The following is a 57,671-nucleotide window of genomic DNA, read 5'->3' on the forward strand; positions in this document are numbered from 1 at the left end:
GCATGAGGTTCTCGTCGCTGCTTGAAAGCACCGGGCGGGTTCCAAGGAATGACTGCCCACAAAAAATGAGAAAAAAAGCGGCCGTTTCGGTCGCTTTTTTGTTTTGGGCTATCCGTTTCTGACAGCAGTTTTACCAAGCCCGACGAATTTCAACTTTATAGCGTTGACGCTGTTGGCTAAAAGTATGGGTAGATTTTGGTGAAAGCCAAAGGTCATGGTCGCTGCCAAGCTGCCGGAAACAGTATTTGATATCGTATCGTGAATGAGGCTGTTTTTATGAAAACCTCGCGGAATGTCATTCGCATCTCGCGCCATGGAGGCGTGATTGCCCAGGGCCGGCGATCCGTCCCCGAAGAGGTGCCGATTGCCTTTTCCTATGGTGGCTCCACCCATGCTGTCATGATGGGGACACCCGCTGATCTGGAAGACTTCGCGGTTGGTTTTAGTCTGACCGAAGGCATCATACGAGATATGTCCGAGGTGGTCGATATCGAAATCCTCGAGGCTGGAAGTGGTTTCGACGTTCAGGTGATGCTGGGCGACAATCAGGCAGATGCCTTGCGCGCGCGTCGCCGCCATATGGCCGGGCCGGTTGGCTGCGGCTTGTGCGGTATCGAGTCCATCGAGCAGGCCATTCGCCCGGTTCCCGACGTGTCGTCGGTCCGCCAGGACGTGTCTTTCGGCGATATTGTCGCCGTGATCAGATTGCTCTCGGATGGGCAGCAACTGAACCATGAAACCCGTGCCGTTCACGGGGCGGGCTTCTACATTCCTGGAGAAGGCCTCTTGGCGGTGCGTGAGGATGTCGGCCGCCACAACGGTCTCGACAAGCTGGTGGGTGCCGTGCTGCGGGCTGGTCGTCGTGGACATGAGGGCGTTGTTGCGGTGACAAGCCGGATTTCGGTGGAGATGGTGCAGAAGGCGGCCATTCTTGGCAGCCCTGTATTGCTGGCAATTTCAGCGCCGACAGCGCTTGCCATTGAAACGGCAGAGCAGGCCGGCGTGACATTGGTGGCGCTTGTGCGCGGTGAGGATTTCGAAGTTTTCACCCACCCGCACCGGATCATCGGTATCTCTGCCGACGCGGAAATTGTGTCCTGATTTTGATTTTCGCGTCGGCTCTGCTATTCGTCACCTTTAAGCTTACAGCGGATGTCGCAGGAGAGTGATGTGCAACACGAAGTGATTCCAAAGCCGCAGGCCGCGGCTCAAGAATCGGATTTCGGACCGTGGCTTGCCAAGGCATCTATCCTGGTGGTGGACGATGAGCCGGGCATGCGCAATTTCCTTGTGCGCACGTTGGAAAACCGCGTCAAATTCATTGATGAGGCGGCGGATACGGTCGAGGCGAGCCGCAAGCTGGATGAGCGCCATTTCGACATCGTCATTCTCGACAATATCATGCCGAAAAAGACCGGCCTCGAATGGCTGGCCGAGCAGCGGTCTATCGGGCTTTATGCCGAAACAATCCTGATGACTGCCTATGCTGATCTCGATACGGCCATTCAGGCGATCCGCGCTGGTGCCGCCGACTTTGTGTTGAAGCCGTTCCGCTCAAACCAGATCCTCAACGCAATTTCACGCGCACTGGACCGTATCCAGTTGCAGCGGGAAAACTTTGCGCTGAAATATGAATTGCGGGCAGCCTCTGACCATATCTATCTGCGGGACCGGATATTCGGCAGTTCTGCAACCATCCAGCAAACCCGCGAGATGATCAGCCGTGTTGCACCACTGCCGACGTCAGTGTTGCTGACGGGTGAGTCCGGAACGGGCAAGGAAGTGCTGGCACGATCCCTTCATGAGCTTTCAGACAGGGCCGGCAAGCCGTTTGTACCACTCAATTGCGCGGCTATCCCCGCTGACATGCTGGAAACCGAGCTGTTCGGTCATGTGAAAGGTGCATTTACCGGCGCGGAGTCACGCCGGGAAGGCCTGTTCCTGCACGCACAGGGCGGAACGCTGTTTCTGGATGAAATTGGCGAAATGCCGGTGTCATTGCAGAGCAAATTGCTGCGTGTCATCGAAGATCGAAAGGTGCGCCCGGTCGGTTCTGAACGCGAAGTGCCGATTGATATCCGTTTTGTGTTTGCTACCAATGCCGATCTTGCCAAGGATGTCGAAAAAGGTCGCTTCCGGGCAGATCTCTATTACCGCATCAATGTCATGCAGGTTCATCTTGCACCATTGCGTGAGCGGGAACGTGATGTCCTGGAACTGACTGATCTGTTCATGAACAAGCTGTCGCGACAGCTGGGCATGCCACCCGTACCAGTGGACGACGCGATCAAGGCCGCGCTGCTGGGTTATAACTGGCCTGGCAATGTGCGTGAGCTTCGCAATCTGATTGAGCGGACATTGATCCTGGGGCGCTTTCCTGCGGATCTGCGTGGCGGAATATCGGCACCCGCCAGCAACATCACATTGGAAGAGGTGGAGCGTCGGCATATATTGAGCGTGCTGGATGAGGTGGCAGGCAACCGCGATGAGGCGGCAAAACGGCTTGGCATTTCCCGCAAGACAATCGACCGCAAGCTGACATCCTGGCATGGTTGATCAGGAACCTGCAGCAAAAATCCTGCGCCCGGTTCGCTCCGTTCGCGTCAAATTGCTGGCCATCGCCCTTTTGCCGACTTTGGTGATCCTGCCCTTGTTGCTGGGCGTCACCATGGTGCGCTGGGGGACCAAGTTCGATTCTCTGTTGATCTCCAAGGTGCATGGTGACCTGACAATTGCGCATCAGTATCTTTCAACCATTCTTGAAAATACCGGCGAGCGGATTGAATCCATTGCCACCTCGGCCCGTCTGCAGGATGTGCTGCAAGATGATACGGTCAAGCGACTGGGTGGGTATCTGGAAGAAAGCCGCCAGAAACTCGGGCTCGATTTCCTGTTCATCATTGATGGCGAGGGACGGGTGACGGCAAGTGCTGGCACGGAGGTGTCACGTGTGCGGGTCAACTGGCCGGTCCGTGCCAAGGCATTGCAAGGCAAGTCTGCCTATGCGTTTGATATTTTCTCCAATGATGAGCTGGGTGATATTTCGGCTGCTCTGGCGCAACGCGCACGTTTGGAGCTGGTGAATCCGCAGAGTTCTGGTCATGCTGAACAGCTATGGGAAACGCGTGGTCTTGCCATTCATGCTGCCAGCCCGATTGATCTTGCCTCCGGTCGACGGCTTGCGCTGGTGGGCGGGCAGCTTCTCAACCAGAACCTCGAATTCATCGATACGATCAATGAGCTGGTCTACAAGGAGGCAAGCCTGCCGGAAGGCAGCCAAGGCACGGCAACGCTGTTTCTGGATGACGTTCGTATCAGTACCAATGTCCGACTGTTCGAAGGGAAAAGAGCGCTTGGTACGCAGGTCTCCAATGCTGTGAAAACTGCCGTGTTGGATGAGGGGCGTGTCTGGCTTGACAGCGCCTTCGTGGTCAATGACTGGTATGTCTCCGCCTATGAGCCGCTGGTCGACAGTTACGGTAACCGGGCTGGCATGTTGTATGTCGGTTTTCTGGAGGCGCCTTTCGCCCGGGCCAAATATGAAACCGTGGCTGCGGTCATTATCGCCTTTCTGGCGATAACCCTGATGAGCATTCCTGTGTTTCTGCGCTGGGCGCGCAGCATCTTCAAACCGCTGGAGCGGATGACACAGACCATTGCCAGAGTGGACGAAGGTGATCTTGGGGCGCGTACCGGGCTGCCGGCCACCCATGATGAGATCGGACAGGTGGCTGTTCATCTGGATGACCTTCTGCAGCGCTTGCAGGAACGTGAAGGTGAATTGCGTGCCTGGAACGAGGAGCTGAATGTGCGTGTTGAAGAGCGCACACGAGAGCTGCAACTGGCCAACCATCAGTTGGAAGCAACCACAAAACAGCTTGTCCTGTCGGAGAAGCTGGCAACGGTCGGTGAGATTACCGCTGGCGTGGCGCATGAAATCAACAATCCGATTGCTGTCATTCAGGGAAATCTGGAAGTTGCCCGCCATTTGATTGGCGAAAAGGCAGAGCTTGCGAAAACCGAGTTCAGGCTGATTGACGAGCAAGTCGAGCGCATCAGCCGTATCGTGACAAAGTTGCTGCAGTTCGCCCGGCCCGAAGAGTTTGCCGGATATGTCGAGCGGCACGATCCCGCCCATATCATGTCTGATACGATGCCGCTCGTGCAGCATGTTCTCAATCGCAGTGGCATCACTGTTATCCGGGAAGACGATGTCAGCAGGCTTGTGCTGATGAACCGCACCGAGTTGCAGCAGGTGCTGGTCAACCTGATTGTCAATGCCGCGCACGCCATGCCGCAGGGCGGAACGTTGCGGTTGGGATGCCATGATGCAAGCCGGGATGACAGAAACGGTGTCACCCTGACTGTTGCAGACACCGGCGTCGGTATGGATGAAGATGTGCTGCTGCGTATTTTCGAGCCGTTCTTCACCACAAAGCGGCAGGATGGCACGGGGCTTGGTCTTTCCGTTAGCCAGATGCTGGTGGTCCGTCAGGGCGGCATTATCACCGCTGAAAGCACACCCGGCACGGGAACCGTGTTTACGGTATGGCTGCCTGAAGCGCAGTAAATAACCGATTTGCCGCGCACCGCGCGGGTGCGCGCTTTGCCGCACCTTTTGGACAATTTGTCGCATTGCCTCGGACATTTTGTCCGAACTGTGGCGGAATTTTATTCTAATTACTTGTTATTTAATGGTTTTAATTTTGGCACGATGTTTGCATTTGTCAAAACGCAATTCGGAACAAGCGGACAGGGTGGGTTTTAGGAGAGGCCACTTATGCCGCATCAGGCTCAATGTTTGTGACGCCAGAGCCTGGTGACTGTCTCGTGTTGGCTCCGTCTTTTCAGAGCCGCTCAGGACTGCCGAGCAAATGACAACAACCGTATTCGCCTGGCTTCGAACCGGGTCGAATGGAGGAAACACATGACTGCTACGAACGACGCGTTCACAGGCGCAGTGGCCGATGCTGGCTTTCTGGACCGTGAACGCATTATCGCAAAGCCGGGCTTTAACCGCTGGATGGTTCCGCCTGCTGCTCTCGCCATCCACCTTTGCATCGGCATGGCATACGGCTTTTCCGTATTCTGGCTGCCGCTGACCAAGGCGATTGGCATCAACCAATCCGTTGTCTGCTCGGACATGGGTCTGGCGACTGCTCTTTTCACCACGAGCTGTGACTGGCGCGTTAGCGACCTCGGCTGGATCTACACACTGTTCTTTGTTCTGCTGGGTTGCTCGGCTGCGATCTGGGGCGGTTGGCTTGAGCGCGCTGGCCCGCGCAAGGCCGGTTTTGTGTCCGCACTTTGCTGGTGCGGTGGCATGACCATTGCTGCCATCGGCATCATGACTCACCAGCTCTGGCTGATGTGGTTCGGCGCCGGTGTCATCGGCGGTATCGGTCTTGGTCTTGGCTATATTTCGCCTGTTTCCACCCTGATCAAGTGGTTCCCTGACCGTCGCGGCATGGCGACCGGTATGGCAATCATGGGCTTTGGTGGCGGTGCGATGATCGGTGCGCCGTTGGCCGATGCGCTGATGCGCCATTTCCGCAGCGATGTTTCCATCGGTGTATGGGAAACCTTCCTCGTCATGGCTGCGATCTACTTCGTATTCATGATGGCTGGTGCCTTCGGATATCGCATTCCGCCAGCGGGCTGGAAGCCTGAGGGTTGGACAGCGCCTGCTGCAAAAAGCTCGATGATCACCACCCGTCACGTTCACCTGAAGAACGCACACAAGACAAAGCAGTTCTGGATGATCTGGCTGGTATTGTGCTTGAACGTTTCTGCCGGTATTGGCGTGCTTGGCATGGCGTCTCCGATGCTGCAGGAAATCTTTGCCGGTTCATTGATCGGTCTTCCTGACGTCAAGTTCTCTGACCTGAACGCGGAACAACTCGCGTCGATCGCAGCGATTGCTGCCGGTTTCACAGGCTTGCTGTCGGTGTTCAACATTGGAGGCCGTTTCGTATGGGCGTCCATGTCTGACCGCATTGGTCGCAAGGCAACCTACTTCACGTTCTTTGCTCTTGGCATTGTTCTCTATGCCTCTGCTCCATGGGCTGCGGGTCTCGGCAACAAGGCGCTGTTCGTGGCCATGTTCTGCATCATCGTGTCGATGTATGGCGGTGGTTTTGCAACGGTTCCAGCTTACCTCGCCGATATCTTTGGTACCCAGTTCGTGGGTGCGATCCACGGACGTCTTCTGACCGCCTGGGCAACTGCCGGGATCATCGGTCCTGTGGTTGTGAATTACATCCGTGAAGCACAGATCGCGGCTGGTATTCCACGCGCCCAGGTTTACGACTTCACCATGTATATCCTGGCAGGCATGCTGGCACTTGGCCTTATCGCCAACCTGCTGGTCAAACCATTGGATGCCAAGTGGTACATGTCAGATGAAGAAGTTGCAGCGCTGCAGGCCAAGACCAAGGCTGTCGACAGCGGTCCGTCCGGTTCGTTCGGCATTGGCAAGGGCGGCTTTGACGCCAAGGCATTGATTGCCTGGGCAGTTGTTGGCGTTCCGATCGTCTGGGGTATCTGGATCACCCTGCAGAAGACCTTCGTGCTCTTCATGTAAAAAAGAGGCGGCCTTCGGGCCGCCTTTTTGCTTTAATGGAATCGTGTTGATTTCAGAATTCGGTCCACTGATCGGCTGGTTCTGCCGGCATGGCTGATGTCGCATGGCGAATGCTGGCAACCATCTTGTGCACCGGTGATGCCACTGGTTGATGCCGGGCAACGACGGCATGTGGCGCTGGCATCTCGTAGGCCTGGGTCGTCCCCACCCGGAACTGGGTGAGCAATTCGCGCAGAATTTCCGATTCCCGTGCCAGGCCGTGGCTTGCTGCGGTGGTTTCTTCAACCATGGCAGCGTTTTTCTGGGTGGCCTGGTCCATCATGTTGACGGCCTGGTTGATTTCCGCAAGGCCATTTGCCTGCTCGCGTGCCGCCTCTACGATGGCCGACACATTGACATGGATCTGATCAACCTGTCCGGCGATTTCGCGCAGCACACCACCGGTTTGGCCGACAAGTTCCACCCCGTTGGCTACATGGTCCCCGGAGGTGTTGATCAGGTTCTTGATTTCCTTGGCAGCGCTGGCAGAGCGTTGCGCCAGTTCGCGCACTTCCTGTGCGACCACCGCAAAGCCTTTACCGGCTTCTCCGGCACGAGCGGCCTCCACACCGGCATTCAGCGCCAACAGGTTTGTCTGGAAGGCAATATCGTCAATAACACCGATAATGTTGGTGATTTCCTTAGAGGAGCGGGAAATCTCATCCATGGCACCAATCGCCTTGTCGACGATGGCACCAGAACGTTCGGCATTGTTTTTGGTCGAGGTGACCAGCTTGCCAGCGTCATCGGCGCGCAGACTCGAATCCTTGACAGTGGTGGTGATTTCCTCAAGCGCTGCCGCTGTTTGCTCGAGTGACGCCGCCTGCTGTTCGGTGCGTTGTGCTAATTGATCGGCAGCACTGCGGATTTCGGCTGAACCGGAGGCAATGGTCGTGGCATTGTGGGCAATGGTCTGCATGGTGACGCGCAGTTTGCCGATGACTTCGTTGAAGTCGTGACGTACTTTTTCCATGCTGGGCACAAAGGCTGTATCGAGGTTTTGCGACAGTTCACCGTCGGCCAGCGCTCTTAATCCTTCACCAAGTGCGGTAATCGCACTCATGCGCGGTGTAACATCGGTGGCGAACTTGACCACTTTGGCGACAGTTCCCTTGTCATCGAAAATCGGATTATAGGCCGCCTGTATCCAGACTTCCTTGCCACCCTTGCCGAAACGAACGAACTCATCGGCGATGAATTCCCCTTTGGCCAGGCGCTGCCAGAACTGGTCATAATCGGCCGTTGCGGCGTAGTTTGGTTCACAAAACACACGGTGGTGTTTTCCAATAATCTCCGAGAGATCGTAACCCAATGTCTTGCAGAAGTTTTCGTTGGCGGTGAGGATTTCTCCGGTCGGTGTAAATTCGATAACCGCCTGTGATTTGGAAATGGCGCTCAGCTTGCTGGCATCTTCAACCGCTTTCTGTTTGATCGCGGTGACATCTGTTGCCAGCTTGATGACCTTGTAGACCTTTCCGGAACGCATAACCGGGTTGTAAGAGGCCTGTATCCATATTTCGCGCCCGTCTTTGCGAATGCGCTTGTATTCCTTGCTGTCATGTTTTCCGGCTGCAAGGTTGGCCCAGAAGGCCGCATATTCGGCCGAAGCGCCATATTCCGGTTCGCAAAACAGACGGTGGTGCTTGCCAACGATCTCGTTCAGTTCATAGCCCAGCGCTTTGCAAAAGTTTTCGTTGGCATTGAGAATTACGCCGTTTGCAGTGAACTCAATCACGGCCTGCGATCTGGATATGGCATCAACGATATTTCTGGCATCACCGATTTTATGCAGGCCGAGCATTTTGTCCTCCCGGATACAGCGTAACGTGTGAGCTTTACTTACGCTTAGCAAAGTTATCGCGATTCATTCGCTTGAGAGGGAGAATAGTCATCAATCTCCTAATGAAGTAATTAGAACATTAGAATATTAAAATGTAATTGATACATTTCTGCTTTAAACTCTTTTTGCTAGGGAAAGAATGACGGTTATTTAGACTGCTGTGCACAAACAAAAACCGCCGCGAACGGGTCGCAGCGGTTTGTCGTCACCGATAGTGAAAAATTGTCTCGCTCACAGTGTAAGGTGGAGCGTGCAGCATTGCCTTATGCAGCCAGATCTTCGATCTCGTTACCCTTGAACATCTTGGCGAGGTTCAGGAAGCAGATCATGCCATTTTCGTTGGCGATGATGCCTTCGGAGAAGGACTTGTCGAAAGAGGCGGATACTTCCGGAACCGGCTGTACCTGATTGGCAGGGATTGTCAGAATGTCGGAGACCCGGTCAACCAGCATGCCGATGACCATGTTGTGCACTTCTGCAACCACGATGGCGCTGCGCTCATTGGCAACAGTGCTCTTCATGCCAAGTTTGTATGCGAGATCGATGATTGGAATAACCGAACCACGCAGGTTCATGACCCCAATCACATCAGCCGGTGCGTGAGGGATCGGTGTGCATGGTGCCCAGCCGCGAATTTCGCGGATCGTGGTGGTTTTTACACAGAATTCCTGATCATGCAGACGGAACGCAATGATTTCCAAAGTGTCGCTGCCGAAGTTCGTAGAATTAATGGTTGCCATCAGAATTCTTCCCAATCTTGCTGTACCTGCGCCAGAGCAAGAGAGCCATTTGTTCTGGCTGTCGGAGTGACAACCGTTCCACGCGCTCTTGATGCCAAGGGCTGCACATCCCCTTTCACATGAACCTTTGTAACGTGAGAGTCTTGCGTAAATCTAAATTGTCTTAGCAAATTACGTAAAGATTCTGCTTCTTTTGCCAGACCATGGCTGGCAGCGCTGGTTTCTTCCACCACTGCGGCATTCTGCTGGGTGTCGGCATCAATGGAATTGACGGCAGAATTGATCTCTTTCAGACCCGTTGCCTGCTCACGGGCGGTTTCGATCATCGCCGCGACATTTTCATTGATCTCGGCAACCTGGCTGACAATCAGCGCCAGCGATTTTCCGGTTTCGTCAACCAATGATACGCCATTGGCAACCTGCTCGGTCGACTTGGTAATCAGCGCCTTGATTTCCTTGGCTGCGTTGGCGGAACGCTGCGCCAGTTCGCGCACTTCCTGTGCGACAACCGCAAAGCCTTTGCCTGCCTCACCAGCACGGGCGGCCTCCACGCCGGCATTCAGCGCCAGGAGGTTTGTCTGGAAGGCGATCTCGTCGATCACGCCGATAATGCTGCTGATTTCCCTCGAGGACTGCTCAATGCCATCCATGGCCGAAATGGCGTTGTTGACCACGGCGCCGGACAGTTCAGCGCCGCTTTTGGCTTTGGCCACCAGATGGCCCGCCTCTTCGGCGCGGCGGCTGTTGTCGGCAACGGTTTGTGTCATCTCTTCAAGCGCAGCCGCAGTCTGTTCGACGGATGCTGCCTGCTTTTCGGTTCGCTCCGCCAGGGCGCTCGAGGCTTTGCTAACCTCACTCGAGGCGCTGGCAATACCAGTCGCGTTGTCTGAAACCACTTTCATGGCGTCGCGCAGTTTGGCGATCGAACCGTTGAAGTCTGTCCGCAGCTTGTCGAGGGCTGGTATGAACGGTGTGTTGAGCTGTGCTGTCAGGTCGCCATGGGCAAGGTTTGTCAATCCGTCGGCAATTTCATTCACGGCACGCACACGTTCTGTGACGTCAGTGGCGAATTTGACAATCTTGAAGACATTGCCCTCTTCATCAAGAATCGGGTTATAGGACGCCTGGATCCAGACAGGTCGACCGCCCTTGCCAATCCGCTTGAATTCCTGCGCTATGAATTCGCCTGCAGCCAGTTTTTTCCAGAACTGGGCGTAATCTGCGCTGTCACGGAACGAGGCTTCACAGAACATGCTGTGATGTTTGCCTTTGATCTCATCCAGCGTGTAGCCAAGGCAGTTCAGGAAATTGTGGTTGGCGGTAATGATCTGCCCGGTGGTGGTAAATTCGATAACCGCCTGTGCGCGGGAAATCGCATTGATCTTGCCGGCATCTTCGGCCGCTTTCAGCTTGGCTTCGGTGATGACAGTTGCGATCTTGATGACGCTCTGAACTTTGCCGCCCATGATGACAGGATTATAGGACGCCTGGATCCATACTTCTGCCCCGCCCTTGCCAATCCGCTTGTATTGTCTGGCGTCAGACTTACCATTCGCAAGATCTGACCAGAATTTCCGGTAGTCCTGAGACGCCGTGTACTTGGGATCGCAAAAGATGCTGTGATGTTTGCCAATGATCTCATTGGCCGAGTAACCAAGTGCGCGACAGAAGTTATCGTTTGCGGACAGTATCTTCCCGGATGGATCAAATTCGATCATCGCCTGAGTCCGGCCAAGGGCAGTCAAAACTGCTTTTGCATGCGATCCCGGAAATAATGACAAGCTCATGGGTTGCTCCCGTCTCCGTGAGGCGTTGTACAGTCAAAATCCCGAGCTGTTTCGATGCATTCGCAGAAACATCAGGATTTGTTGTTGTTGTTGAGTGTTATTCCTGCTCATGCGTCATCAACTGATGATTTACTGTACAAAATCATCATTAAAAAATTATAAATAATAATAATTTGGTGTTTTTGACGTTGTTTATATTTGTTATATTATGAAATCATAAAAACAAATATAAGTAATACATAAGCAATCAATATTCTTTTTCGTAGAATATACCGGCAGCACCGCCACCATCTGCGCCTGCTTCTCCGCGTAGTTTCACGCCTTTGCCAACATCCAGATTGATCACTGCCTTTGCACCGGAACTGCCACTTTGTTCCAGTTCAAGATAGGTTCTATCATTGATGTATTTGCCAGCTGATACTTTCGCATCGCCCTTTTCATCTGTCGAAATATCCAGATCGTCGACGCCGAGATTGCTGCGCAGGCTGTTGAACAGTGAGGTGGAGCGGCCACCGGCAAGTTGGCTCGCAGCATCCGCAAGGCGTGCGATCTGAAGAGCAGACAATTTGGACATTGACTGGCCGAAGATAAGCTGTGCCAGCACCTCGTCTTGCGGCAAGGCAGGAGACGAAGAGAAGGTAATAGCCGGGTCGTTGGCAAGGCCGGATACGGAGACGGTGATGGTGGTTGAGCCGGAGGCTGAATCGGCTGCCATATCGAGAACTGGCACCAGGCCACCACCAAAAGTGATGTTACCGGTGGTGAAATCCAGTCGCTTGGTCAGGACTTCCAATCGGCCGCGTTTCATAGTGAAACCGCCTGATACGACAGGATCAGCCGCTGTGCCGCGCACTGTCAGGTTACCTGTCAGTTCGGCATCAACGCCGCGACCACGCACGAAAATGCCGTTCGGTGCCTGGATGTTCAGATCAAGGCCAATGGTGGAACTGCTGCCATTGGATTCATCCGACTGCATGCTACTGACCTGTTTTCTCACGGCAGGTGGCGCATTGCGATGTTTGATGTCGATGGCGGTCAGTGAAGCCGGCAGGCGCTCAGGGATGGTAATGGCGCTCCTATCCAGCGTCAGTGTACCTGCCAGTACTGGATTGGCCAGCAGTGCGCCTTTCATGGTCAACGTGCCACTGACAATGGTCGTGACCAGCGTGCCGTCATTATATGCGGCACGGTCCAGCACAATCGACAAGTCAGCCGGGAAGTTGGAGGCAGGTGTGATACCGACCGAACCGGAGGCCGAGATCGTGCCACCGGCTGCGAGCCTGCCCGACAATCTTGAAATGACGGCACGGTCGCGGTCAAAGGTGATTGTCGCACCCAAATTGTTGACGGTGAGGTTTCTTCGTACATCGGTCAGCTGCGTACCATCGGTTGAAATCGTGCCGGTTATCGATGGGGCCGCAGCTGTGCCTGAAATGTTGAGGTCGATATTGGCGCTGCCGGTAATAGAAAGACCCTGTTGAGCGGTCTGTGCGGCAACAGCCGCGAACGGCAGATTGCCTTTGAATTGCAGTGACAGCGGCTGGTTGCCCGAAATACCAAGCGACCCGCCACCATTCAAGGAAAGGCCGCCTTGGCCAGATAGGCCGGTGGTGATTTTCAGCAAATTGTCGGCAAAAGATCCGTTCGCCTTGATGCTGAGCGGTGCGAGACCTGCGGCGCGTGTCTGGCTAACAACGGCGTTGTTCCAGCTCAGATCATAACTGACGGACGGGTTGGCCGCAGCACCTTTGGCTGTGACTGTGCCAGAAATATCGCCTGAAGCGTCGAGGCCGTCCGCAAATGCATTGGCAAGATTTGCCGGCAGCGAGCGGATGACGGCGTTGATATCAAGGTTAGATCCGGCGGAACCATTGACTTCAATACGGCCATTGCCGGTCTGTATTGTCAGTCCGTTGATCTGGGCCGTACCGTTCTCAACTGCGATGTTGGTAGGCTGCGCCAGCTTGACGGCGATGCCGCGCGGTGCTGCCGAGAAGTTTCTGATGGCAACCATGAGAGGCTGTTTGCCAGTATCGACGCTGCCGGATGCTGTAAGCGGTGCGTTATCGTAACGTGCATTGAGATCAAAACCCGTCGCCGTGCCGGCTTGGGTGATGTCGAGCTTGAGACCGCTGATGGTGTTGGTGCCGGCATTGATCGTCTGTGCAGTCAGTGTTCCCTGCGCGGCAAGCGCGTTCAGATCGGTGACGGCGATATCGGCTGCGAGGTCTGAAATGCCATTCGTACCCTGGCTCAGTGACTTGCTGTTGGCTTTCAGAGTGATTGCCGTCGTTGTCGCGTTGCTGTTGAAGACAGCTGAACCCTTCAGGTCACCTGCTGCCTGTTGTGCTGCAAGTGCGGCCAGTAGCGACACATCAGGAAAATCAAACGCCAAGGTGCCGTTGGGTTGGAAAGTTGGTGTAAAACGAAGGTCGCCCGTCAGGCTGTTGGGGCCAATATCGACACGCAGCGAGGGAAGGGCGGTTCCATTCTGGTCCTGTACCAGAGCCGCTTTTGCTTCGATCGGCTGGCCGTCAAGTGTGCCGCTGGCGGCAATCTCTGCTTGCGGCGCTGCGGGATCTGCCTTACCGCTTGCGGACAATGCAAATGCTTCAAGCGAACGGCCAGCCATTGTGGCGCGGGCCGAATTCAGGCTGGCCTTGAAATCCGGTGTAGCAAGCGGTCCTGTTGCTTCGACCGCAAAGCCGGCAGCACCCTGCGCATTGGCCAGCAGTTTTTCGAGTGCAAGAAAACGTCCGCCAAGCTTGGCCTGCAAAGTGCCATTGTCGAGCAGCAGATCGCCGTTGGCTTCCACGAGATCGGAGCGAAGGACAAGGTTTTCGAGGCTTGTCTTGCCGCCGATGACGGCGTTGACATATCCCTCTACCGCAATGGTCTTTTCGAATTTTTCAGCCAATGCCTCCGGCAGGATTTGCGGAACCGCAAACAGGCGCAGGTTTGCCGACACTGTCTTGCTGTCAAAGGTGTAGGTGCCACTTGTCGTGCCACCAATGCTGGCGCTTTCCAGTGTTGCAGCCTCGAAACCGAGGGCGGTTGGCGAAAGACGCAGCGGTGCCTTGAGCTTGGCGGGTGCCTTGACAAGCCTGTCGAGATCGGGACTGATCAGTGATGACCCGTCAATCGACACCGTGGTGTCAATCGCGCCGGTCAGCGCGGTAAGATTGAGATCCTGGCTGGTGGCCGAGAGTTTGACGCCATCGACGCGACCTTGCGGAATTTCTGCCGAGCGCAAGGCGGCTGCGACATTCAATGCTGCGGCCTGCGCATTGCCGCGTAACGAGATATCGGCGCCATCGATCAGCAGCCGTGCCTGGCCGCCATCCATAGGCAGGCGAAAATCAACCGGGCCATTGGTGCCAATCAGGTTGGCACTCAGATCATTCATGCCCTGCGGATCAACCGTGCCGGAGGCCGCCAGAAGCAAAGCGCCGGTGGTCAGGTTTCCGGTCTGGATGTCGATGCGGCCGTTCGGATCGAGAACGATGTTGAAATCAATCTGCGTCTCGCCGTTAAAAAGCTGGCGGTACAGTGGTGGTAACAGCATGTCGGGCTGGCCACCACCGGTCAGAACGATCCGACGTTCGCCGCTGTCTGCCAGCTTGTGCTGGCCATTGATGTTCAGAATGCGATTGCCGTCGACAGCGCCCAGGAGTTGGCCGCTCCAGTCAGACAATGGGCCCTTGCCATCAACATCAAGCGAGACGGCAGGAGTGCCGGGAAGCGCGAGCAGATTTGCCAGAATGCCGCCCTGCGGTTCGCTCAGATTGGCTTTGAGCTGCAGCACGTTCTGGTTCGGAACATAGGTGAAATCGGCGGTGATGCCAGCCTGTGGAACATCCTTGCGATTGATGGCAATGCTGGCCGCCATATCCGTAGAGGAAGCCTTGGCATTGCCACCGGCAGTCAGTTCAAATGCGCGACCGGCAAGCTGTTCACCAAGCTTGATGTCGTCAAAGGCCAGCTTTTTGATGTCGATAGAAATCGGTAGAGAAAAGCCGCTGCTTTCGCTTGTCGATGGCTGTTCGGACGGCAGGGGTGTGCGATCAAATTCAATCGTGCTGGCTGATACGAGGTCGGCACGGAATGTGCCGGTCAACAAGGCCATAGGCGACCAGTCGACAGCAATGCCATTGATACGGGCATAAGCGCCGTTCCGGTCGGACAACACCACGCTTTCAAGGCGCAGCTTCCCTGTCAGCAAACCCAGTGGCGGAGAAATTTCCACCTTCTGGTCAGCACTGGAGGCCAGCGATGAAATCTGGTGAGCGGCAAACTTGGCACCCGACGCGGTAAAGCCGATGAAACAAACAAACAGCGCAAGAAACAGCACAAGCCCGGCGGTGATGTAAACGATCCATTTCAGAGGCTGGAACAATGTCTTCATGGTGGTGTTTGTGCCTTGTTTCAGACTGACTGCAACACGATCAGAACGATTGACCGATACCGGCATAAATGCCGTAACTGTTGCCGCCGTCATATTTGTCGAGAGGCATTGCAACATCCAAACGCAAAGGTCCGAAAGGAGTTGCATAGCGCAGGCCAATGCCTGCACCTATTCTCATATCTGAAAAATCAGGCGTCATTCGGGTGGAAACCGCTGCCGCGTCAATAAAAGGAACGAGGCCGATCGTGTCGGTGATCTTGATACGGGCCTCGAGTGATCCAAGAACGTAAGAGCGGCCGCCGGTCGCATCGCCGTTGCTGTTGTAGGGCGAGATTTCCTGGTAGCTGTAACCGCGAACCGAACCACCGCCACCGGCATAAAAACGCCGGGTCGCTGGGACGTCCTGCAGATCGCTGGCTCCAACCAGTACGCCGGCTCCCAACTTGCCCGCCAGCACGACACGATCTTCCGAGCCCAAGCCTTTATAGCCGGTGGCAGAGCCTTCAAAGGTCGAGAAGAAGGTACCGTTCATCGCCTCGTAACTTGGCTTTGCAGCAATCGCGGCGCGGAAACCGGTAGTTGGGTCAAGCTTGTTGTCGCGGGTGTCGCGCACATATTCCAGCGGAATGGATGTCGTCAGATACTTGTTGTTGCCATAGGCGTCATCGGTATCGGTCCAACTGACCTCAAGTCCGGCCGCTGCGGTATCGGTATCGTTGACTTCGTAACTGAAACCGGCTGCACCGGTAATGGTCTTGGCCTCATAGGTGTCCGGATGCTCGGTTTTTGCCGTAAGGCTGGCTTTGAAGGTAGCCGAGGGATGGAAAACACCCGGTTTGGTAAAGGTAATGCCGGCCGAATAATCCATACCTTCGACGCTGGATGCTTCACCCAGACGCGATACTGCACCTTCGATGCGTAAGGTCTCTGCTTTGCCAAACAGGTTGCGGTGGCCCCAATAACCTTGCAGTCCTGCACCTTCGGTTGTCGAGAATTGCGCGCCGAGGCCGAAGTAGCGGTGTTTGCCTTCGGAACCCTCGATTGTCAGCGGCAGCGAGCCATTGGCGGCAAGCTGTTCGGATTCCCGCACGGTCACACTGGAAAAAACACCAAGCTGACGCAGACGCTCAGAGGCCTTTCGTAGACTTTCCGGCGAATAGGGCTGGCCGGCATTCAGCCTGGAATAATAACGGATGAAGTCCGGATCGACGCTTTGCTGGCCCTTGATGCCAATCATGCCGACCGGTGCGACCGGTCCAGCTTCAGCCGACATGGTCACATCGACAGTATTGGTAGCATGGTCCGCAACCGCCTGTCTTTTGGTCAGTTTAGCCAGCGGGCGGCCTTCAGATTTCAGCTGCTCGATGAGCTTTTCTCCGCCCCTGATGATGTTCAGGGAACCGGCATTTCCACCGCGCACGAGGCCGAATTCTTCCAGATTGCGTCCCGCAGCATCACCCTCCAGAGTTATATTGCCAAGTGAAAACTCAGGGCCGGGGGTGATTTCAATATGTACGGAAACAGGTTTGGAGTGATCAAACACCGGATTGGGCGGCAGATTTTCAATATCTGTTCCCGCAACCGTGATACGGACTACACCAGAATAACGAGCATTTTCATAAAGAGAGGCGACCAGACGGTCGCGGTCGTCACGCGCCTTGATGACGAGGCCGAGGTCACCGGATACCGGTTTGTCCTGATCTGAGATCAAAAACGATGCATTTTCCAGATTTTCGTAGAATTTTGGATCAACGAGTGGAACATCCATGGTTGCGGTGTAGCGAACCGGGTTGATGATCTCGAGTTCCGGTTCATCGGATCCCCAAAGGGTAATGCCAAACAGCTTGAAGGCATTCGCTTCACGCACGAATGCAGGATATAAAACCATTGCTGCCGCAACCGCCAATGCGGTGCCTGCCTTCCGGTACGCAATACTAAATCTCGGGTCAGTCCGTTGTGTCGGCATCTGCTACTTTATGGTTGAGCATTTATTATCGCTCGTCCCGGTTTCCCGTTCGTTAATGTAACAATCTAAGCATAAAAGACCGGATTTGATACGCAAAATCGATTTTTTAGGCGTTTAAAATGCAAAAGCCCCGGAAAACCGGGGCTCGCATTATGCTTAAATCTGCATTTGAGATTAGCAACGGTCTACGTAACGGTTACCATAACGGTCACGGTAATAGCATTTGCCAGGCTCATTGGCGTTACCAATGAGTGCGCCGCCGACACCGCCGATTGCTGCGCCAACAGCCGCGCCGCGCACGTTACCGGTGATTGCGCCACCGAGAACAGCTCCGGATACGGCACCGATTGATGCGCCTTTTTCAGTTTGTGTGCAGCTTGCGAGCGACAAGCCAACCAGTGCAAATACGATGGCCTTCTTCATGTACTCTCTCCAACGTTACAATGAGCCGAAGCTCCGATAGGCGTCCCAGTTTTTATGCGGTGACTGCTTGTCCTCCGACCGCTACGGATTCCTTTAACAATTCACCGTCATTTATGGAAGCCTCTTACTTGGCTACATGAACCGGAATTGCCGACAGTCCCACAACGTATCACGGAGATTTTCGTTCCAATCTTTTCTGAATTTGATGTGAATCAATTTCTACCCATCGCGAAACCGCTAAAAGAAGTATATTGGAATCGTTCAAAAGAGTAGGCGAATTGCCGCAGGCTATGTAAAGTAGTCTCGTCGGGGTTGACGGTTCGAAGGGGAGAACTCAAAACTCCCTCAAGAATTCTGGAGCAAGGCATGGATTTCGAGGCATATTTCAAGGGCGAACTGGACAGCTTACACACCGAGGGGCGTTACAGGGTATTTGCTGATCTGGAACGTCATCAAGGGCAGTTCCCGCGTGCGACCCGCTATAATGCAAATGGTGAGAAGCGCGACGTTACCGTTTGGTGTTCAAACGACTACCTCGGAATGGGGCAGAACCCGAAGGTTATCGAGGCCATGAAGGCGGCGATCGATCACTGTGGCGCGGGTGCGGGAGGCACCCGGAATATTTCTGGCACCAACCACTACCATGTTCTGCTTGAGCAGGAGCTCGCCGATCTTCACGGCAAGGAATCCGCGCTGATCTTCACCTCAGGTTATATTTCCAACTGGGCAACCCTTGGAACGCTCGGACAGAAAATTCCTGGCCTGATCATCTTCTCCGATGCGTTGAACCACGCTTCGATGATTGAAGGTATTCGTTACGGCAAATGCGAGAAGGTTATCTGGAAACATAACGACCTCGAAGACCTTGAAGCAAAACTGAAGGCTGCCGATCCGAAGGCGCCAAAGCTGATTGCCTTTGAATCTGTCTATTCAATGGATGGCGACATTGCGCCGATCAAGGAAATCTGCGATCTGGCCGACAAATACGGCGCCATGACCTATCTGGACGAAGTGCACGCTGTTGGCATGTACGGTCCACGCGGTGGTGGCATTGCCGAGCGCGAAGGTCTGATGGACCGTCTGACGATTATCGAAGGAACGCTTGGTAAGGCATTTGGTGTGATGGGCGGTTACATCGCCGGCTCTGCCGCACTGTGCGACTTCATTCGTTCGTTCGCTTCGGGCTTCATCTTCACCACCGCGCTTCCGCCATCACTGGCGGCCGGTGCCGTTGCTTCCATCCAGCACCTGAAGTCGAGCCCGTTTGAGCGCGCACGTCATCAGGACCGCGTTCGCAAATTGCGCACACTTCTGGATGCCAGCGGCATTCCGCACATGCCAAACCCAAGCCATATCGTGCCTGTCATGGTTGGCGATGCTGCCAAGTGCAAATGGATTTCGGATATTCTGCTGGATAACCACGACATCTATGTTCAGCCGATCAATTATCCGACCGTGCCGCGCAAGACGGAACGTCTGCGTATCACGCCGACCCCGCTGCACAGCGATGCCGACATCGAACATCTCGTGGGTTCGCTGCATCAGCTCTGGTCGCGTTGTGCATTGGCGCGCGCTGTCGCGTAAGATAAGGCCTCGCCTTAACCGACTAATGCAATTGGAATGGCCGCCTTTTCAGGCGGCCTTTTCTGTTTGTGCGATGTAGTCTTCAGCCAATCCGCGCGCCTGTTCGTCGGCCGCGATAATATCGTCCATGCTGTCTGCTGCGCGGCCATCCGCCATCTTGTCCATGGCAAATTCAACGGCTTCTGCCATTTGCAAAAAGCTGATGCGGCCGTCGACAAAGGCATGGAAGGCGGTTTCGTCGGCTGCACTGAGCACAGCGCCCTGAACGCCGCCGCGCTCAAGTGCAGTGCGGGCCAGGCGCAAAGCCGGAAAGCGCTGTTCGTCAGGTGCCTCGAAATCAAGCTTGGCGAGCTTTGCGAAATCCAGACGATCGACATTCAGCGGTGCGCGCTCAGGATAGGTCAGCGCATAGGCAATGGCGGTGCGCATATCCGGGCAGCCGAGCTGAGCGATCACCGAGCCATCGTGGTAGCTGACCATGGAATGCACGATGGATTGCGGGTGGATAAGCACTTCGATCTGGTCTGGTGAAACATCGAAGAGGAACTTCGCTTCGATCATTTCCAGAGCCTTGTTGAACATGGTGGCACTGCCAATCGACACTTTAAGACCCATGGACCAGTTCGGGTGCGCCTTGGCGGCCTCCACGGTCACGGCGGCCATCTTGTCGCGGCTCCAGGTGCGGAACGGACCTCCCGATGCAGTCAGGAGAATACGTTCCAGTGACGGACGCGGGTTGCCTTCAAGGCATTGGAAGATAGCGCTGTGTTCGCTATCGACTGGAATGAGTTTGCCGCCGCCCTGCTTGACAGTGCGAATGAACACGTCGCCCGCCGAGACAAGGCATTCCTTGTTGGCAAGCGCAATGTCAGCGCCACGTTTTGCTGCTGTAAGGGTTGGTGCAAGTCCGGGTGTTCCGGCAATGGCGGCCATCACCCAGCTGGCATCCATTTCTGCTGCTTCTGTCAGGCCGTTTTTGCCAGCGGCAACAGCAATGCCGGTGCCAGCAAGCGCCTCTTTCAGCTCGGTATATTTGGCGTCGTTGGCTGTGACGGCCAGCTTGGCGCCAAATTCCTTTGCCTGCGATGCCAGCAACGCAACATTGTCGGCGCCGGTCAAAGCCTTGATGTCGAAAGCCTCTCGTCCACCGAGTTGGCGCAGAACATCCAGTGTGCTGGTGCCAATGGAGCCAGTCGAGCCAAGTATCGTCAGGCGGCGAGGTGTGGTCATGCCGGGGTTCATTGTTGCAATCCGGTATCTTTTACGTTGAGATGGCTCTACCTGTGAATGCAGGAGGGAACAAGAAGAAACCGCCGCCATTGTTTTCCTCAAAGGCGAAAGCCATATGCTCTAGGAGCGATTGGGGTTCTGACCCTTTAGGAGTGGCATGAATAGATTTCTGATTTCCAGCGGCTGGGTGTTTCTGGCGTCCCTTGTTCTGGTTCTGGTGTTTATCCCCTTTGATGCATTTCTTTCTGAAAGAGCGCAGGGGTTGCCCGGCAGGATTGTCGGCTTCAACAATGCGATTACCGATCTGGGGACATTCCGTTGGATGCTTTATTCATCCGCCTTTGTGATTGTTGCCGCTTTCATTGCGGGGAAAGTTTATCGCAACAGCACATTTGCTGGCAAAATACGCACGGGATATCGGCTGTTTCTGTATTTCTTCCTGACGATAGCCTCTGCTGGTATTCTGGTTCACCTTTTCAAACTGCTGATCGGTCGGGCGCGACCAGAGCTTTTGAGTGAGCTGGGTGCCTATAGTCTCACACCCTTTGCCAATCAGTGGTCTTACGAGAGTTTTCCATCCGGCCACTCCACGGCAATTGGCGCACTTTGCGGTGCATTTGCCATGCTGACACCACGTTTGCGGCCGTTCTTCCTTCTTCTGGCACTGACCATTGGCGTGTCGCGCGTCATCGTTGGCGCTCATTATCCAAGTGATGTTGCCGCGGGCTTGCTATTGGGTGTGTGGACGGCCATGGCCTTTGCCTTTATCTTCGCGCGGCACAGGTGGCTGTTTCGTTTCGATGACAAGGGTTGGCCACAACCCAAGTCCGCTTTCAGCGCCAATGCTGATGGCAGGATAGAATGATGTGCTAATGCGGGGGATTGGGATGAACGTTCAACAGAGCATTTCCGATGATAGCCCTGCGGTGAGACGCATTGAAACCACTGTTGCGATTGCCGGTGGTGGTCCTGCCGGCATGATGCTGGGTCTGCTGCTGGCGCGTGCCGGCATTGATGTGACCGTCATTGAAAAACACGGAGATTTCCTGCGTGATTTTCGTGGCGATACCATTCATCCCTCAACACTTGAGGTGATCGAGCAGCTTGGTTTCATCAAGGAGTTTCTCGAACTGCCGCACACCAAGGCAAAAAAACTGCATGCCCAGATCGGCGATGACACGATCACCGTTGCCGACTTTTCGTGGTTGCCGGTGAAGAACCGTTTTATTGCCTTCATGCCGCAATGGGATTTCCTGAATTTTCTGGCTGGCAAGGCTGGCCAATATGAAAATTTCCGTCTGCTGATGAATGCTCCTGTCACTGATCTGACGATCAAGGACGGTCGTGTTTGTGGACTGCAGGTTTCGACGCCTGAGGGTGATGTCGTCATTAACAGCACATTGGTGATTGGTGCGGACGGTCGAAACTCCATCGTGCGTGAAAAAGCAGGGCTGCAGATCGAGCGTTTTGGCGTGCCAACCGAAGTGTTGTGGATGCGACTGTCGAAACAGGTCGGAGATCCGGCTGAGACCATGGGGCATGCCGGACCACGTCAGGGTTTGGTGCTGATTGATCGGGGCGATTATTGGCAATGCGGTTTTGTGGTGCGCAAAGGCACCTTCGCCGATCTGAGACAGAAAGGCATTGAAGCGCTTCGTGATGCGATTTCCACCGTCAGTCCGCTGCCGAAAGAACGCTTGCTGGAACTGGCGTCTTGGGATGACGTGCATCTGTTGACGGTGCGGATCGATCGCCTGAAACGCTGGTGGCGCTCGGGTTTGCTTTGCATTGGTGATGCGGCGCACGCGATGTCGCCAATTGGCGGCGTTGGCGTTAACCTGGCCATCCAGGATGCGGTTGCCACGGCCAATATTCTGACGCCCGCGTTAGGTGAAAAAGGTAGGGTTACGGATAATGATCTGGCGGCTGTGGAAGCGCGGCGCTCCTTCCCGACCAAGGCGACGCAGAAACTGCAATTGATGATGCGCAGCCGACGCAAGCCGAAAAAGACGGATGATCGACCTTCATCCGGTCCACCCGGTTTTGTCAGGGCGATCATGCGATTTCCGCTGCTTGCCCATTTGGCCGGCCGGTTGATCGGCCTTGGTTTTCGGCGTGAAAAACTGAAATAGCCCTGGTCTCTATCGTGATTGATAGAGCTGACGCAGAATTCTGGCCGTGCCTTCCGCGCCATTCAGATCGAGGCTGTGTGTTTCCGGTGAGGGCAGTGCAAGTGCCTGCCGGATCGCCTGGGCCATAGCAGGGCCAGAGATTTCGTTTTCCGGCAACACCTTGGCGAGCTGCAATTTTTCCAATCGCTCGGCGCGCGCGCTCTGTTCGGTTTCTCCACCGACAGCAAAGGGGATCAGAAGCGAGCGGCATTTGGCGCGAATGATATCGCACACCGTGTTGTATCCGGCCTGAGAGACGGACAGTCTGGCTGCTGAAAGCAGGCTTGGGAAATCCTTGCGGAATCGGAAAACCGAAACCTTGTCATTTGCCTCAGCGGAAATGGCGTCGAAATCAGCCTGCGGCATGTTCGGGCCTGTTATCAGGCACCAGCTGTTGACATCATCAACGATATTTGATGCCTCAAGCGCGCTTTTGATGAGTTCCGCACCAACGGCACCGCCGCCCGCTGACACGACAATATCATATTGCTCTGATGGTGCTGGAGGAGGTTCCGGTGCAACAAGACCGGTATAAACCACACGTGCGGCAATCTCGTTGGCGAGCGGGAAAGTGTCTTCAAGGCGGACGAAATTTGGGTCGCCATGCACCAGAATGGTGTCGAAGTGCTTCTTCACCAGTTCGATCGTTTCTTCGTCGCGGCCCGGTTTGTTGCGTTCCTGCAAGATGTCGCGCAGAGAGGTCATCAGCAGTGGACGTGGTCGTGACTGTTCGATGGCTTGTAGCAGTGGCAACAGTTCAAACCGTACCTGCCGCCGACCGAATGGGAAGGCCTCGATGACAACGATATCCGGCTTCACCTCTTCGAATGTGTTCAAGAGCAGCGTGGTGCGCAGTTGCTTGAAGCTGTCATCGACAACCTTGCCGTTGATATCGACCAGACCGGAAAAACCGCTGTCGCCAACGGCTATCGGCGGCAAGGCCACATGTTTCAGTCCCTCTGCCGGAAAACCGGGGACTGGCAAGCCACCTGTTACCAGCGTGACATCGAACCCCTCACGCTGCATGGCATTCGCGACCCGACTTGCACGGGCAATGTGGCCGATGCCGAGCAGATGCTGCACGTAGAATAAAACGCGAGGTCCAGTCTGTTCGGCTTCGGTGGTCATGCGTCTTTTTCCCATTCTTGTTCAAACAGGCTTTTGAGATGGGCAATGCTGGTATTGTTGTCGAATGCGGTGCGGACCTTCTGCTCGGCGGACGCACCAAGTCGTGCACGCAAGGCGGGGTCGGTAATCAAGGTTTGCAGTGCCGTGGTAAAAGCCGAGACATCTTCCTGATTGGTCAGTAACCCGTTTTCACCAGACACGAAGAACTCCGGGATGCCTGAAATGTTGGTGGAAAGACAGGCCAGTTTCTGGCTTGCAGCCTCCACCAGCACATTGGGCAGGCCATCGCGGTCACCATCTTGCGTGATGCGGCAGGCAAGCGCAAACAGATCGGCTTTTCGGTAATGGTCGAGAACTTCCTTCTGATCCATGGCGCCTTTCCAGGTCACCTTGTCTGTCAGACCCAGGGAGCTTGAAAGGGTTTTGAGGCTTTCCAGCTTCTCGCCACCACCAATATGCACCAGTTGCCAGTGCAGGGTAGGTGGCAAGGCAGCGAGCGCCTTGAGCAGAATGTCGATCCCTTTTTTCTCCACGGCACGGCCGACACTCAAGACGGTGATCGGGTGTTCAGGGTCGGAGCCGTCATTGATCGGACGCTCGGCATCAAAATGCGGAAAACGGGTAAGGTCCAACCCGTGATAACTCAAATGAACCGAGCCCTTGTCGGCAGCAAGATTGCGCAGATGTTCGTAACCGCTGGCGGTGCAGGTTACTGCCCAGCGAGCACTGTCCAGTTTTCGAGAGAGGTCACGGTCGCTCGATGTCCAGATATCCTTGGCATGGGCAGAAATGGTCCAGGGGGTGCCGGTCAAAAGGTGGGTATAAGCCCCTACAGAAGCCGGTGTATGGATGAAATGCACGTGCAGCCATCCACCGTTATCAGGCCATTCTGTCGCTAGCACCGCAGCTTGCCCGAACCGACGAACGCGGTTGCGGTTAAAGTCATGGCGCAAATCGCACAGAAAGCGTTTGAAAGCCTTGCCAAAGCCCGGACGTTTGCGACAGGCCCACAGCGCCTTTAGAACTCGTATTGGTTCCTCATGCAGATATTCCGGCAAGTAGGACACCGGAGCCTTGATTTCATCGTGAACAGGGTGCCGCTTCTTATCAGTTGGGCGGCGCATCGCAACCAGTTCAAGCGCCAGCCCGGACTTCTCCAACCCAAGCAATTCCTGGGCAATAAAGGTTTCGGAAAGCCGCGGATACCCCTTCAAAAGGACGACGATTTTTTTGCTGTCGCTCAAACTCTTACATTCTCTTCGGTTTAATTGGGGAGGCCATGGCAGCCGTGAGGCTTTTAGGCGATGCTTAGCCGGTTGCCTTGGCAGCGTTGATATCTTCCGGATGCAGCCATTCGGCAATTCTGCGGGAAATGTTCTGCAAACCGTCGAGTTGCAGGTTCTGGGAGTTTGCGGATGGTGGCTGGCGATGTGGCAAGGCCTTCAACGCCTCTGCCATATGTTGCGGGTTTTCCGCTTCTTCCGGCAACAGCATGTCCAGCAGGCCCAGTTCCTTGGCGCGGCTGGCGCGTATCAACTGTTCCTCGCGCGGTACAACGCGCGGCACGATGAGGGCCGGTTTGTCGAATGAAAAGATTTCGCAGACCGTGTTGTAGCCACCCATCGAGACGACAGCTTTTGCGCCAGCAACAAGATCTTCCATGCGGTTATCGAACTGGATGATTTCCAGGTGGGGTATGGGTGCTGCCTTGTTCAGCAGCCGTTCCCGTTGCTCGGCCGGCATGTAGGGGCCAAGCACCACAAATGCCTTATGGGTCAGCGTCTTGTCATAGGCATAGGCATTGATCACATCGTCGATGAGTTCGCTGCCGTCTCCACCACCGCCTGTGGTCACCAGAATATAATCTTCCTTGGGGCGAACATTGGAGGTTTCGCTCTGCGTCTGCTGGCGCTGCAGGAAGCCCACAAACTCCATGCGGTTGCGTACGACTTGCGGCACATCCAGCCCTTCGAGCGGATCATGGAAGTCCGGCGAGCCATAGACCCAGACATTGTCGTAGAACTTGGCGATCTTGTTCATCACATCATTGCGCTGCCATTCGGCATCAAGAAGCTGTGGTGCATCCATGACGTCGCGCAGGCCGATGACCAGACGTGTGCCTTGCGATTTCAGATACGCGAGCGTTTCTTCGATCTCACCGCGTAGGCCCATCGGCTCCTTGTCAACGATGAAGATATCCGGCTGAAAGCTCTCCGCCGTATGACGAATGATAGACCGGCGCATCTTCAACGTATCCTGAAGATCAATATGACGATCAAGCGAGGTATACTCACCATTGCGCAGTTTGATGATGCTGGGGATTTTGACGAAATCGACGCGAGCACGATAATCGAACGCGCCGGCAATGGTTGCGCCTGATATGATCAGCACGTTCAGGCCGCGATAGTCTTCAACCAACGCATGGGCAATGGTGCGGCAGCGGCGCAGATGGCCCAGACCGAACGTATCATGACTGTACATCAGGATACGTGCATCGTTCAAACGGGATGTCACTGATAATGCCTCGCGGTGTTTGAACAGATGATGGTGAGATGCCGGGAGACCGGCTTTTGCTTATTTGAATGGATCTGCAGCATCTCGTAGTCCGTCACCCAGAAAATTGAAAGCCAGTATCACAAGGACAACCGGCACTGTTGGTAGCAGTAGCCATGGATATAATGCAATAACGCTGACACTGCGCGCTTCAGTGAGCAGAATTCCCCAACTTGTGATCGGAGGGCGCAGGCCAAGGCCCAGGAAGCTCAGGGCAGTTTCGCCGAGAATCATGCCGGGTATCGTCAGGGTTGCCGAGGCAATGAGATGCGACATGAAGCCCGGAATGAGGTGCAGGCCAATGATGCGGCGCGTACTTGCCCCCATCAACTGGGCCGCCAGAACATAGTCTTCTTCACGCAGTGCAAGCAGTTTCGAGCGCACCGCGCGTGCAAGCCCCGTCCAGTCCAGCATGCCCAGAATGACTGTAATACCGAGATAAACGAGGATCGGGCTCCAGGTGACCGGCATGATGGCGGCGAGTGCCAGCCACAGTGGAATGCTTGGAATGGATTGCAAAACCTCGATGATGCGCTGAACGATGAGATCGAACATGCCACCGCGATAACCGGCAAGTCCACCGATGACGATGCCCAGAATGAAGCTCATGGTCACGCCGAAAAGGCCGATGGTGAGCGAAATCCGCGCGCCGTAAATTATGCGTGATAACACGTCACGACCCAGACGATCCGTGCCAAGAAAGAAGAATTGTCCATTTTCTGCCGGGCAGACGAGATGGGTGTTTGATTCAAACAGTCCCCAAAAACGGTAACTGTCACCGCGACAAAAGAACCGAAGCGGCTGAATATCATTGGGGTTGTCGGTATAAACGCGTCTCAGATCTTCCATTTCCAGCGACATGGTGCGGCCGTAAACAAACGGGCCAATGAACTCGCCATTATGGAAAAGGTGTACGCTTTGTGGTGGTGCGTAAATCTGCTCAACGTTGCGGGTGTGCAGATTATAGGGCGCCAAAAACTCGGCAATGACGATGGCAAAATAGGCCACCAGCAGGAAGATTCCAGAAAACAGTGCCAGCTTGTGCTGCTTGAACTGCCACCACATCAATTTGAATTGCGATGCCCTGGCTATGCCCGCCATACCACTGGTGTTGGGTTCGACCAGATAGGGATCGAATGGCGCTGTCGAGACATAATGCGGCAAGGGTTCGCCGGGACCGGGAATAGGCGCGCTCATTTATGGCTCCCTCCGCCCAGACGAATTCGCGGATCGAGAATTGCCAATGCAATATCCGACACCAGCACGCCGATCACGGTCAGGAATGCCAGGAACATCAGGAATGAGCCTGCCAGATACATGTCCTGGCTTTGCAGGGCCTTGATCAGCATGGGGCCGGTTGTTTCGAGCGACAGCACGACGGCGGTGATTTCCGCGCCTGATATGATCGACGGCAAGATCGAGCCGATATCGGAAATGAAGAAGTTGAGGGCCATGCGCAGCGGATATTTGGTGAGAACACGGAATGGATGCAGCCCCTTGGCACGTGCCGTCACCACATATTGCTTCTGCAATTCGTCCAGAAGGTTGGCACGTAGTCGGCGGATCATGCCAGCCGTACCAGCCGTGCCGATGATGAGAACGGGGATCCACAGATGTTCGAGGATCGACTTGAACTTTGCCCAACTCATTGCCTGGCCGAGATATTCACGGTCCATCAGGTGGCCGATGGATGTGCCGAACCAGATATTGGCGAAATACATCAGGATCAGCGCCAGCATGAAGTTGGGGATGGCGATGCCGAGAAGGCCAAGGAATGTCAGTCCGTAATCACCCCAGCTGTATTTGTGGGTGGCAGAGTAGATACCGATTGGAAATGCAATCAGCCAGGTGACAATGATGGTGACGAAAGAAACCAGAACGGTCAGCCACAGGCGGTCGCCAACCACATCGCTGACCGGCAGCTGATATTCGAAGGAATAACCGAAATCGCCAACCAGCATGCCCGAGACCCAACGCAGATAGCGGATAGGAGCCGGTTGGTCGAAACCATAGCGAATACGTAGTTCTTCGATTTCGGCCATGTCGGCGGATTCGCCCATGGCGCGAACTTCCGCGACATAACTTTCGAAATAGTCGCCGGGTGGCAGTTCAATGATGGTGAACACCAGCATGGAAATCAGGATCAGAGTCGGGATCATGACCAGGATGCGGCCAAGAATATAGCGCAGCATGTTTATGCCCCTTCCCCGTACCAGAATGTATCGGGCATATAGACACCAAGGTAGGACGTCGGATCGTACCCAAACAGGCCCTTTGGCGGAACGTTGTTCAGGCGCGATGAATGTACAAGCGGCTGTAATGCGCCGTTGACCGTGCCGATTGAAAACACCTGCTGCGAATAAATCGACAACATCTGGTGCCAGATGGCAGTACGATCTTCAAGCGTTGTGCTGTTGCGCCACTGCTTGAGCAGTTGCAGCAACTCGGCCACTTCTGGCAGGTCGGGCGCCTTGCCTTCACGTCCGCCCGAGAGATAGTGCACGCCCCACAAAGGCCACTGCAACTGGTCGGTATCTGTTGGTGCAAGGCCTGATGGCAGCATGTTTGCTGTCGGGATGCCATTGTCCATGCCCATCCACACGGCCATGGTGACTTCACCGCCCATGGCGCGGCTGCGGAACACGTCGCGCTGGGTGACACGGACAGACAGCGAAATGCCGACATTGCGCCAGTGATCGGTCACCAGTTCCATGACATCGGTTTCAAGCGTGCTTTCGCCTGACGATTCCACGACAATGTGCGCCGGGCGACCATCGGGAAGCAGGCGAATGCCGGATGAGTTTTTCTGGGTGAGGCCAGCCTCATCAAGCAGCGCTTCCGCCGCCTGCGGATCAAACTGTGCCCAGGCATGGGCAAATTCCGGTTTGTACAGAGGACTTTCCGGCAGCACCGTATCGGCGCTTTCCGTCCCAAGACCGTAAAAACAGGCCATATTGATTTCATGGCGGTTGATTGCAATCGACAACGCCCGCCGCACTCGTACATCCTGAAGCAGCGCGCGCCACTCAGTGTCGCCACAGGTCAGGTTTGGCAGCAGGGCGATGCGGGAGCCTTGGGTGCGTTTCCACAGATTGACCTTGAGCGGATAACGTTTCTCTGCATCCTTCAGGAAGGTGTAATCGGAGAAATCAAGGCCAAGCAATTGCAGATCGCTGTCGCCTGACGCGGTTTTCGCCGCGATGATTTCCGACGATGTCACGTTGAGGACAAAACGGTCGAGATAGGGCAGTTGCAGGCCGTTTTCATCGATCCTGTGGTAATAGGGGTTGCGTTCGAAAACAAATTGTTCGGCTGGCGGTGCCGTCAGGGGACGCCACGCATCAAGCGTCGGCAGATCAGGGTTCTCCGGGCGGTTCTGGCGCGACATCTTGATGTGCAGGCCACTCCAGTCATCAACCTTGTTTTTTTTGATCAGTGCCGCCAGTTTTTCTGGTGTCTGATACTTGATGTGGAACTGCTTCATGTAGGCAGCCGGCAAAAACAGCCTTGCCGGAGAGGGGGCCGCCAACTTGGTCAGAAAGTCCGGGTTTGGACCCTGCCAGGTATAACGAACGGTTAGCTTGTCGATGATTTCGACGATTGGCGGCTGATCATAGACCTTGAGGTCGATGGGCGGGCCACCCTTGTGGATTTCCTTGTTGAGGGCCACATCTTCCCAGAAATAGCGAAAATCTTCGGTGGTGAACTCACTGCCATCTGACCATTTATGGCCTTCGCGTAGACGCAGCGTAAAGATGCGCTCCTCGGCAATGTCGTAACTTTCGAGAATGTCCGGCTGGAAATTGAATTTTTCGTCGTAACCGACGAGCCTGGCATAGGCATTGATCGGCATGAGGCGGGTGTCGCGCTGTCCGCCAATCAGCATCCGGACGGAACCGCCATGTTTGCCTGGTGTGCGGCCAAGGGCCTTCAGGTCAACGACACGCGGATTTTTCGGCAACCGGGTGGCAATGTCAGGCAGTTCTCCGGCCTGAACTTTGGCCTTGAGGCTTTCCGGCTCAACCAGCGCGGCACGGACCGTGGCTGGAACAAGAGCCGAGGCAAGAAGCATCAAGGTGGTGCGTCTGGTAATCATCACCGCAACTCCTTCACGTCGACATTGCGGTTGGCAAGAACAATATGGCCATTGCCGAGATCGGCAGGTGCGAGGCTGTTGCTCTCTTCGGCCTGGAACTGACGGCCCCAGTTTGCATGGTTTGTTATCCCCGACTTGCCAAGTTTGGCATAATCCAGTGGGCGATCAAGATCCGGGAATGGAACTGCCGTCAACAATGCTTTTGTGTAGGGATGAACCGGGTTCTGCATCAATATTTCACGAGGAGCAATTTCCACGATGCGGCCGTCGCACATCACTGCCACACGGTCGGCCATGTAATCGACGACGGCGAGGTTGTGGGAGATGAACAGATAGGTCAGCCCCAGATCCTGTTGCAGATCCTTGAGCAGGTTGAGGATTTGTGCCTGTACTGACACATCAAGGGCCGAAACTGGTTCGTCGCAGATTAACAGTTCCGGTCCAAGCGCCAAAGCACGGGCAATGCCAATGCGCTGGCGCTGTCCGCCGGAAAAACTGTGCGGGTAACGGTTGAGGGCGCTGTCTCCAAGGCCGATTGCCTTTAACAGCGCACGCACCGCCTCCTTGCGGGTGGACGCGTTGCCCCGGTGCCGACAGTCATGCGTGGCGAAAGTGAAGACACAGGGTCCTGAAACACCATCTGGATCTTGGTGCGCAATGTCTTGAGATCGTCACCGGTGGCGCTGAGGACATCAATATCCCCGCCGTCATTGTGGAAGGTGACGCTGCCGGCATCGGGCTTGACTGCCCTCATCAGAATTTTACTGACAGTGGTTTTGCCGCTGCCGCTTTCGCCGACTAGGCCAAGGCATTCGCCACGGCGAATTTCAAAACTGACATTGTCCACTGCGAGGGTCTTGGTGGCAGCCCCCTTGTCGAACCATCCTGCTTTGCGAATGGTGAAAGACTTTCCAATGCTATCGACCGACAGCAGGGCACCGTCCTTTTTCTGTTCTTTCGTGGTGCTGCGTCCAATCAGGCTGTGTTTGTCGACCGTGACATCACGCAGCGCCTTGAGGCGTTCGCCGGGTTTCATGTCAAAATGCGGCACAGCTGCCATCAACCCCTTGAGATAGGGGTGCGAGGGCGAGCGGAAAATTTCGTTGACCGGCCCGGCCTCCATGATTTCGCCCTGATAGATCACTGCAACTTCATCGGCGATATTCGCTACAACTCCGAGATCATGGGTGATCAGCAGCATGCTCATGTTGAGGCGAGCCTGAAGGTCGCGCAGCAGTTTGAGAATTTGCGCCTGGATCGTCACGTCGAGTGCAGTTGTCGGTTCATCGGCAATCAGCAATGCAGGGCGGCAGATCAATGCCATGGCAATCATCGCACGTTGCCGCATGCCACCCGATAATTCGAACGGATACATGTTGCAAACCTTGGCCGGATTGGAAAAACCAACCAGATCAAGGGTGTCGAGCAGTGTTTCATAACGCTCCTTCGGGGAGAGCGTGGTGTGAATTCTCAGAGCCTCATCGATCTGGTTGCTGATCGTATGCAGGGGTGAAAAAGAGGTCATCGGCTCCTGAAAAACCAGGCCGATACGATTGCCGCGAATGGATCGCATTTCCGGCCCATCCTTGGGCAGGGATAACAGATCGACCGGGCTCGCCGATTTTTCAATGTCATTGAACAGGATACGGCCGCTGGTGCTGGCCGTCCTTGGATGCAGGCCCATGATGGTCTGGCCGAGAACAGATTTTCCTGAGCCGGATTCACCAACCAGCGCCGTTACTTTTCCCGGCAGTATGCGCAGGCTGACATCGCGAACCGCATTTATGGTTCCACCCATCAACGAAAACGAGACGCGCACATTTTCAACGCGCAGCAAATCGACGCCTGTTTTCATGCCAATGGGTTCCCTGTCTCGATCCTTTTGTTTACCTGTAATACGAATGGGTAATCAGGATGTTACAGTCACGTTATCGCAGGGGCATGGGTCTGTCTATGCTTGCGTATGGGCAAAAGAGTGCTGACGCTGCATCCGCGTTTGAATGGGACCACAGGAAAGATGGCGGACAAGACATATTACGACGCTTTGCTCGCCGACATCAGACAGCTTCAAAAGGAAAACCGACTTGATGAGTCACGGTCCTTGCTCACCCGGTTGCAGGAAGAACCACATCATGGCTTGATGGGGCCACAGACCGTGCTCGGTCTGCCACGTAGGCTGCATGCTGCCTTGCTGCGACAGGCGAAGGTGGAAAAGGACACGCTGCGGCGGGTGGGGTATCAATATACACTTGTTCCTGCGCCCGCCGTTCTTACACCCTTTGGCGTCTTTAGCGGAACCGAAAGACGCGCCCTGAGCAACGCCAACCGGCAACCGGTGCCACGTATCATTCATCAGATCTGGATCGGACCGAAGGATCCGCCTGTCAGTATCGATGCATGGCGTGCCCATGCTGCCAAGCATGGTTATGACTACAGGCTGTGGCGGGAAGCTGATCTTGAACGGGAAGGCATTACCGGCAATGCGGTGTTTGCCAACATGTTGCACCGCGGGGATTATCCCGGCGCGGTCGACGTGGCCCGTTACATCATTCTCGAGCACCTTGGCGGCATTTATCTCGATTGTGACTGGTATCCGGCGCGTGATGACGAGAGCTTCCACGACGTATTGCCGCTTTCGGGTTTGACTGCCTTTGCCGAAGAGGTGCCACGTCAGACAGGCAGCGGCAGCGTGTTGCTCGCCAATTCGTTTATTGCCGCGCCAGCAAATCATCCGGTGTTTGGCCGCATGTTGTCTGCCATTCCTGTGGTGTTGAAGGATATGCCGCGCGCACCGGCATGGTGGGCAACGGGGCCGTTGCTGTTTACCGTCGTTGCTCGTGCTGGATCTATTTGTCTGGCCGATGCTGGCTTTGTTGCCGGTAATTTGGCCGATAAGGCGCCGCTGGATGAGGTGCTGGCCATGCGCGCGACACTTGGCTCTGACGGTGCCGGTCTGCTTATCGCCTGGAAATCATGGTGACAGAGCAGTCATTTGGCTTCTTGCGCTACGCCACCGGCAGGCAGGATGGTCGGCAGTCAATTCAAACAGTCTTTCCAGAAATGTCCAGGCATTGTCGTCATGTACGAGATGATGGGTCAAGATGCCGGTTGTGGCGTCACCACGGGTTTCTGACCTGAAGCGCGTTGCCATGTCATCAAACAGACTATCGTGCAGGCGCCCGCCGCCGGTGCCATGCCAATCCATCAGGTCAACATGGGTGTTGAGGCATGGCAGGCTTGCCGGTTTTTCACGGCCATACACGGACAAAGTCTGGTAACCGATATCGGGCAATCCGGCAATGATGGCATCATCGATGCGGTTCCATGGTGGTACCAGCATGGATATGAACTGGTTCGGATAGAGCTTTTCCAGCTTCTCAAAGCCATGTCTGAGTTCTGCAAGCACGACCTCTTTGGGCCGATGCAACCCAAGCTCCCGTTTCTTTTCATGTCGGGGTGCATGATTGCGATGCGACCAGCCATGAACCGCAACATCAATGTGGTCAAAGGGGCTGAGATAGTTTGCCAGCGGTTGGCCGGTATGTTCGGGTATGACCGCCAATGTCAGGGGGATGGCGTGATCTTTGGTCAGGCGAACCAGTTGCTCAAGCGCTGACGTTGGCTCAACCGCATCATCATCACGCAGCCAAAGATCGACGGTTCTGCCATTATCCGCGATTTCATCCAGTGTTTCACGAAGTGAAATGGCGGTCATGGCTCGTTCCAATATTGCTCGAAAGAATGGTGTTGAGGCACTGGCTGGCTTTTGTCAGTGAGCGCTCATGCTGCACGAATTGCCGGGCATTCAGTGCCATGGCCTGTCTTTCATTGTCGTTGCGCAGCAGCTGTTCGATTGCCAGAGCATAGGCATCACTATCTCCCGCCGGGGTTAACAGGCCGGTTTTGCCGTGTTGAACCACTTCCGGAACACCGGCGGTGTGTTCGGCGATCACAGGAAGCCCGGCGGCCTGTGCCTCGAGATAGGCCAGACCATAGGCTTCGCCATGGCCGGGCCAGAGGTAAAGAGCGGCTTTGGACAGAATCTGCGCGATTTCCTGCTGAACTTTTTGACCATGCCATAGGACGCGTTGGGGTGTGATGTCGGTGAACAATGCTTCGACGGTTTGACGTTCAGGTCCATCACCAACGATATCCAGCGTCCATGGTAAATCTGCCGGCAGCTTCGCCAAGGCCTTGGCAAGGGCGACGTAACTATCCAGCTTGTCACCGGATCGCATCATGGCGACCGTTGCCAGCCGGTAAGGGGTCGGGTCTGGGGGGGGAGCGAGAAAGATTGCAGGGTCTATGAAGGGTGGAAACATCTCCAGCTTCGCACCTGCTGCCGCCGCCAGCAGTCCGTCATGGTCGCGTCTGGTGAAGCAGAGATTGACTGTGGCGGCGTTGATGCTTTCGAGCAGATGGTGTTGATTTTCTGCCCAATGACCGATGTTGCGCCGGTTGGAATAGGACGCCTCTGACGACACATAGGCCACACTGAATTCCCTGCATAAAGCAGGGCCAATCAGATCTGGTGCCTTGTAATAAGGGTGGTAGCAGAACCAGATATCCGGTTTGCCGTTTTCTTGCCAGTCGTGCTGTAGGCGGTCAATTTCCTGCTGTGCATCGCGCTTTATGGTCTGGTAAGCCGGATCGTCAGGGTTTTTGAGGAAACTGCGCAACGGCGAGGCAACCTCGACCTCGTGACCTGCCATCGTCATTGCCTGCATTAAGAGGCGCGCCATCAGCCTGTCACCTGAGGGCACAGGGTGATCGGGAGATTTAAGCGGGGCATAAAAGGCAATTTTCATGGCTTGATACGAACGTTATGCCGGGACGGCCAGGAAGCGGGTGCTTTCAGTTTCCGAGATAACATAAACTCGCATTGGCGACGACCTGCCGCGTACCTTGATGTCGCGTTTTTGCAGATCCTTGATGTTGACGCCGGACTGGATGATTGCCGGTTCCGACACGACAATAGTGGTGTTCAATTCCTTGGCCACACTTTCCAGTCGGCTGGCAACATTGACCGTGTCACCGATGGCAGTCAGCGATTTTGCCTGGCCATATCCCATGACGCCGACAATCGACGGGCCGGTATGAACACCGATGGCAACGCGAAGATGCACTGAAAATTCTTTTTCCAGTTCCTCGTTCAGACGGTCGATTTCCTGTACGATGGTTGCTGCTGCTCGCATGGCATCCCGGCAGGCGGTGGCTGAACTGCCATCAAGCCCGAACAGCGCCATGGCACCATCGCCGATAAATTTGTCCAGCCTGCCACCGGATTGTTCGATTGCCTGCCCGACAATGGCAAAATAACGGTTGAGCAGAAACACGATGTCATAAGGCAGACGTGCTTCCGTCAGCGTCGTGAAATTGCGCAGATCACAGAACAGAACTGCAATTTCCTCTTCCCGGCCAGGCCGGATCGGTTCGTTTTCTGCCGGTGTCGTCTGCTGGTGGTTCTGCGATAAAAGTAATGCCACACGAAGGTTGGACTGCGGGCGTAACTGACAGCCCAGCCTGATGTCTTCATCGGCATGGATACGGTGGAGGGTAGCCCGCTCTATGTCGCTTGGCGGCGGTAATGGGCCGTCACTGTCGAGAATACGTACGCGACAGGTGGAACAGCGCCCGCGTCCACCGCAGACAGAATAATGCGCGACGCCGTTCAGGCGGCTTGCCTCCAGCAGCGTCATCTCTTTGGGAACGCGGACCGTTGCACCATGCTCGTAATGAACGTCGATCAAGGTTGATTTCTGGCGCAGGGTCCGGGCGCCACGCAGCAAAAACACCGTACCAACCATGCCGATAAATGTCAGTTGGATGGTTTTTACGATGGTATTGATATTGTTATCGATGGTCGCCTGACGCTGGTCCGGACGATGCAATTCATTCGGTGCCGCGATAATCGGATTGGGCAGCATCTTATAGCTGTTGGCGCTTTCCAGCTCGCGGCCGGCACTGCTGAAACCGAGCAGCGCCATAACCGGAACCAGGACCGCAATGGCTAGAAAGTATCCGCCAAAACGTGGATACCATGAACGGTAACGCAGCCAGAAAAACAGACCGATACATCCATGTATCCAGATCACGATAACAGCAACGCTCTGGCGCATGCCGGCGACCGGGGCGTTGATCCATAACCGCCGGATGACGTTTTCATAGGTGACCGGAATGTCATAAAGCATGCTGGAAAATCTCAGACTTGCCGCATGTTCAATGATCAGCAGAGGAATGAGCAGCCCGAATACCAGCTGCACAGCCTCACGCATCGGCATGTTCAGGGTTCTACGTTTATAAAGCGCATTCAGGACAAGCAGCACATGGATCAGGACCGCGCCATAAAAGAGGCTGAGGCTGAAGGGGTTCATCCAGACAACCGAGAACCAGCGTTTTCCATGCTCTGCCGTTTCTATGGAAATCAGGCCCAGTGCATGGTTGAGCAAATGCATGCTCAAAAAAGAGAACATGATCAGCCCGCTGAGCAGGCGCAGTTTTTGCAGTTGTAGCGACGCAGGAAGATTATCGGAGTTCATCTGCTATTGCCCGATGATAAACGGTCTTTTGGGTCATGGCGGGAGCAGAATATTCCTGATGTTTCGGTTGCCGTTCGTTGCCCAAAGATGCCGACTTCCTAAAGAGAGTATGACTGATGGTGTTGAATAGCAAACAGCATTGCGTGCGCCTCGAACATGAGCCGCGGGAAACAGCATAGTGAAATCATGGTGGCAAAAAAACAGCAGGCACGTTTCAAACCTGCCAAATCTGCATCACGTCCCATCACATGATTGGCATTAAAAATGCTTAGAGTTCAATGGTCTGGCCATCGAGTGCAGCAAATGCACCGTTGAATTCAAGCCGCGCTTGTGCGTCGATCTTGTCTAGATCCTCGTCACTGCGCCATGGCGAATGATGGATGAAGCCGACGCGCGAAGCGTTTGCGAGTTTGGCAAGCCGGATTGCCTGCTGCCAGGACGAGTGGCCATACCCCTTGAACTGCTGCATTTCATCATCGGTGAAAGAGCAATCGTAAAGAAACAGATCTGTGTTCTTGATAAGCTCAAGCACATCAGGGTCGTTGATACCCGGCGTGTGTTCGGTATCGGTGATAATTGCCATTGACCGTCCAGCCCAATCGATCCGGTAACCGATGGCATTGCCGGGATGGTTGAGCATGCCGGTTTTGATGCTGAGGCCGGGGCGAACCGAAAGTGTGTCGCCAGCTTTGAAATCCTGCGGGTCGATCTTGGCGCAGCATATGTCAAGCGGTGCCGGGAACCACGGTGGGCTCATGAACTCGTTGAGCATCTGTCGCGTGGTCTTGATGCCGGCCATGTGGCCGGACCAGATGGCGACCTTGTTGGCCTGATTGAAGAACGGCTTGAAGTAGGGAAAACCGACAATGTGGTCGTAGTGACAGTGGGTGAAAAACAGGTTGATGTCGGAGACGCCCTCGGCCTTGAGCGACATGCCTGCAGGCATGATGCCGGAACCCGCATCAAAAATGAGAACATGTTCTCCGCAACGAACCTCGATGCAGATGGTATTGCCGCCATATTTGGAAAAGTTCTCGCCGGATACGGGCAAGGTGCCTCGAGCACCCCATATTTTCACACGGAATAAGTCTGCACTCTTTTCCCGACTTGCATCGCCGGAACTCGCTACCATGATCCACCTCTACTCACCACGGCTCCGATGATGCTCTCGCACTCCAATGGCACCGTGCCGCACATGCATCTTCAAGTCATTCTGTCAGATGCCTGCGGTTGATATGCTGCTTCTTAATTCAGTCAGCATTTCAGTTTTATTACAACAGAAAATATTCTTCCTTTTTAGTTGTTCCGACCATTTTCTGCCTGATTTCAAGTGCGATCTAAAATTACCGGCCAAGATTCGGTCAATCGCGCCTGGAATGCTTAGTGTTCAAGCCGTGCCCTTGCCTTGCTCAGTTCTGTCGTTGTGCTGGTAAGGCGTTCTGCAAGAACACGCATGACCTTGATGGTTATATCAGGGAAGTCAGACATCAGCTTAAAGAACTGTTCCTTGCCAATGCGCAGGGCTTCAACCGAGGTTGATGCACGCACCGTTGCCGTTCTGACGCCATCGCACAGGATGGCGATTTCACCCACGATGGCATTGCCGCTCATTTCAGCCAGCTTGATCTGACCCGATGGTGAATCCACCAACACGTCAACCTTACCGGTCAACAGCACGTAAGCGGCGTCACCCATATCGCCCTGGCGAAACAAATCCTCGCCAGCCATGTAGGTGACACGGTCTGATGAAAAGGCGAGAAGCTTCAGCTTGGATGGTTCCATTTCCGAAAAAAACGGAACACGCCGCAGCATCTGTATTTCATCTTTGAACAGCATTGCCTTGTCCTATCCGGTTCTGACGGCCAGTCCTTAAGGACCGGCACGCGGGCTATGTCGCCACCATCTTCTGGAATATAACGTTTTCTTCGTTCAGAGTCTCGTATGTTCCATCCGCAGCCAACGAGCCTTGATTGAAGACAATCACCCGATCAAACATGCGTGTCAGCGAGACATTTGACAACACCCAGACGATGCCAGGCTTGTCGTCCTCACGATGCAGGAAGGTCATGACACTTTCAACGATTGCTTCCTGCAGGCGATGATCGAGGCCGGGAAGCGGGCGATTGAAAATGTAGTAGTCGGAACGTCGTATCAGCGCGCGGGCCAGATTGAGTTTCTGTCTTTGCAGCGGAGACAAACGTTTACCACCTGCACCAACGTTAAAGCTCAAGCCAACTGCCAGAACGCGCTCGTAAAGTCCCTGATCATGCAGGACGTTGGCGACGATGCCGCGAATACGTCTGGAAGCATCTGTGTGACGATGACTGATCTTTCCAAACAGGATGTTTTCCAGCAGGCTTGTAGAGCTTAGATAGCGATCAGGGTCGTAAAGTTCAATGAGGTTGCGCAAGTCGTCCGGCAAACCATCATGAAACTGGTGACGCACCTCAACGATCTGTTTCATCAGATCAGGCGTCAGCAAGCCAAAACGATGGCGCGGTTCGATGTAGAAGAAGCTGAGACGCAGCATCGCACGTTTTTCGGCGTCCGTTGCCGCAGCATAGCGATCCTCGCCTAGGTTTTGCAACCGCTGCAAGATCTGCTGATAGCCCGGAATCTCCTCAGGCGTCAGGAAGGTGACCTGCTGGAAGAAAGGATGGTCTCCTGGCAAATCACCAAAGATTTCAATGAGGTTTTCGGCGATTTCATAGCCCATTTTAAACAGGGTCTGCGAAAGCCCTGTCTCGATCATCAACTTGCGGAAATAATCGCTCTCAATAATGGTGCGGCCCGTCAGCGACGTGTCGCGCATGGTGCCAAACAGAAGGTTCTCACCCACCGTTGCTTCGGTGTTGTAGCTTTCCAGCTCAAAAGGCACGATGATGTTGCTGAGGTTCTCTTTCTCGAGTTCACCACGCAATGCCAGCCGCATCTCGACAATCCGGGCCGCTAGATGCAGATCTGACAATGGGTCGATCGATGAGCGGAGAGCAAATTCGAAAATGTCGGACGACAGCTGTACAGTTTCGAGAACAGTGAAAATATCGTGGGCGAGGCTGCCGGGCTTGTCACTGCCACTTGGTGTGGATTCGTAATCAAGCCAGTCGCCACGCAGGTCCATGTCGGTATTGCCGGCCAGTTTTGCTTCAAGAATTTCCCATTTGCGGCTGTCGGCTTCCTTGCCTACATAGGACTTCGGCTTCAATGGCGCATGTTTCAGGCCGTAAAGCAGATTGTCCTTCAAGCTGCCGTGGAAAAAATAGGTATCTGGAGACACATAGGAAATGCGTCGGCCGGTCGTTGATTCCGGTATGTCGAGGATATCGTCGGAGGCAACGCAAATCTTGCCGCTGGCCGGGCGAATGACACGGCCCAACGCTTCCGCAAGTGCCTCTGCGGCGGTGCCGCCAACGATTGCGATCTTTTCACCATGCTCCAATCGCAGCGATGTCGGTTCCAGAATACGCGCGCCGCTGTCGTCATCCAGTACCAGCTTGTCGATGGTAATGGCGGCCGTCAGCGCCGATGCGGCGGTGAGCGAAACTGCCTGGATTTCCGGTTGCAGCATGTTCGGGGAATCGAACTGCTCAATGACCTGTTCATATTTGACCTGAACGTCCTGACGGGCCTGATCCCAATCGATCAGTTCCTTCAACGGTCCTGGCAGTTCCTTGTAGGCGTTGATGACCGCGACAAGCTGACCGACGTCCAGGCTGCCTTTAAGAGTGAGGTAGCCACCGATGGCATAAAAGAAAAACGGAGTGAGCTGGGCCAGAAAATTGTTGATGAATTTGACCAGGAACTTCCACTGGTACAAATCGTAGCGAATCTTGAAAATCTCGCCAAGGCGATTGGCAGCGTCAGCGCGCTCATAATTCGATGTGTCATAGGCGTGAATAGTGCCGATACCGTCAACGATTTCACCAATGCGACCGGCCAATAGACGAGCGCTTAATTGCCTCTGACGGCCGAGATCGATCAAACGGCGGCGCATCTTGGGAATGATGCCGACCTGTATTGCGGCCATGAAGGCGGCAATCAGCCCGAGCCATAGGTTCTGCACCAGAATGAAGAACAGTGCTGAAAATGCCTGGCCGCCAAGCAGCGCCGGTTGGACGAAGGCGTCACCGGTAAATCCGCCGAGCGGCTCCACTTCGTCCTTCACCATGCTCGAGATTTCCGAGCCTTTCACGCGCTTGAAGTGAGATGGCGGAAAACGCAGGATACGGTCGATCAAGTCAAAACGGATGCGGCGCAATAGGCGCTCGCCGAGGCGCCCCTTGTAGGTATTGATGTAATATTTGAACAGGCCGTTGATGATGACCAGAATAAGGAATGTAAAACTCAGACCCATCAGGGTCATCATTCGCTCAAGTTCTATGCCCGGAAAAAGCGTCACATTTCCCCAGTAGGGAATGTCGATATCCAGATGCATGAACAGCTGGGTGGCGTTGACGCCTTCAAAGCCATCACCCTGAATGGGACCGTTGACGATCTGCTTTGGCAGGTCGAAGGACAGGAAGTAGGGAATCATCGACAGGGCGACGATGAACAAAATCCAGAGTTGCTGCCGCCTGGTGTGTGTCCAGATATAGCGGGCGAGGCTTTTTTCCATATATGCTTAAATGCCCTGTCGGAATGAAGGTGACTATAATTTATGCCTCGGTTGGCGTCAAAGCCATCCTTGCGTACTTGCATGTTTTGTTTCTTTGGGAAGATAGGTTCTGAGTAACTGATTTGCCAGAGCGCTCATCGATGCCGTGTGAACTATGATTGATATGGATGAACAACAACCGGGTTGCGGTTCACATTTCTGTAAACAAGGACTTTGTCACGCGGCCACACTCAGTTCGCAGAGCTTGTTTCTTAAAAAGTGCACTGTAAAAGGTGTTAATATTTAAGCTATTTGCGGCATGCTTGGCGACTAAGACTGAATATCATGGGCGGTATGGCTGAATGGCGGAAACCTCGCAGATCGGAACAGATCAGATAGACGACTTCGATAAAGCGGCGAAGACTGAATTGTCTGTTCCCTATTCTGCCAAACCTGTCGTATTTTCCAATTGCGCTGGCATTTTCCATGCTTCTGCTGACAGCAACCGCAGTGACACGGCTGTGCTGTTCGTCAGCCCTTGGGGCATGGAGGAACTCTGCACCCGCAAGTTCCAGCGGGTGATGGCGGAACATCTGTCCGCTGCAGGCATCGCGAGCCTGCGTTTTGATTATCCAGGGACAGGCGATTCGCTTGATGTCGATCCTCAAGATACCGGCGGCCAAGCCTGGACCCACAGCCTCATTGAAGCTGCACGAACCCTTCGCGATGTGTCGGCCTGCCAGAAGCTGGTTGTAATTGCGCAAGGCGTGGGCTGCATTATTGCCTGTGAGGCCTTGTCAACGGCCGGTCAGGTTGATGGGCTGGTGATGATGGCACCGGTTGTTTCCGGCCGGAACTATCTGCGTGAAACGGCCATGTGGTCATCGATGATCGACGATGGTCTCGGACTGCCAGCTGATCAACGATTGAGGGAGGCTGGGTCGATCGCCGGACTTCTGATGCCTGATGGTGTTGCTGATGCGCTGAAAAAAGCGAATTTGCTCAAACTCGAAAAAGCACCCGCTGGCGATTGCCTTTTTGTAACGCGACCAGAACGGGTTGCTGAAACCGATTTGCAACAGCATTTCGCATCCCTCGGTGCCGCAACGGATAGTCTTGAGTTTTCAGGTTATGACGCGCTGGTTTCCTCGCCAACCTTGTCGATTATCCCGGATGATGTCATCGAAAGAATTGTTGGCTGGATAAAGGCGCGGTCGGAAAAAAGCGCCCATCAGGATGCTTCGGTTCCGGTACAGAGCACAATGATGCTCCGTGGTGGCGATTTTGCAGAAACACCGGTGCAGTTCGGAGCCGGTGGGCGTCTGTTCGGCGTCATCTGCGAGCCATTGGGCCAGACAAAAGGTGCGACGGTTGTTTTTCTCAGTTCGGCCTACGACCGACATTCCGGTTGGGGAAGGTTGACCGTGCGCATGGCGCGCGAATTGGCAAAGGACGGCGTCGCATCCCTGCGTTTCGATGGTGCCAATATTGCCGACAGCCCTCCGGTGCCGGGTGTTCCGCAACAGGTGCTTTATGACGAATCGCAAAATGCCGATGTGATCGACGCGGTCGATTTTCTGCAGGCGCGAGGCAGAGGCCCGGTTGTTGCAGCAGGTCGATGCAGTGGTGCCTTCGTGGCTTTCAGCAGCGCGCTCACCGACAGCCGTATCAAGGCTGCCATTGTTGTCAATGTGGATTGCTTCCGCTGGAAAAAGGGGCGTCTGGTCGAGGATAGTCTGGATCACAAACCACGCTCTTTTGGTGAATACCGCGAGAGATTGCTCAGCCGAGCCACCTTCATCCGCATTCTCAAGGGAGACGTGGATTTGCGCAGTGCCGGCATCAATATCGGCAAGGCAATTGGCAAACGACTTGCTGTCAGAACCGCTCGCCTGTTCAGGTCACGTGATGAGTTTGGTCGTTCGGTTTATGCGGCTTTTGACGGACTCAAGGCCCAGAATACCAAAGTGGCACTTCTCTACAGCGAGAATGATGCCGGTCTTGACCACTTCAACTATTATTTTGATGTAAATGGGCGCGGTCTTGCCGCCTATCCCAACGTATCCTTCTCGCTCATGCCGAATGCGGATCACAATCTGTCACCGGTCCATGCTCAAAAGACCTATCTGGATACGGTCAGGACATTGGCGCTTTCGACGAATTAAAACCGCAACGTCTGGCGTGAGGACAGTGTGGTGATTTCACCCGATGGTAGAATGTCTTCTGCCGTCCTGGACGTGAGTTCGATCGTTTTGGCGGCGCCCGGCGCCAGATGGAACCAGTCCTCTGATGGCCTGTAACCATCGACCTTGATATGCACCGATTGCGCCAGTCGATCCGTTGTCAGTTTCAGGCACCAGTTGCCGTTCTCATGTCGCAGCAGATGCATTTCGATAGTCGGGTTGTGCATGGCCTCAATCCGCCCGAGCGGAAAATGGAACGTCTCAGCCAGAACGTCGTCAGTTTCAGCGTCGCGCAGGCGCGCCACTGTCACGTCGTGGGATGGCGGGCCGAAACGGTAGGCATAGGTGGTGTCAAAAAATGCACCGAACAGGTCGGTCGCTGCGATGGTGAGTTTCTGTCTGGCATCAATATGAACCGCACGTTTCGCGCTCACCACCGGCTGACTACCATCGCGCAGGCAGGTCAGTTCGACGATGATACTCTGAGTTTCGGCTGTTTCATTGAGCAGATGCACATCCAGACCATTGGTGCCTTCGTCGATCAACAGCACTTGTAGCGGGCGAAATGCTCTCTTTAGAGCATACCACGCCGATTTGGGTTCACCGGTAGCGTCAATCACTCCCCAACCGGCACCCGGAATGAGGTCCTGCAGCGTCCAGACCAGCGCGCCGTTGCAGGATGAGCCATCACGACGCCACTCACCAAAGGTCGCCTCCATGACCTCCGCAGTCACTGCACGGGAAAAGTCGAGGTAACGCGCCTGATCTTCACGGCGCAGACAGGCTGGTTCAAAACCATAAAGCGCGGTCAGATAATGCTCGCGGATATCCTCGAAATCCCAGGATGCACTGCGGTCACGAGGTACACGATTTTTCCACACAGGATCGATAACCGCTGGAACAGACAGATGGCGGTCGAGTGTCTGTTGTTGGGGTACATTGGCAAATGCCAGACATTCGGCGGCAAACCGTACATTGACACGTCTGGCATCTTCCAGCGGTCGGCAATAGGCGCCAACACCGTAATAATGGGCAATGCCGACATTCGGGTAAAATGGCAATGCACCGCCGCTCGGTGAATTGGCAACGAAGGGTACATCGGGACGCAGGGTCGCGGATAGTTCCGGCAATATTTCCTGCGTCAACGGCCCGTTCCAGATGCTTTCCGGCAGGCCGAGCATGGCGCCTTGCTGATGCATTTCACTGCCACCGCACAGCACGACTAGTGAGGGTGACAGGCACACACCATCCAGAAACTGCGATATTTCTGTTTGCACATGATTACAAAAGGCTTCGTCTTTAGCCGGGTAATCAAAATTGGCAAACATCAAGTCTTGCCAGATCATCAGACCCAGTTCGTCGCACAGTTGGAAGAAGTCAGGCGTTTCGTAAGTCATGGTTCCGCCGATGCGGATCATGTTCATGCCAGCGTCTGCTGCCAGTTTCAGCCAGGGTTCGTAATCAGCCCGTTCTGCGGGAAGTTTGACGATATCGGCATTGGTCCAGACGGCACCGCGGCAGAAGATGCGTTCGCCGTTGATGAGGAGAGCAAAGTCATTGCCGTCGGAGCCGCGATCGACCTCAATGCGTCGGAAACCGGTCTGGCCAAGCGCATAGGTCTCACCATCAATATGCAGTGCCACCTCATAGAGGGCAGGCGCGCCATGGGTGTGCGGCCACCATTGCTGAACATCTGATAGGGTAAGCTGCCCCTCAACCAGACCGTCGCTGTTTGAGTGCAATTGCGTGGTGTGGCTGCCGCAGCTTAGCGTTAGATTTGTGGCTGCATTTGCCAGTTTGAATGACAGTTTCAGAAGCCCATCGCCGTTCTCCAGCAGCGTCGAAGCTACTTTCAGCGACTGAATATCGTGGCGTGGAGTGTGGGAGTAGCTGATGGGGCGCCAGGGGCCAATGCCGTGGATTTCGGGGCACCAGCCGGGCATATAACCAAGCGCCGTGGTTCTGATAAGGCGGAGACCCTGATTGTTCATCATCTGCGGTCGCCAGCGGGCGCGCGGGCCTTTTCGGGCGAGATGTGGCGCAAGGGCACGAAAGCAGATCGCCAGCGTGTCATTGCCGGTCAGGTGAACCGGAACGTCATGACGTTCAAACATGCTTTCAGACGACAGGATCAACCTATCGTTCAAAAACACCTCGGCCATCGTGGCAAGGCCTGCAAAATGCAGCGTTATATTGGCCGGCTCGTCAGTTTTTAGCTCAAGCCTGTACCATGCATCCTGCATATCAAGCGGATGGGGATTGTTTCGGTCGAACAGGCCTGCCGCTTCGAGTGCGGCCGCCACGGTGCCGGGAACCATGGCTGGAACGGACTTCTCGGTCGAGGGAATATCTGATGGCTTGGAATAGCTATTTGCAGCAGATGTTGTCAGCGTCCAGCCGTCAGACAGTGGGATTTCCGGCATGCTGTCTGGCAAGATGGGCGGTGTCACGCTGCCTCGCTTGCACTGCCGATGGACTGTTTCAGATCCTGCATCAGGAGATCCCATGCTTCGGCTGCTGGATCCAGCACAGTTGCCAAAGCATCAAACTTACGACGGGTTATGGCGCGGGCAAGCTGGAACTGTACGGTCTTGGCCACTTCAGCAATACGCAACGCATGGTGCTGTGCCTGTCCAAAGCGTTGCTCGCCGCCCAGCCATATCAGGTGGCTGGCGGTCAGTTCAAAATTGGCACCAAGCTGACGCAAGGTGTTGAAGGCATATTTATGGAAAAAGCCGAAAGGCCGATCAGCCATCGCTTCGACCTGCGCAGGGAAAACCTTGGCAAAAGCCCTGACCGGATTTTGTGACGGACGGCGTGCGAAATGCTGCGGAAGCAGGCGTTCTGCAGCCGTGCGAATATGCCGTTCCGAGACGGGAGCCTCCGGAAATTTGGCAAATTCCGTGTAGGGGAGAAACGGTGCGGCTCCCTCTTCGAGATGATGCTGGAACAGACCGGAAAAATCATCGCCCTCAAGGCGGAAGAAACCGGCATTGTGGAAATAATCGATGGAGCGGTTCTCTACATCGATGCGGTTGATCGCAACAGTGGTTTTGCCATGCTCCTTCCCATAGCCCACGCCTTGGGTATCCGGCATGTAGAAGCTATCCATTTCCAGCAGGCAAAGACGGCCACGCTCGATCTGGGTCAGGACGTGATTTTCCACATTGTCGAAAATCGCAAGTTCGGTGACGCGGATGCCGTAGAGCGCCTCAAGGTCTTCGAGCGGCACCTTGAAAAAGGTGAACTGATCGCCCTCAAAATCCTGCGACAGGGTAAAACCGAGCATGGCTTCTGGTGGCAGGCCGCTGGCCGATAAAACCTCGATCCAAAGGTCAACGTAACAATTGGTTTCCGGCCACATGCGCTCCGAGGCGTGCAGCGCATGCTGGACATAATTATCTGGATCGATGGCCGGGAAAACCTTTGTCATTCAATCAGCCCCAGAGTGTTTCACGAACCGATTCTGGCCATTGCTGCACGTCGAGACCATGTTTGGCAAACAGGGCAAGCGCGATACGCTCCAGCCCGAAGCCAACGCATGCGGTGTGTGCAACCGCGCCATTGTCGAGGTTCAGACCCCATTTGGTGCCGAATGCATCCTGGTGATAGTTAAAGCTCATGCAGGCGGTCTTGTTGACGGCCGACGTAACCGGGATGAGCAGTTCAAATTTCAGGTTCTGGTCACGCTGGTTGTTGGCCAGCATCTTGCCAGCACGGCCAAAGAACGGATCGTTGGCAACGTCGATTTCAACGTCCAGGCCAACGGCTTCCATCATTTTCACACCGCGATCCATCCAGGTCTGGCGGAAATCGGTGACGTCCTTCTCAGTGCCCATGCGAACATATTCACGCATGCGGAACAGCTGCTGACGGGCGGGGTCCTTGGAGGGTTCGTGCCGGAAGCAGTAGGACTGAATATCGTAAAGGCCGCCATCCCTAGGTAGATCGCCGCGCTTGGCGATGGTCGGATAAAGCGGATAGCAAGCCGCCGGTGTCAACACGATTTCGGTTGCCTTCTGGTCCTTGGTCCAGTCGTCGCCCTCATCCATGCACTTCAGCAGGCTGATATGATCGAGTTCGCAGCCGCAGAAGGAATGAACCGTGCCTGCCAGTTGCGGGAAGCTTTTCATGTAGCCGCTTTTTTCGAAATGGGCGCGGTTGATGCCAGGCGGAAAACGGATGGCTTCTGCGCCATCGATGCCGCCGGTGCGGTCAATCAGGCGTTCAAACGCGGTGATGACATCCTCGAACTGGCCGCTTCGTCCGTAAAGACCGTCAACGCCCGTATCAATCAGCAGGCCCTTCTCAAAAAGACGGTCCAGAAATGAGGTTTGCATATCCATATCTTTATCCCAACAGGCTGGTGTCTTGCTTGTGAACAAGCAGCAGGTTTGCCGTATTGCCAAGAATACGATCGTTCGAGATCATCAATTGTGCGGAGTGGGCATCACGCAAATGCCGTCCAACGCTGTAAGGCGTGCCATTCTTGTACCCCATGATACCGCAGATCAGCAGCGCATGGTTGATGATGTCGAGAATGGTTTCTGAAGAGCAGATTTTCACATTGTTCATGGTCACCGCAAAGCCCATGGACATCAGGGCGTCAGGGTCTTTTTTGGTTTCGGCGTAAGCTCTCAAACCGGCAATGACGTTCGAGCGAACCATTTGCAGTTTGCTGGAGACTTCTGCCAGTCTAGCCGCACCCGGCGGGACTGTGCCGGGAGAGCGGCGTGCGGCTGCACGCACAAAACTTTGCGCACGGCCAACCGCATCGGCAGCGATGCCGTGCCACACGGCACTCCACAACAAATGCGAGGTTGCCAGCATGGACTGGGCGGCGATTTCAGCAAATGGTTTTGCAAAAATCTGGACGGCCGGCGCTTCTGCCTTGAACAGGAAACCGTCCGAACATGTGCCACGCATGCCGAGCGTGTCCCACACATGGGTCTTTTGCAGCGAATATTGGTCGCGCAGGAAAACAGTCATCACCTGATCGGACGAGCTGGCTTCGGCGTGCGCACGGGATGTAACAAGAATTGCATCGGCATCACTGCCGTAAGAAATGACGGTGGCGTCCTTTTCCAATCGGCAGGTGCTGCCGTCACGTTCAATAGCGCAAATGGAGTTGCGCAGATTTCCGCCAATGCCGCCTTCGGTGGTTGCCGAACCAAGCAGCAATTGTTCTGCCGCAATACGGCGCATGAATTCGGTGTGCCATTCACTTTCTTCGCCATGCTCGACAAGGCTCGAAGCCTTGATCTGGTGCATGGCAAAAATCATCGCAACGGCTGAGCAGGCCTGACCCAATGTCGAGCAGATTTCAGCGATTTGCTCAAGGGAAGCGCCTTCACCGCCCAAATGAACGGGCACCTGGATACCCAAAAGCCGTTCGGCTTTCAGGGCATCAACAGCCTCCTTGGGAAAACGACCGGCTTGGTCAACCGCATCTGCATGTTTGGCCGCGATAACTGCCACCCGCGCAGTCCGGGCTGCAAGCGCGGTTTCCGGCAGGGCAACAGAAACGTTCATCAGGCTGCCTCTTGATCCTTGAGAATGAGGGTTACCGTTTCCTCGATAGCCTTGATGCTCGCAAAGGATTTACGGTTCAAAAGATTATCTGGGAACTCGATATCGAATGCCTCTTCAATTCCAAGCATCAATTGCACTGACGCAAAAGAAGAAAGCCCGGCTGCATAAAGATCAGCTTCATCGGAAATCGTATCGACTGAAACCGGCAGCTGGCCGAACTTTGACAGTATTTCACGGATCTTCGCATTCATCTCGACTATATCTCCCTTCAAACTTTCGGATATCCTACTCTTTTCGATAGTCCTGAAAATATAAGATTCACCTAAACCATTAGGTTAATCGCTGATAACCATGCAGATTTTGCCGGGAAAATTTTGGAAATGTCCTCACACAATTGACAGCGACAGCCCGGCGCAGGATAGCTTCAAAGCCAAAGAGGACCCTGATGGCTCAGTTAAAAAACCTGCTCACAGATGTAGCCGGTGTTCGTGTCGGACACGCAACGGAACTTTCGCTTGGCTCCGGAGTAACAACTATCGTTTTTGACCAGCCAGCCATCGCATCGGGTTCGGTGCTGGGTGGTGCGCCAGGTGGACGGGATACGGACCTGCTTAATCCGGCCATGACCGTTGAGGCGGTTGATGCCTTCGTGTTGTCAGGCGGCTCGGCTTTTGGACTTGATGCGGCCGGTGGTGTGCAGGCAGGATTGCGCGAGGACGGGCGTGGTTTGCAGGTCGGCAGTACCAGAGTTCCCATCGTGCCGCAGGCCATTTTGATGGACCTTCTTAATGGCGGCAACAAGGATTGGGGTTTGCATTCTCCGTATCGCGACATGGGTTATCAGGCGTTCACGGCGGCGATGGATGGTGCCTTTGCACTGGGGAGCGTCGGTGCCGGAACCGGTGCCACAACCGCAACATTAAAAGGTGGCCTTGGATCGGCAAGTGCCATCAGTTCTGGCGGATATGTGGTTGCAGCAATTGTTGCGGTCAATGCTCTTGGCTCAGTCACGGTGGGGGAAGGTCCCTGCTTCTGGGCCGCACCTTTCGAAGAGGCTGGGGAGTTTGGAGCGAAAGGTTTGCCAGCTGGCTTTTCCAAGTCTGACACCACCATGCGGTTGAAGGGCGTAACCCTGACGGCGACAACCATCGGTGCGGTGGTCACGGATGCGAGCCTGACCAAGGCGCAGGCGCATCGCCTGTCAATTACGGCGCATGACGGACTGGCCCGAGCGGTTTTCCCAGCCCATCTTTCCAGTGATGGCGATACGATGTTTGCCGCTGCAACCTGCTCTAAACCGCTGGAGCAAGGCGTTCATTTTGCCGAGATCTGCCATCTGGCTGGCATTGTCATGGCGCGGGCGATTGCCCGTGGTGTCTATGAGGCGACAGCACTGCCCGTTGCCGGAGCGCAACTGGCCTGGCGAGACCGGTTTTCGTGAGAGCGGTCATGCCTCCGCGGTAAACAGGTGCAAACGCCTGAACACGATCTTTTCCAATTCCAGAATGATCATCAGCACGACGCCTGTGGAGATGACCACCAGACCATCCAGCAGCGACAGGGGTGCGGTTTCGAACCAGCTGTGCATGAAGGGCGCATAGGTAAACAGGAACTGTGCTGCGGTGACGCCAATGATGGCCAGCAAAACGGGGCGTGTGCCCATAGCACCCTTGAGACTGAATGATGTCATGTGCAGGTAACGCACATTGAACAGGTAAAAGATCTCCATCACCACAATGGCATTGACCACCATGGTGCGCGCCGCCGTTTCCCCCAATCCACGCCACAGGCCAAACTGGAACATGGCAAAAACACCCAGCATGAACAATACGGAGACAAAAACCACACGCCATAACAGGAAAGGCGATAGCATTGGCGCATCACGTTTTCTTGGGCTTCGTTGCATCACACCGGGCTCCTGTGGCTCAAACGCCAGCACAAGTCCAAGCGTGATGGTGGTGGCCATATTGATCCAGAGAATATGCACTGGCGCCATTGGCAGGGTTAGCCCGAAGATGATGGCAATGATGACAGAGAGAATTTCGCCGCCATTTGTTGGCAGGGTCCAGGATATAACCTTGCGAATATTGTCATAGACCGTGCGCCCCTCATGTACGGCCGAGACGATGGATGCGAAATTGTCGTCCAGAAGCACCATCTCAGCCGCCTCCTTGGCGGCTTCGGTGCCTTTATGTCCCATGGCCACGCCAACATCGGCCTGTTTCAGGGACGGCGCGTCGTTGACACCGTCACCGGTCATGGCGGCAATCTCGCCATTTTCCTGCAGGGCGCGCACGATACGCAGCTTGTGCTCGGGGCTGGTGCGGGCAAAGACACCGACGGATTTGACCGCACGTTGCAGGTCGATGTCCGACAGCGCATCGACCTCCACACCGGTCAGAACTTCCGGATTGTCGGCAATGCCGAGTTGGCGGGCAATGGCAAGCGCCGTGGTGCCATGGTCTCCGGTAATCATCTTGACGGAGATGCCAGCCGAGCGGCATTCGGCGATTGCTGCCAAGGCTTCCGGGCGCGGAGGATCGATCAGGCCAGTGATGCCGAGGAAGACCAGATCGGTAGCGATATCGCTGGGGTGAATTTCCGGCCGGTCGGACGGTGCGGGCATTGATGCAAAAGCCAGAATTCTCTGTCCTTTTGCGGCCGCTGCGGCAATTTTTTCCTGCCAATAGGCTGGTGTAATCGGTTGTTCTTCCGCCAGATGAGCCTGTTTGGCGCAAAGTGCCAGTAGCGTTTCCGGAGCGCCTTTGACAAAGATGATACGTTCGCCATCCGGCTTGGTATTCAAAGTCGCCATATATCTGTGGCGGGCGTCAAAGGGGATTTCATAATGACGTGGCCATTGTTCGCGGTGTTGCTCCTGCGTCAAGCCAGCCTTTAATGCCAGCGTCACGAGGGCGCCCTCCATCGGGTCGCCCAGCGTCACCCAGTGACCATTCTCATGGCTCAAAACGGCGTCATTACACAGCAAGGCGGCATTGATGAGCTGATCACGGGCCGGATCATGACTGGCTGGAGTGTCCGTTTCGGCTTGCACAAAAGTGCCTTCGGGCTGGTAACCCGCGCCGGTGACATCAACGGTTGATGATGCCGTCACAAGGCAAGCCACTGTCATTTCGTTTTTGGTAAGCGTGCCTGTTTTGTCGGAGCAGATAACCGAGGTGGCGCCTAAGGTTTCGACGGCGGGCAGACGCCTTACCACCGCGTTGCGCGCAGCCATGCGTTGCACGCCGATGGCAAGCGTGATGGTGATAACGGCGGGCAGGCCTTCCGGCACAATGCTGACGGCCAGTGCCACAACCAGCATCAGTGCATCTGCCCAGTCATATTGATGGATTAGCAGAGCAATCATCAGTAGAGCGACTGCGAGGCCGAGTGCTGCCCAGGTGATCAGTTTGCCAAACCGGTTGATCTGCTCCAGCAAAGGTGTCGTCAGCCCCTGGACCTGGCTGATCAGTGAGGAGATGCGGCCGATTTCCGTAGCACCGCCCGTTGCCACCACCAGTCCCGTTGCTTGTCCTGTTGTGATGATCGTTCCGGAAAAGCCGAGCGAACGGCGCTCGGCAAGGCTTGCCTCAGCATCCGACGGGCTTTCGTGTTTTTCGGCCGGAACTGATTCCCCTGTCAGGATCGCTTCATTGATCTGCAGATTACGGGCCCGCATGATGCGAATGTCGGCTGGAACCTTGTCACCAGCTTCCAGCAGCACCACGTCACCTGGTACGATGTGGCGTGCATCGATATTGTGTTTTTCGCCGTTGCGCAAAACGGTGGCATGCGGTGCAATCATGTTGCGTATCGCATCAAGTGCGCTTTCCGCCTTGCCCTCCTGAATGTAACCGACAATGGCGTTGATCGTCACAACGGCAACAATCACCAAAGCATCGACAAAATGGCCAAGCAAGGCCGCGAAGGCTGCGGCAGTCAGCAGAAAGTAAATCAGCGTGTTGTTGAATTGTGCCAGAAATCGCAAAAGCGGATTGGTTCTGGCCTGGCCCGGAAGCTGGTTGGGACCGTGCGTCTCCAGCCTTCTTTTTGCTTCATCGTGGTGCAGGCCGTTTTCACTGCTGCCCAGTTCGTAAACGGCCTGTTTTATCTCATAGGCGTGCCAGGGCACCGGTTGGCTGTTGGAGTTCGCGTCGGTTTTTGGCGCTGCTGAAACAGTCATGTGTACCCCTGATTGTGATGAGGCCGAACGGGGCGGCGTATCTTGTCTAATCGCAGGATAGGGTCAGGATATGCGCAATCATTGATTGAAATCAATTCTGCAGCCAAAATCGACCTTATGATCCTGATGACAAAAATGTGCGCTCCTGCTGATTTTACCGGTGTGCATGCAAAGGGAGGACAGTCATGACAGCCAAAATGCTACTTACCTTCAATGCCGGTTCTTCGACGGTGAAGATTGGCCTGTTTTCGGTGTATGCGGGTAAAGCCAACCGAATTGGCAAAGGTGTCATTGATTTTCGGGAGCGCCCCCTGGTTTTTCACCTGACTGAAGGGCCAGAAAATTTTGAAGTGCCACTCAAAGCGGACGGGCAGGATGTTTTACATGACGTGCTTGAGGAAACATTCGGCTGGCTGGCCCGACATTTCAATCTAAGGGATGTCTATGCTGTCGGGCACCGGGTGGTGCATGGTGGAGACAGGTTCGAAGGGCCGGTGGTTTTGAACCGAGAGACATTATCTGGCATCGAGGCGCTGACGGCGCTTGCACCTCTGCATCAGCCGCAAAGTTTGCGATTGATCCGGGCGATCAGTCATCTCTTTCCAGATATGCCGCAGACGGTTTCGTTCGATACTGCGTTTCACCGTAGCCAGCATCCATTGGCGCAGCGTTTTGCCCTGCCATCAGCCCTGCATGAGGAGGGCATCAGGCGTTATGGATTTCATGGACTGTCCTATAAATTTATTGCCAGCAAATTGAAACGGATCAATCCGGAGCTTGGGCCTGCAAAGGTCATTGCTGCCCATTTGGGAAGTGGGGCAAGCCTCTGCGCAATCGAGGACGGAATAAGCCGAGATACGAGTATGGGGTTTTCGACCCTTGATGGGATACCCATGGCAACCCGTTGCGGCGCCCTTGATGCCGGGGTTTTGCTGCATCTTCTGACAGAGAAAAACATGCGACCTGTCGATGTGCAGGAGCTGCTGTACCACAAATCAGGTCTGCTGGGTGTTTCCGGTGTCAGTGCCGATATTCGCGACCTCGTCAAAAGCGATAATGTCGATGCACGTCTGGCACTTGACCTGTTTGCTTTCCGGATTGCTGGAGAAGCGGCGCGGCTTGCCGCAACACTACAGGGGCTGGACGCCTTGGTGTTCACCGCCGGCATTGGTGAACACCAGTCGGCCACGCGAAAAAATATTTGCGATAGGATGATGTGGCTGGGTGTCGAACTTGATGACGCCGCCAATGCTGAAAACCGGACGCTGATCAGCAGTGAAGCCAGCCGTGTGGCCGTTTATGTGATCCCGACGGATGAGGAGCAGACAATCGCCGATGAAGCACTCTCTGTTCTTTCCGAATAAGGCGTGAAATAACAACAGCAATTAGCGTGCTTTGATGTCGAGATGGATGATGGAAAACAGTGATGATGGCCTGCGGCTGGTGTTGCGGATTGATTTTCCGCCCGGCAACCGGCTCGGCCACGGCAAGATCCGTCTGATGGAACTGATTGCCGAAACTGGCTCAATTTCTGCGGCAGGCCGCGCCATGGACATGTCTTACCGACGTGCCTGGCTTCTGGTCGATGCTTTGAACAACATGTTCGATTTACCAGTTGTCGAATCGCAGCGCGGTGGCAAGCAGGGCGGCGGTGCTGCCCTGACCGAGTTTGGCACGAGCCTGCTGCACACCTACCGGACCATGCAGAAAAAGCTGGATCAGGCGGTGAAATCCGAGGTGGACTGGCTCGAGAAAAACCGACGCCAGTAACGCCGCCCTTACCCCTCAGTAAGGGTCAAGTGCTGCCGATTTGACAATGGCAAAAACCGACTTGCCGCGATCAAGGTCGAGGCGCTGTCTCGACAGGGCGGTGATGCGCGACAGGATAGTATCTCCACCGCAATTGACGCTGACCGTTACCATGCCATCGACAACATCAGAGATGCTTTCGATTGTGCCTTTGAGAATGTTGAGTGCGCTGAGGCCTGTGGGGTTTTCCGTTGCCAGCATCACGTCACGCGCCGGAATGTGCACACGCACAGTCTTGCCAATCTCGCCTGCTTTGGCGGGAATGGTCAGGCTTTCCTGTTTGAGGCGAACGGTCAGCAATCCGTAGTTTTCGTCCGACGCTTCAATCTTTCCAGACAGGATACTGCCCATTTCGCGTCGTTCGAGCTGGCTGGAAAACGCCGATTGCCCGAGAACCTCTTCGGCGGGACCTGCACTTTCGACCTTGCCGTCCTTCATGACAATCACCTTGTCAGCAAGGCGTGCGACTTCGGCCACTGAGTGGCTGACATAAACGATCGGCAGGCGCATTTCATCGCGCAGCAGTTCGAGATAGGGCAGGATTTCAAGCTTGCGTGCCTCATCAAGGGCAGCAAGCGGCTCATCCATCAACAACATGCGCGGCGAGGACAATAGGGCCCTGCCAATGGCGACACGCTGTTTTTCTCCACCAGACAATTTGTCGGGGTGACGCGCAAGCAACGCGCCGATACCCAGCATTTCAATGATGTGGCCATCGTTGGTCTGCCGGTTGGCCTTTGGGGTGAACCAGCGACCGTAATCGAGATTTTGCTGCACGGTCATGTGCGGAAAAAGCCGCGCCTCCTGAAAGACATAACCAAAGCGGCGTTTGTAACCCGGCACAAAAAGGCGTCGGTCGGAATCGGCCAGTGTCGTATCGTCAAGAACGACCTTCCCGCTGTCGGGTTTCGTCAAACCGGCGATGATGCGGATCATCGAGGTTTTGCCCGAGCCGGAACGGCCGAAAAGTGCAGTCACGCCACGTTCGGACACAAAGGATGCGTTGAGATGAAAGGACTGGAAACGGTGATTGATGCTGACGGTAAGGGTCATTCTGCGTTTACCCTCTGTCCGACAAAACGGGCCATGAATTCAGAGGCAAGCAGCGCCAACATGGAAATGACGACGGCAACGATCGTCAAGCGCAGGGCACCAAGGTCACCGCCGGGAACCTGCGTAAAGGTGTAGATGGCGGCCGAGAGTGTCTGTGTTTCACCAGGAATATTCGAAACGAATGTAATGGTGGCGCCAAATTCACCCATGGCCTTGGCAAAGGCCAAAATCATGCCAGCGATAATGCCGGGCAATGTCAGTGGTAATGTAACGGTGAGGAACACCCATAACGGGCTTGCGCCCAGGGTTCCGGCCGCCTCTTCCAGCTTTCGATCGACGGATTCGATCGAAAGGCGAATGGAGCGGACCATTAGTGGAAAACCCATGATGCCGCAGGCAAGCGCAGCACCCGTCCAGCGGAAGGAAAACACGATGCCGAAATATTCATCGAGATAGGAACCAAAGAAACCGCGTCGGCCAAACAGCACCAGCAGGATGAAACCGGTGACAACAGGCGGCAGGATCAACGGAAGGTGAACGATACCGTTCAGCAGGGATTTACCCCAGAAACGGCCCCGCGCCAGCGCAAGTGCAGTCACGATACCAAAAGGCAAGCTGACCAGCATCGCAATGGTGGAAACCCATAAGCTGAGGCGAATTGCGATCCATTCGTCAGGGCCAAGTGTCAGCCAGTCCAATGCAGGTTTCCTTGTGTTCTCGCCAGCGAACGCCCCGGCAATGACCGGGGCGCGCATGTCTATCCATCCGAATGGATGAGGATTATTTCAGAACAGTAAAGCCCTGCTTTTCGAAGTAAGGCGTGGCTTTGTCGGACTTGAGGTATTCGAGGTAGGCTTCGGCCGCCGGTGTTTTTGAGGAAGACAATACTGCAACCGGATAGATGATGGCCGGGTGCGAATCTTCCGGGAAAGTACCGACGATCTTTACGCCAGGATCGGCAGCAGCGTCGGTCTGGTAAACGATGCCGTAAGGCGCTTCACCGCGCGATACCAGAAGGAGAGCTGCACGAACGCTTTCTGCCCCGGCAACCTTGGGTTCAACGGACGACCAGATGCCAAGCTTTTCTAGCGCAGCCTTGCCGTATTTGCCGGCCGGAACGGAATCAACAGCACCCATGGCAAGACGACCATCGCCGAGCAGAGTTGCCAGATCGAAACCTTCCTTGATTTCAACGTCCTTGGCCTTGTCGGCTGGAGCGACGAGAACGAT

General features: G+C 54.9%; 39 protein-coding genes and 2 pseudogenes (1 of these 41 running past the window's edge). 12 read left to right on the top strand and 29 right to left on the bottom strand.

Features of this window, described 5'->3' with window-relative positions; genetic code table 11:
• Positions 1-276 precede the first annotated feature (276 nt).
• The 4 genes from fdhD (at position 277) to RT613_RS14205 (ending at position 6,583) form a co-directional block, all read left to right on the top strand.
• On the top strand, positions 277-1,101 hold the full coding sequence (gene fdhD, locus RT613_RS14190; protein ID WP_313616281.1) for a formate dehydrogenase accessory sulfurtransferase FdhD: 825 nt from the start codon (positions 277-279) through the stop codon (positions 1,099-1,101).
• 69 nt (positions 1,102-1,170) lie between these two features.
• A complete protein-coding gene (locus tag RT613_RS14195; RefSeq protein ID WP_313616283.1) occupies positions 1,171-2,556 on the top strand; it encodes a sigma-54 dependent transcriptional regulator in 1,386 nt (461 codons plus the stop codon).
• The gene (locus tag RT613_RS14200; protein ID WP_313616285.1) at positions 2,549-4,570 is read left to right on the top strand and encodes a cache domain-containing protein; all 2,022 of its coding nucleotides are present in this window, start codon (positions 2,549-2,551) and stop codon (positions 4,568-4,570) included. The genes RT613_RS14195 and RT613_RS14200 overlap by 8 nt, the downstream gene beginning before the upstream one ends.
• A 357-nt stretch (positions 4,571-4,927) precedes the next feature.
• Positions 4,928-6,583, top strand: a complete 1,656-nt coding sequence (locus RT613_RS14205; RefSeq protein WP_313616287.1) for an OFA family MFS transporter — start codon at positions 4,928-4,930, stop codon at positions 6,581-6,583.
• Positions 6,584-6,635: 52 nt separating this feature from the next.
• On the opposite strand, the gene RT613_RS14210 is transcribed toward RT613_RS14205, so the two are convergent.
• The 6 genes from RT613_RS14210 to RT613_RS14235 all read right to left on the bottom strand — a co-directional run bounded on the left by RT613_RS14210 (position 6,636) and on the right by RT613_RS14235 (position 17,783).
• Positions 6,636-8,423 carry a PAS domain-containing methyl-accepting chemotaxis protein gene (locus tag RT613_RS14210; protein WP_313616289.1) on the bottom strand — a complete coding sequence of 596 codons (1,788 nt, stop codon included), beginning with the start codon at positions 8,421-8,423 and terminating at the stop codon, positions 6,636-6,638.
• Positions 8,424-8,725: 302 nt separating this feature from the next.
• Positions 8,726-9,202, bottom strand: a complete 477-nt coding sequence (locus tag RT613_RS14215; protein ID WP_313616291.1) for a chemotaxis protein CheW — start codon at positions 9,200-9,202, stop codon at positions 8,726-8,728.
• The gene (locus RT613_RS14220; protein WP_313616292.1) at positions 9,202-10,989 is read right to left on the bottom strand and encodes a PAS domain-containing methyl-accepting chemotaxis protein; all 1,788 of its coding nucleotides are present in this window, start codon (positions 10,987-10,989) and stop codon (positions 9,202-9,204) included. The genes RT613_RS14215 and RT613_RS14220 overlap by 1 nt, the downstream gene beginning before the upstream one ends.
• 247 nt (positions 10,990-11,236) lie before the next feature.
• The gene (locus tag RT613_RS14225; protein WP_313616367.1) at positions 11,237-15,394 is read right to left on the bottom strand and encodes a translocation/assembly module TamB domain-containing protein; all 4,158 of its coding nucleotides are present in this window, start codon (positions 15,392-15,394) and stop codon (positions 11,237-11,239) included.
• A 40-nt stretch (positions 15,395-15,434) separates the two neighbouring features.
• Positions 15,435-17,360, bottom strand: coding sequence for an autotransporter assembly complex family protein (locus tag RT613_RS14230; protein WP_313616294.1), 1,926 nt, complete (start codon positions 17,358-17,360; stop codon positions 15,435-15,437).
• Between the two features lie 174 nt (positions 17,361-17,534).
• Positions 17,535-17,783 (bottom strand): YMGG-like glycine zipper-containing protein, encoded by a 249-nt coding sequence (locus RT613_RS14235; protein WP_313616296.1) that lies wholly within the window; start codon positions 17,781-17,783, stop codon positions 17,535-17,537.
• Positions 17,784-18,149: 366 nt separating this feature from the next.
• Here RT613_RS14235 and hemA point away from each other — a divergent pair, with 366 nt between their 5' ends.
• Entirely contained in the window at positions 18,150-19,367 is a 1,218-nt protein-coding gene (gene hemA / locus RT613_RS14240; RefSeq protein ID WP_313616298.1) for a 5-aminolevulinate synthase, read from the top strand.
• Between the two features lie 48 nt (positions 19,368-19,415).
• On the opposite strand, the gene dxr is transcribed toward hemA, so the two are convergent.
• Positions 19,416-20,609 (bottom strand): 1-deoxy-D-xylulose-5-phosphate reductoisomerase, encoded by a 1,194-nt coding sequence (gene dxr / locus RT613_RS14245; protein ID WP_409558830.1) that lies wholly within the window; start codon positions 20,607-20,609, stop codon positions 19,416-19,418.
• A 145-nt stretch (positions 20,610-20,754) separates the two neighbouring features.
• Here dxr and RT613_RS14250 point away from each other — a divergent pair, with 145 nt between their 5' ends.
• Together RT613_RS14250 and RT613_RS14255 are read left to right on the top strand one after the other, a co-directional pair.
• The gene (locus RT613_RS14250; protein WP_313616302.1) at positions 20,755-21,462 is read left to right on the top strand and encodes a phosphatase PAP2 family protein; all 708 of its coding nucleotides are present in this window, start codon (positions 20,755-20,757) and stop codon (positions 21,460-21,462) included.
• A gap of 22 nt (positions 21,463-21,484) precedes the next feature.
• Entirely contained in the window at positions 21,485-22,729 is a 1,245-nt protein-coding gene (locus RT613_RS14255) for an FAD-dependent oxidoreductase (RefSeq protein WP_313616304.1), read from the top strand.
• Between the two features lie 9 nt (positions 22,730-22,738).
• Here RT613_RS14255 and RT613_RS14260 read toward each other — a convergent pair whose 3' ends face one another.
• From RT613_RS14260 to RT613_RS14290, 7 genes and pseudogenes are all read right to left on the bottom strand, one after another.
• Positions 22,739-23,896 (bottom strand): glycosyltransferase family protein, encoded by a 1,158-nt coding sequence (locus RT613_RS14260; RefSeq protein WP_313616306.1) that lies wholly within the window; start codon positions 23,894-23,896, stop codon positions 22,739-22,741.
• On the bottom strand, positions 23,893-25,140 hold the full coding sequence (locus RT613_RS14265; protein WP_313616308.1) for a glycosyltransferase: 1,248 nt from the start codon (positions 25,138-25,140) through the stop codon (positions 23,893-23,895). The genes RT613_RS14260 and RT613_RS14265 overlap by 4 nt, the downstream gene beginning before the upstream one ends.
• Before the next feature lie 64 nt (positions 25,141-25,204).
• Positions 25,205-26,410, bottom strand: a complete 1,206-nt coding sequence (locus RT613_RS14270) for a glycosyltransferase family protein (protein WP_313616310.1) — start codon at positions 26,408-26,410, stop codon at positions 25,205-25,207.
• Between the two features lie 60 nt (positions 26,411-26,470).
• Positions 26,471-27,646, bottom strand: coding sequence for an ABC transporter permease (locus RT613_RS14275; RefSeq protein ID WP_313616312.1), 1,176 nt, complete (start codon positions 27,644-27,646; stop codon positions 26,471-26,473).
• A complete protein-coding gene (locus RT613_RS14280; RefSeq protein ID WP_313616314.1) occupies positions 27,643-28,641 on the bottom strand; it encodes an ABC transporter permease in 999 nt (332 codons plus the stop codon). The genes RT613_RS14275 and RT613_RS14280 overlap by 4 nt, the downstream gene beginning before the upstream one ends.
• Positions 28,642-28,643: 2 nt before the next feature.
• Entirely contained in the window at positions 28,644-30,545 is a 1,902-nt protein-coding gene (locus RT613_RS14285) for an ABC transporter substrate-binding protein (RefSeq protein ID WP_313616315.1), read from the bottom strand.
• Positions 30,545-32,400, bottom strand: a pseudogene (locus RT613_RS14290) (dipeptide ABC transporter ATP-binding protein). The gene RT613_RS14285 and the pseudogene RT613_RS14290 overlap by 1 nt, the downstream one beginning before the upstream one ends.
• Positions 32,401-32,562: 162 nt before the next feature.
• Here RT613_RS14290 and RT613_RS14295 point away from each other — a divergent pair.
• Positions 32,563-33,525, top strand: coding sequence for a glycosyltransferase family 32 protein (locus RT613_RS14295; protein WP_313616316.1), 963 nt, complete (start codon positions 32,563-32,565; stop codon positions 33,523-33,525).
• Here RT613_RS14295 and RT613_RS14300 read toward each other — a convergent pair.
• The 6 genes from RT613_RS14300 to RT613_RS14325 form a co-directional block, all read right to left on the bottom strand.
• On the bottom strand, positions 33,517-34,260 hold the full coding sequence (locus RT613_RS14300) for a polysaccharide deacetylase family protein (RefSeq protein WP_313616318.1): 744 nt from the start codon (positions 34,258-34,260) through the stop codon (positions 33,517-33,519). The genes RT613_RS14295 and RT613_RS14300 overlap by 9 nt on opposite strands.
• Positions 34,238-35,353 carry a glycosyltransferase gene (locus RT613_RS14305; RefSeq protein ID WP_313616320.1) on the bottom strand — a complete coding sequence of 372 codons (1,116 nt, stop codon included), beginning with the start codon at positions 35,351-35,353 and terminating at the stop codon, positions 34,238-34,240. The genes RT613_RS14300 and RT613_RS14305 overlap by 23 nt, the downstream gene beginning before the upstream one ends.
• Positions 35,354-35,368: 15 nt before the next feature.
• Complete coding sequence (locus RT613_RS14310; RefSeq protein ID WP_313616322.1) at positions 35,369-37,084, bottom strand: adenylate/guanylate cyclase domain-containing protein; 1,716 nt, start codon at positions 37,082-37,084, stop codon at positions 35,369-35,371.
• Between the two features lie 268 nt (positions 37,085-37,352).
• The gene (locus RT613_RS14315; RefSeq protein WP_313616324.1) at positions 37,353-38,216 is read right to left on the bottom strand and encodes an MBL fold metallo-hydrolase; all 864 of its coding nucleotides are present in this window, start codon (positions 38,214-38,216) and stop codon (positions 37,353-37,355) included.
• A 248-nt stretch (positions 38,217-38,464) separates the two neighbouring features.
• Positions 38,465-38,920 (bottom strand): cyclic nucleotide-binding domain-containing protein, encoded by a 456-nt coding sequence (locus RT613_RS14320; protein ID WP_313616326.1) that lies wholly within the window; start codon positions 38,918-38,920, stop codon positions 38,465-38,467.
• Between the two features lie 52 nt (positions 38,921-38,972).
• Positions 38,973-41,699 carry an ABC transporter ATP-binding protein gene (locus RT613_RS14325; RefSeq protein ID WP_313616328.1) on the bottom strand — a complete coding sequence of 909 codons (2,727 nt, stop codon included), beginning with the start codon at positions 41,697-41,699 and terminating at the stop codon, positions 38,973-38,975.
• A gap of 341 nt (positions 41,700-42,040) precedes the next feature.
• Between RT613_RS14325 and RT613_RS14330 the strand changes: the two genes are divergently transcribed.
• Entirely contained in the window at positions 42,041-43,843 is a 1,803-nt protein-coding gene (locus RT613_RS14330) for an alpha/beta fold hydrolase (protein WP_313616330.1), read from the top strand.
• Here the strand turns inward: RT613_RS14330 and RT613_RS14335 are convergent.
• Genes RT613_RS14335 through RT613_RS14355 form a run of 5 tightly spaced genes read right to left on the bottom strand, consistent with a single transcriptional unit; the run spans position 43,840 to position 49,644 of the window.
• Complete coding sequence (locus RT613_RS14335) at positions 43,840-46,284, bottom strand: glycosyl hydrolase 2 galactose-binding domain-containing protein (protein ID WP_313616369.1); 2,445 nt, start codon at positions 46,282-46,284, stop codon at positions 43,840-43,842. The genes RT613_RS14330 and RT613_RS14335 overlap by 4 nt on opposite strands.
• A 23-nt stretch (positions 46,285-46,307) precedes the next feature.
• The gene (locus RT613_RS14340; RefSeq protein ID WP_313616332.1) at positions 46,308-47,294 is read right to left on the bottom strand and encodes a DUF1839 family protein; all 987 of its coding nucleotides are present in this window, start codon (positions 47,292-47,294) and stop codon (positions 46,308-46,310) included.
• A 4-nt stretch (positions 47,295-47,298) separates the two neighbouring features.
• Positions 47,299-48,207, bottom strand: a complete 909-nt coding sequence (locus tag RT613_RS14345) for an amino acid--[acyl-carrier-protein] ligase (protein ID WP_313616334.1) — start codon at positions 48,205-48,207, stop codon at positions 47,299-47,301.
• Between the two features lie 4 nt (positions 48,208-48,211).
• Complete coding sequence (locus tag RT613_RS14350; protein ID WP_313616336.1) at positions 48,212-49,393, bottom strand: acyl-CoA dehydrogenase family protein; 1,182 nt, start codon at positions 49,391-49,393, stop codon at positions 48,212-48,214.
• Positions 49,393-49,644 carry an acyl carrier protein gene (locus RT613_RS14355; RefSeq protein WP_313616338.1) on the bottom strand — a complete coding sequence of 84 codons (252 nt, stop codon included), beginning with the start codon at positions 49,642-49,644 and terminating at the stop codon, positions 49,393-49,395. The genes RT613_RS14350 and RT613_RS14355 overlap by 1 nt, the downstream gene beginning before the upstream one ends.
• 194 nt (positions 49,645-49,838) lie before the next feature.
• On the opposite strand from RT613_RS14355, the gene RT613_RS14360 reads away from it, so the two are divergent.
• Entirely contained in the window at positions 49,839-50,834 is a 996-nt protein-coding gene (locus tag RT613_RS14360) for a P1 family peptidase (RefSeq protein WP_313616340.1), read from the top strand.
• 6 nt (positions 50,835-50,840) lie between these two features.
• On the opposite strand, the gene RT613_RS14365 is transcribed toward RT613_RS14360, so the two are convergent.
• A complete protein-coding gene (locus RT613_RS14365; RefSeq protein WP_313616342.1) occupies positions 50,841-53,579 on the bottom strand; it encodes a cation-transporting P-type ATPase in 2,739 nt (912 codons plus the stop codon).
• Between the two features lie 185 nt (positions 53,580-53,764).
• Here RT613_RS14365 and RT613_RS14370 point away from each other — a divergent pair, with 185 nt between their 5' ends.
• Both RT613_RS14370 and RT613_RS14375 read left to right on the top strand, forming a co-directional pair.
• Positions 53,765-54,943 (top strand): acetate/propionate family kinase, encoded by a 1,179-nt coding sequence (locus RT613_RS14370; protein ID WP_313616344.1) that lies wholly within the window; start codon positions 53,765-53,767, stop codon positions 54,941-54,943.
• 49 nt (positions 54,944-54,992) lie between these two features.
• Entirely contained in the window at positions 54,993-55,349 is a 357-nt protein-coding gene (locus RT613_RS14375; protein ID WP_313616346.1) for a winged helix-turn-helix domain-containing protein, read from the top strand.
• Positions 55,350-55,364: 15 nt separating this feature from the next.
• Here the strand turns inward: RT613_RS14375 and modC are convergent, their stop codons facing one another.
• From modC to modA, 3 genes and pseudogenes are all read right to left on the bottom strand, one after another.
• Positions 55,365-56,441, bottom strand: a complete 1,077-nt coding sequence (gene modC / locus RT613_RS14380; protein ID WP_313616347.1) for a molybdenum ABC transporter ATP-binding protein — start codon at positions 56,439-56,441, stop codon at positions 55,365-55,367.
• Entirely contained in the window at positions 56,438-57,196 is a 759-nt protein-coding gene (gene modB / locus RT613_RS14385) for a molybdate ABC transporter permease subunit (protein WP_313616348.1), read from the bottom strand. Before modB ends, modC begins: the two co-directional genes overlap by 4 nt.
• A gap of 25 nt (positions 57,197-57,221) precedes the next feature.
• Positions 57,222-57,671, bottom strand: a pseudogene (gene modA / locus RT613_RS14390) (molybdate ABC transporter substrate-binding protein); it runs 322 nt beyond the window's last position.

This window comes from Agrobacterium sp. (assembly GCF_032092815.1).
In the GTDB taxonomy this organism is placed as follows: domain Bacteria; phylum Pseudomonadota; class Alphaproteobacteria; order Rhizobiales; family Rhizobiaceae; genus Agrobacterium.

Coding starts and splice junctions, on each gene's coding strand:
- RT613_RS14295 (WP_313616316.1), top strand. CDS start 32,563: ATGGCGGACAAGACATATTACGACGCTTTGCTCGCCGACATCAGACAG.
- RT613_RS14260 (WP_313616306.1), bottom strand. CDS start 23,896: ATGACCACCGAAGCCGAACAGACTGGACCTCGCGTTTTATTCTACGTG.
- RT613_RS14280 (WP_313616314.1), bottom strand. CDS start 28,641: ATGCTGCGCTATATTCTTGGCCGCATCCTGGTCATGATCCCGACTCTG.
- fdhD (WP_313616281.1), top strand. CDS start 277: ATGAAAACCTCGCGGAATGTCATTCGCATCTCGCGCCATGGAGGCGTG.
- RT613_RS14300 (WP_313616318.1), bottom strand. CDS start 34,260: ATGACCGCCATTTCACTTCGTGAAACACTGGATGAAATCGCGGATAAT.
- RT613_RS14230 (WP_313616294.1), bottom strand. CDS start 17,360: ATGCCGACACAACGGACTGACCCGAGATTTAGTATTGCGTACCGGAAG.
- hemA (WP_313616298.1), top strand. CDS start 18,150: ATGGATTTCGAGGCATATTTCAAGGGCGAACTGGACAGCTTACACACC.
- RT613_RS14325 (WP_313616328.1), bottom strand. CDS start 41,699: ATGGAAAAAAGCCTCGCCCGCTATATCTGGACACACACCAGGCGGCAG.
- RT613_RS14255 (WP_313616304.1), top strand. CDS start 21,485: ATGAACGTTCAACAGAGCATTTCCGATGATAGCCCTGCGGTGAGACGC.
- RT613_RS14305 (WP_313616320.1), bottom strand. CDS start 35,353: ATGAAAATTGCCTTTTATGCCCCGCTTAAATCTCCCGATCACCCTGTG.
- RT613_RS14335 (WP_313616369.1), bottom strand. CDS start 46,284: ATGCCGGAAATCCCACTGTCTGACGGCTGGACGCTGACAACATCTGCT.
- RT613_RS14315 (WP_313616324.1), bottom strand. CDS start 38,216: ATGGTAGCGAGTTCCGGCGATGCAAGTCGGGAAAAGAGTGCAGACTTA.
- RT613_RS14340 (WP_313616332.1), bottom strand. CDS start 47,294: ATGACAAAGGTTTTCCCGGCCATCGATCCAGATAATTATGTCCAGCAT.
- modC (WP_313616347.1), bottom strand. CDS start 56,441: ATGACCCTTACCGTCAGCATCAATCACCGTTTCCAGTCCTTTCATCTC.
- RT613_RS14275 (WP_313616312.1), bottom strand. CDS start 27,646: ATGAGCGCGCCTATTCCCGGTCCCGGCGAACCCTTGCCGCATTATGTC.
- RT613_RS14360 (WP_313616340.1), top strand. CDS start 49,839: ATGGCTCAGTTAAAAAACCTGCTCACAGATGTAGCCGGTGTTCGTGTC.
- RT613_RS14345 (WP_313616334.1), bottom strand. CDS start 48,207: ATGGATATGCAAACCTCATTTCTGGACCGTCTTTTTGAGAAGGGCCTG.
- RT613_RS14200 (WP_313616285.1), top strand. CDS start 2,549: ATGGTTGATCAGGAACCTGCAGCAAAAATCCTGCGCCCGGTTCGCTCC.
- RT613_RS14250 (WP_313616302.1), top strand. CDS start 20,755: ATGAATAGATTTCTGATTTCCAGCGGCTGGGTGTTTCTGGCGTCCCTT.
- RT613_RS14350 (WP_313616336.1), bottom strand. CDS start 49,393: ATGAACGTTTCTGTTGCCCTGCCGGAAACCGCGCTTGCAGCCCGGACT.
- RT613_RS14375 (WP_313616346.1), top strand. CDS start 54,993: ATGGAAAACAGTGATGATGGCCTGCGGCTGGTGTTGCGGATTGATTTT.
- RT613_RS14365 (WP_313616342.1), bottom strand. CDS start 53,579: ATGACTGTTTCAGCAGCGCCAAAAACCGACGCGAACTCCAACAGCCAA.
- RT613_RS14370 (WP_313616344.1), top strand. CDS start 53,765: ATGACAGCCAAAATGCTACTTACCTTCAATGCCGGTTCTTCGACGGTG.
- RT613_RS14355 (WP_313616338.1), bottom strand. CDS start 49,644: ATGAATGCGAAGATCCGTGAAATACTGTCAAAGTTCGGCCAGCTGCCG.
- dxr (WP_409558830.1), bottom strand. CDS start 20,609: ATGAACCCCGGCATGACCACACCTCGCCGCCTGACGATACTTGGCTCG.
- RT613_RS14210 (WP_313616289.1), bottom strand. CDS start 8,423: ATGCTCGGCCTGCATAAAATCGGTGATGCCAGAAATATCGTTGATGCC.
- RT613_RS14215 (WP_313616291.1), bottom strand. CDS start 9,202: ATGGCAACCATTAATTCTACGAACTTCGGCAGCGACACTTTGGAAATC.
- RT613_RS14320 (WP_313616326.1), bottom strand. CDS start 38,920: ATGCTGTTCAAAGATGAAATACAGATGCTGCGGCGTGTTCCGTTTTTT.
- modB (WP_313616348.1), bottom strand. CDS start 57,196: ATGCGCGCCCCGGTCATTGCCGGGGCGTTCGCTGGCGAGAACACAAGG.
- RT613_RS14330 (WP_313616330.1), top strand. CDS start 42,041: ATGGCGGAAACCTCGCAGATCGGAACAGATCAGATAGACGACTTCGAT.
- RT613_RS14225 (WP_313616367.1), bottom strand. CDS start 15,394: ATGAAGACATTGTTCCAGCCTCTGAAATGGATCGTTTACATCACCGCC.
- RT613_RS14220 (WP_313616292.1), bottom strand. CDS start 10,989: ATGAGCTTGTCATTATTTCCGGGATCGCATGCAAAAGCAGTTTTGACT.
- RT613_RS14205 (WP_313616287.1), top strand. CDS start 4,928: ATGACTGCTACGAACGACGCGTTCACAGGCGCAGTGGCCGATGCTGGC.
- RT613_RS14310 (WP_313616322.1), bottom strand. CDS start 37,084: ATGAACTCCGATAATCTTCCTGCGTCGCTACAACTGCAAAAACTGCGC.
- RT613_RS14285 (WP_313616315.1), bottom strand. CDS start 30,545: ATGATTACCAGACGCACCACCTTGATGCTTCTTGCCTCGGCTCTTGTT.
- RT613_RS14235 (WP_313616296.1), bottom strand. CDS start 17,783: ATGAAGAAGGCCATCGTATTTGCACTGGTTGGCTTGTCGCTCGCAAGC.